Source organism: Legionella impletisoli (assembly GCF_900639875.1).
Classification (GTDB): Bacteria; Pseudomonadota; Gammaproteobacteria; order Legionellales; family Legionellaceae; genus Legionella_A; species Legionella_A impletisoli.
Map to the genome: position 1 here is coordinate 57,672 of NZ_CAAAIA010000007.1, position 57,671 is coordinate 115,342.

Genomic DNA, 57,671 nt, shown 5'->3' on the forward strand with positions numbered 1-57,671 from the left:
GGCCCCAAAATTAGAGTAGGGCGATTTGAAAATAATTCCATCATCTTAGTAAATGGACAAACGTTCACCCTAAATTGTTTATCTGAGCCACCTTTAGGGAACGAATCAGGCGTTAGTGTGGACTACCTTAGTCTTTGTGATGAACTCAGTGCAGGCGATCATTTATTATTAGATGATGGGCTGATTGAGCTGTTGGTGACTGAAATCCGGGACAAATTTATCGATTGTGAAGTGATTGAAGGCGGAAAACTCAGCAATAACAAAGGGATTAATCGCAAAGGTGGTGGCTTAGCAGCAGGCGCTTTAACCAGTAAAGATAAGCAGGATATGGCGAATGCAGTTAAGGCTGGCGTGGATTACATCACTTTGTCTTTTGTTAAAAATGCAGAAGATATTGAAGACGCACGTCGTTTACTGTCAGAGTTCAATGCACCGGACACCCCCATTATTGCTAAAATCGAGCGTACCGAAGCCTTAGAGCATCTAACCGAAATTATTACCGCAGCGGATGGTATTATGGTAGCACGCGGTGATTTAGGCGTTGAGGTTGGTGCTGCTGAAGTGCCCGCGATTCAAAAGCGAATCATTAAAGAAACACGCTTATTGAATAAAATTGTCATCACCGCGACACAAATGATGGAATCAATGATCAATCATCCTCAGCCCACTCGTGCGGAAGTATCTGATGTAGCCAATGCCATATTAGATGGAACGGATGCGGTCATGTTATCGGCAGAAACCGCCAGCGGCCAATATCCCGTGAAAGTGATAAGCATGGTAGATAAAACCTGTATCAGTGCAGAAAAACATGCTTCGTTTTTCTATAAGCTCAACCATGATACAAGTCATTATCTAAGACGAGATCAAGCCATTGCCATGGCCAGTATGCACATTGCCAATCATTTTCCCATTGGCGCTATTGTAGCCTTAACCGAATCAGGCGCATCGGCTGTTTGGATGTCTCGACAGCGAAGCATCGCACCAATTTTTGCGATTTCAGATAATGAAGCAACCGTTCGTAAATTGAGCTTAGTCAATAATGTGTTTCCACTCTATTACGATTATCGTGGAATTAGCAATGATAAGATTAATCAAACCATGATTGGATATCTTTTACAAAAAGGATTGGTTGATGAAAATGCATATGTCTTGGTAACACGAGGCAGTGTCATTGGTGAGCCTGGAGGAACAAACTCGCTTGAGATTTTGTGCGCCTCTGGGTCATAGTGCTCTAATATTTTACTTAAATCTAAATTAACTATCCCGCGGCTTTGCCGCGGATTAGTTTGTTTGCAAAATAAAACTAATTTACTCTGTAACTACCTTTTTTCTAGATAATCCTAGTTTTTGCTTTAATCTGGCCACAGCTTCTGGATCATATGGTCTAGCGGATTTGTGCTTAACAACCACGGTTGCAGGCTTTGAGGCAGCCGCATTAGATAAGGTGTGGTTAAGAGTGGATTCACGATCCGTATAATAAGTTTGACTAGGCTCCGCACTTGCATAAGTTGAAGGAAAAGAAGGCTTTGCATTGCCTGAAAAGGTTGGCTTAACCAGAGTACTTTTTCGAGCATTTTTAGCGCTTTTTTCGACTCGACGCCTAATTTTTGCGGCCGCTTTCTCCGCTTCTTCCTCAGTCACTTCTTCAACCGGTTCGCCTTCTAAATTAATCCGCATTTCACGCGCTTTTAATGAGGTTAAATAATCAATACGGCGTGCAAATACAACCAAAGCTTCGCGCAATTTACTTTTTGAGATGCCGGCTTGTTCTGCTTCCTCAGCATATTCCATGAGATCAGTTAAAATTCCTTTTTTTAAAGGGCGAATTTGGACGGTATTATCGAATGCCTTAGGAAAGCGCCCAGCCAACCAGCGTAGTGCCTCCAAACGGGCGTGTTTGGATAAATTTTTTTGTTTTTGATTAATGATTGCGGTGCGCGGATGCAATTCGTGTTTTCTCATGCGAAAACCCTCATCAGGCAGTAAAAATTGACCATGCAATGTATAAGGTTTAATTCCATTTTGCAAGTTGTATTAATTCAGTTAGGATAGCAAGCAAGTTATATACCCATAATCTTTCAAAAGGCGATTTTTATACTTTTCTTTATAAATGCGTCAAAAATCTCGCCTTTTGAAAGATTATGGGTATATTGGACTGGTTAATTTGCCCAATTCACGAGTTTTATGTATATAGTTAATTAATCTCATTTGAAAGGCGAATGGTTTATGAAACAGATATTAATGTCCATTTTAGCTATTTTTTTACCTTGGGTTGTGATGCTGATTAATGATAACCCCGGTGCCGCAATCATTACGTTAGTACTACAAGCCACCCTGATCGGATGGATCCCCGCAAGCATGTGGGCTTGGCGAGTAGTTCATGCTTCGACAGAAGGCGAAAAAGCTGAAAAAAAAGGTAAAAAACCATCTTAGGGTCAGGAGTCAGGAGCCACCTGAAACCTGATTCATTTAATAGGATTGTTCATCTATGCAAACACGAGTTATCGTCAATGGCGCACGCGGAAAAATGGGGTCTTTGGCTTGCGAAACCATTAAAAATCATCCTGATTTTGAACTGGTCGCAGCATTGGGAAGTCAAGATCATTTAAGTCAGAGCATTGCAGAAACTAAAGCCGAAATTGTGATTGATCTAACACGAGCGGATTATGTTTTTGAAAATAGTTTGGCCATTATTGAAAGCGGCGCGCATCCTATAATAGGGACCAGTGGCCTTATTGAAGCTGACATCGTACGACTTAAAGCGTTATGTGACCAAAAACAATTAGGGGGTATAATTGTACCCAATTTTTCAATTGGCGCTGTGTTGATGATGCAATTTGCCGCTAAAGCATCACCATTTTTCAGCGAAGTTGAAATCATAGAATCGCATCATCAACAAAAATTAGACGCCCCCTCTGGCACAGCCATTAAAACCGCGGAAATGATTGCCAAAAGTCGAAAAAAAAATAAAAATGAACTTCCACTTCGAGAAATTATTGAAGGGGCGCGAGGTGGCACGCATCACCAAGTAAATATACATTCGATACGTTTACCTGGATTTTTAGCCAAGCAAGACGTGATATTTGGTAGCCAAGGTGAAACATTAACCTTGTCTCATAACAGCATTGACCGATCGTGTTTTATGCCAGGCATGCTTCTCGCCTGCAAGCAAGTTAAAGCGCTAGATTCTCTTTATTATGGCTTAGAACATTTGCTTAATCTTTAAGAATAAGTCAGGTGAGCAAATTAAGGTAAGCGTGCTAAACTAACGTGTGCTGTAGTTAGGAAATATTTAAAAGGTAGATAAAAGGATGATAACAAAAAAAATAGGAGACTTTACCGGAACATCTCCTTCCGGGATTAGTGAAGCAATTCAAAATGCGCTAGAAAAAGCAGGTGAACACAGTCGATTTGAAGTGGTTGAAACCACTGCACAAGGTAGCGGTACAAATCGACACTATCAAGTTACCCTTTCAACTTATAACGACTGAATCAAGCCCTTCGGTTTTTGCAGTCAGTAAAACGGTTTATATTTGGCATAGCCTTCTAAAAAGGAGTTTAGTGATGGTTTACCACGTTCCTCATATTATTGCTGGTAAAAAAAGGCTCTACTCTGATTTACCCAGCAAAGACATCTATAATCCCGCCTTAGGCGAAACGATTGGTAAAGTGTTTTTTGCCGATGAAACACTCTGCAATGAGGCCGTTAAAACCGCTAAAAACGCTTTTTTTGAGTGGTCACAAACCCCGCCTATTAAACGGGCAAGGATATTATTTAAATTCCGTGATTTATTAGAAAAAAACCATCTTGAATTAGCCAAAATAGTCACCCAGGAGCACGGTAAAACCATAGAAGACGCCAAGGGCTCTGTAGCACGAGCCATTGAAGTAGTTGAGCTTCATTGTGGTTTGATCACTCAATTACAAGGGAGCTTTACCGCAAACGTCTCCAACCAAATTGATTGCTTTACACTGCATCAACCTTTGGGGGTTTGCGCGGGGGTTTCACCCTTTAACTTTCCTGTGATGGTGCCGGTTTGGATGATGATCCCGGCTATCGCTTGTGGGAATACGTTTATCCTAAAACCCTCCGAGCAAGATCCATCCGCCCCCATTCGTTTACTTGAGCTGCTTCAGGAAGCAGGCCTACCCGATGGGGTTGCCAATTGTGTGCAAGGGGATAAAAATACGGTAGATATTTTATTAAATCATCCAGATATTCAAGCGTATACTGCGGTTGCCTCTACCCCCGTCGCTGAATATATTTACAAAACGGCGACCCATCATGGTAAACGTGCGCATACCTTTGGTGGCGCTAAAAATCATTGCCTCATTCTTCCTGATGCGGATATGGATTTTGCAGCGAAAGCCATTGCAGGAGCAGCCTATGGTTCTGCAGGAGAACGGTGCATGGCGATTTCTGTCGCTGTAACGGTAGGTGATCACACTGCCGAGCGATTTTTAGAAAAAATCATACCAGAAATTAAAGCCATTCGCATAGATGCAGGTGATGCAGAACAAGTAGATATGGGACCTGTCATCAGTAAAGCGCATCATGAACGCTTGATCAAAGCCATTAATCAAGGCGTTCAAGAAGGCGCAAAACTCGTCTTGGATGGCCGAGACTTTACCCATCCAGAATACCCAAATGGTTTTTTTCTTGGGCCCTCTTTATTTGATGAAGTCAAAGAAGACATGGCGGTGTATCAAAATGAATTGTTTGGGCCGGTCTTAATTATAGTACGCGCGCCTGATTTTGATTCCGCATTAAATTTAGTGAACCGCAATCAATATGGAAACGGAACAGCCATTTTTACTCGTGATGGTTATACAGCCCGCGAGTATTGCCAGCGGGTACAGGTTGGAATGGTTGGTGTTAATATTCCAATTCCTGTGCCAATTGCAAGTCATCCATTTGGAGGCTGGAAGCAATCGTCTTTTGGTGACACTAACATGCATGGGGATGAGAGCATTCGTTTTTATACACGTCGTAAAACCATTACCGAACGCTGGCCAGCAACTAAAATTCACGAAGAATCATTTATTATGCCAACCCATTAACGAACGTGAGTTCGACAGAAAAATCATTTGTAACTTTTGTAGCGCTAAATGAACATTATCCCGTAAAAAAGCGAAGTTTTTCTACGGGTTCCATTCAAAATAAGCCCGTTCGATATCAGCAACATTTGGATTTTTCTGATATCGAACCCACATGAACAAGGGAGAATAACATGGCCAAAATTGGATTTGTTGGGCTTGGTCATATGGGGTTACCCATGGCGGTAAATTTGATGAAAGCAGGCCATGAATTGATTGGTTTTGATCGCAAATCGGACACGATGACGGCTTTACAACGAGAAGGCGGCTCTATTGCTGAATCACTGACGACGCTAGCTAAAAGTGCCGATGTGTTGATTACGATGTTGCAAACTGGGGAGCAAGTGAAAGCCGTTTGCCTAGGTGATGAGGGATTATTTGCCGCGGCTAAAAAAGGCACGCTTTTTATCGATTGCTCCTCGATTGATGTAGCTAGTTCACGAGACGTTCAAGAAAAAGCATATGAACAGGGTCATTTTGCACTGGATGCGCCTGTTTCTGGTGGTGTTGCAGGCGCAACTGCCGGTACGTTGACCTTCATGGTAGGTGGTAAAGAAGAGGCGTTTGGTAAAGCGCATCCCATCTTGCTGGCTATGGGCAAAAAAATTATTCATACAGGACCTGCGGGGAGCGGGCAAGCGGCTAAAATATGCAATAACATGATTCTTGGTATCACCATGATTGGCGTATCCGAAGCATTTGTCTTGGCGGATAAACTAGGATTAAGTGCCCAAAAACTCCATGAAGTGGTGTCTAATTCTTCAGGACAATGCTGGACGATGAACCAATATGTGCCGGTTCCAGATGTTTTAGACCAGGTACCTGCGAATCAGGATTATAAGCCCGGATTTACTGCCGCCATGATGCTTAAAGATTTAAAGCTCAGCCAACAATGTGCGGAACAATCAGGCGTCAAAACACCGCTTGGAGCAAAAGCAAAACAATTATATCAATCGTTGGTAAACGAAGGCATGGAAGCGTTAGATTTTTCTGCCATTATTAAACTGATTGATGACTGAAGTGTTTAAAAGCTTGGCAGCCACCGTTCTCAATATGAGCAGTTTTCACGATTTATTGACATTTTATTCTGCTTCATTAAAAATGACTTTCATGTTTAAAGAAATGGAGCCAAAAAGATGCAAAGAACGCCCCCAGAATTTAAATTTCCCCAAAAAAATAATGAGCATCAAACTCAACGCAGTCTTATTGAATTTGCAGCAGAAACTCAATCCTCCTCACCGAAGACAGCAGGTTCTGGGCCGATTCCTATTCTTTCTTCCCCACTACCTCAACCAGCATGCGATAAATTTTTTGAACGTCGAGTGAACGCATTGAGAAACGCCATTAAAGCCGAGAGTGAAGCGAGGCTTCCTACTTCAAGCCAGGAAACCCAGGCAAGCTCAAGCCTTACTGAAGAAGGGGTAACTGACATGAGCAAACAAGCTCGTCAAAGTGCTTCTCCTGTCGCGGCCGAAGATACTAAAGAAGAGGCAAGTGACATGACTAAACAAGCCCCTCAAAGCGCTTCTCCTGTCGCGGCCGAAGAGGAAGATGATGATCTCATCTTTCCAATGGATGATATTCCAAAAGAACGAGGACCAGGAATTTAATTCGCATATTCAAACCATTGATTTAACCTATTGATCAGTTCCTCCACACCCTGCTTTTTCAAGGAAGAAAAAGCTTGTACGCTCACTAAGTCCTTAACCGATTGATAACATGTTCTTACTTGATGAAGAGATGCTTGAGCTTGGCTTCGGCTTAACTTGTCAGCTTTGGTTAACAAGATATGTACGGGTAGATTGCGTGATATGGCCCAATCGACCATCATTTGATCCAGTTCTTTTAAAGGGTGGCGTATATCCATTAGCAACACTAAGCCCTTTAAGCTCTGACGTATTTCAAGATAATGAGCCAAATGCAATTGCCAGTCCTGTTTTACATGCCTTGAAACCTTGGCGTAGCCATAACCAGGCAAATCAACTAAGCGACGACTAGAATCTTCTAAAGTAAACAAATTAATTAGTTGGGTGCGTCCTGGTGTCTTACTTGTTCTTGCTAGCTGACGTATGCCTGTTAAACAATTTAAGGCACTGGATTTGCCGGCATTGGAGCGACCAGCAAAAGCCACTTCAAAGCCTGAATCTTCTGGCAAATGTTCAACACGAGCAGCGCTTTTTAAAAATTGTGCTTGATTATAAGGATTATTGTTTATCATAAGCATAAAACCTAACTAACGTGAATTCGCCACAAAAGACGAAGCTTTTGTACAAGAGCCATTCAAAAATAAGCCAGTTTGATATAAGCAAAATGTGGATTTTACTGATATCAAACTTTCGATAACTATAATTTGCAGAGTTTCTTCAAGACAGTGTACCATTAAATCAGTGTTAACCGATGAGAAACCGATGAGAAAAATAGCTTTTACGCTTTTCTTATGCTGTTCATTATTGGCCTTTGCAGAGGGTAATCCCGAGGCAGGTAAAGAAAAAGCTTCTGTTTGTGCTGCATGTCATGGACCTACTGGGGTTAGCAATAATCCAGAATGGCCAAATCTTGCTGGTCAGCATGCGGATTATCTAATCAAGCAAATGAAGTATTTTAAAGAAGGAAAAAAACGAAGCTCCCCGCTGATGACCCCTGTTATGGCTGATTTAACAATTCAAGATATGGAAGATTTAGCCGCATTTTATACGGCTCAGCCACGAGCGCGCTTAACCACCCCTAAACAATATGTCAAACCAGGCGAATTACTCTATCGTGGTGGAAATTTTGAAAAACACATTACGGCATGCATCGCATGTCATGGGCCACAAGGTCTTGGTAATGCAGAAGCTGGCTTTCCAGTCTTATCCGGTCAACATGCGATATATAATATTCAGCAATTAGAAGCCTTTAAAAGTGGAAAACGCACCGGCGATCTATACGACATGATGCATGACATCGCAAATCGCATGGGGAAAGAGGATATGGAGGCGGTGTCTTATTATTTATCAGGTTTGCATTAGCATGTATTTTTATCAGTGCTAATCACTCTTTTCTTATTTTATTATAAAAGACCTTAACCCAAGAAATGGTGTACAATACTTCCTTTCTGCGTTGTAAGGTAAACGTTATGTTAAAACGATTAAGTGTTGTTGTTTTATTATTACTTCTTCCCATTCTATCGTTTGCTGAGGAATTTGTTGCGGGGAAAGATTACGTCGTTATTAAAGTCCCAGGAAACAACTCCTCGCAGGATGAGAGAGTCATTATTACTGAATTTTTCAGTTACGGATGTCCTTGGTGCTATCGACTTGAGCCAAAATTAGATAGCTGGGTGAGTGCTAAAGGCAAACAAGTCTTTTATGAAAAAGTTCCTGTGATTTTTAACAAGGACTGGGAATACTATGCCAAAGCTTTTTATACTGCCCAAGCATTATCTTTGCAAGACACAATTGCTCCTGCTCTTTTCAAGGCCATTTTAACCGATAAAAAGCAACTGAATAGCAATGAGGCCATGATTCAGTTTTTACAATCACAGGGCTTGGATTCAGACGTCGTAAGCAGCGCGTTTCATAATTCTCCGAGCATTGACATCGAACTCACAAACAGTAAACGCATGATGGCCAGTTATCAAATTGCCGCCGTTCCTGCGGTTTTAGTTCAAAACAAATACAAAACGGATTTGCAAATGGCTAAATCCGAGGAACGTTTGCTAGCAATTCTAGATTATCTGGTTAAAAAATCGAAGGAAGCGTCCTGATCCTTCCTAGTTCTAATCGGTATGAATAACATCAGATCGGTGGATGCTGCGGTCGGCACCGCAGCAAGTAGGTGTAGTGGGGTACTTTGTCAAAGCCCCAGTAAGTAAGTGTAGCGGGGCGCTGTGATCAGCGCGGCATCCCACGGTCCAACCCAATAGCTTGGAAAACAAAATGTGTTATTCGCTAGGTATTCCTGGATTTTCTAAGCTTAATATCCCGGTATTAAAATCATAAGCAAACAATTCTGCATAACGCCCCCAATCGATCATGGTTCGTAACACACGATCGGCTTCTTTTTCGCTTAAATAATCCTCTAGCTTGCTTAAAAAGCGCTCTTCAGAAACATAATGGCTACTTTTTTCATCCAAAATTTTACAAATATAGCGAGCTAATGGGACTTTTTCTAATAATTGTTTAGCAAAGATCTGTTTTCGTTCTTGTAAATCAGCCTCTGAGAATTGTTTTCCCAGCTCACTTAACTGAATATCCCCATTCAATACGCGAGCAAACTCTAAGATCTCAAGTGTTTCAAGAATGGGGAATAAATCATCCACATTCATCATTAATTCGTCAGCCAATTCAGGTAAGTCCATTCGATCTTCGAAAGACTTCATGGTTTCGATTAATCCAGATAGCTCGGATGGCTCAACATCCGGCAAGCGATAACCTAACCCAATTTGGCGCTCACGAACATGACGGGCTTTTTCTCTTGGACCGGTTGTCATTAACGTATAAATACGATCAACCAGCGCTCTAAATTCGGGCGCTTCTGATGTTCTTGGTTGTGGAAGTTTTACACTAAGATCCGCACTAATATATCCAGGATCGCTGCCTAAAATTATAATTCTGTCTGCAAGCATCGCCGCTTCTTCAATATTGTGGGTGACCAACAAAATCCCATTGGTATTGGTTTTCTTATCTTGCCATAAATCCAATAAGTCAGACTTTAAGTTTTCTGCAGTTAACACATCTAGCGCAGAAAAAGGTTCATCCATCAACAACACATCGGGATTAATCACTAAAGCGCGTGCAAATCCAACACGCTGTCGCATCCCGCCAGATAACTCTTTTGGAAACGCCGATTCAAACCCATCAAGCCCGATAATATCAATCGCTTCAATCGCACGGCGGCGTCGTTCTTCTCTCGGGATCCCTTGCGCTTCTAAGCCAAGCTCCACATTTTCAAGCACGGTAAGCCAAGGCATAAGGGCAAACGATTGAAACACCATAGCGATGCCTTGTACAGGCCTCTGCACCGGTTTACCACGATACGTCACCTTCCCACTCGTTGGCGCAATTAACCCTGCGATGATGCGAAGCAACGTCGATTTACCCGAGCCAGATTTACCAAGAAGTGCAACGATCTCGCCTTCTTTTAATTCAAAATCGATGTCTTTTAAAACCAGTAAATCCTGGGCAGCAGCTTTTTTATAAGCCTTTCTCAGGTTGGTTATCGAAATAATGGTTTCAGACATGAAGATCTCAACTCATATTAAAGCGTTCTTGAGCCAACCGGTATAACGGGCGCCAAAGAATATGATTAAAAAATAGTACATACAAACACATCATGGCGGTGCCTAATGCAATTTTAGGAAAATCCCCTTCAAGCGTACTGGCTTGAATGTATTCGCCAAGTCCCGTTGCTTTTAAGGTTGTGTTTCCCCAACGAACCCATTCAGCCACGATGCTTGCGTTCCAAGCACCTCCTGCAGCCGTAATGGCGCCGGTAATGTAGTAAGGGAAAATACCAGGAAGTGCGAGCGTTCGCCACCATTGCCAACCCTTAACCCCAAAATTATCCGCGGCTAAAAACAAATCGCGGGGTATGGTAGAAACCCCAGCAATAACATTAAATAATATGTACCACTGCGTTCCTAAGATCATTAACGGTGTGACCCAAATTTCAACGTTTAAATTAAATCGAACGATTGCAATAACAAAAAGCGGATAAAATAAATTGGCAGGAAATGCAGCCGCAAATTGAATAACCGGCTGCACCTTTTGAGCCAATCTTGGACGGCGCCCAACCCACACACCCACAGGGATCCAGACCAACGAACTTAAAACAATTAACACGATAACACGAGTAGCTGTGGCTGAGCCTAATAAGAGCACATGAAGAATATCCTTTACTTTTAATTCAGCCAAAATAAACTGCAATAAAGTATAAGCACCACCTAAAATTGTCAGCAATAACAATGTGTTCCAAATCCACGTGATCTGACGAAGTCTCGTTGCGCTCATTTCTCGGGCAGGTTTAGCCGTGTATCGAGTAAATATTGAGGCATTAACAAAACGGTCTCTTAAGATATTTAAACCTGAATCGACGTGTTTCATTAAACGACTACTGCGCATCCAATCAATTAACCAAGATTGATACTCTTCTTCATCGGGAGATTGCTCCATTTTAAATTTTTCCGACCAAGCAATTAATGGGCGAAATAAAATTTGATCATAAAGAAAAATCACAACCATCATGGTCAAGATGGCATAGCCTAAAGCGGGTAAATCACTTTTTTCAATGGCCAGCGCGATGTATGACCCAACTCCAGGAAGGCGTATTTCTTGATGAGAAACCACGATTGCTTCTGAGAGAACCACAAAGAACCAACTAGCAGACATTGACATCATCATATTCCAAAGCAGTCCCGACATGGAATAAGGCACTTCAACTTTCCAAAATCGCTGCCAAGGAGATAACTGAAACATGGAAGAGGCTTCACGAAGATCGTGAGGAACCAATTTTAAAGATTGATAAAAACCAAAAGTAATATTCCAAACCTGTGCTGTAAAAATCACAAAAATAGAAGCACATTCAGGCCCCAGCATACTTCCAGGAAAAAGATGAATAAAACCCGTCACAGTGATGGCTAAAAAACTTAAAACCGGTACAGATTGCAAAATATCAATAGCAGGGATAATGAATTGCTCTGCACGTTTGTTTTTTGCAGCGAGTGTCCCCACGATAAAGGTGAATGCAATTGAAAAAAACAATGCAATAAACATTCTAAGAACGGTACGACCGGCATAAAAAGGAAGTACAGAGGGGTCTAATGAAATCGGTAAAGGCTCACCCAAAGAGTAAGGGGCAGCCATTTGTTTCCCCACCCAGGCTAAAAAAAAGAGGACAGAAAATACTAAAATCAGCAGCAATAAATCCCAACGATTGAGATAGCGACTGACGTTTTCTCGATTAGCAAAATAAAAGCGATTGCTATCCACAATATCCCCTTATAATGAATAATAAGAGGGCCTTCTGCAAATGCTTACGGTAGCAGATTTGCTTAAAAGCAACATCAGCTATTGATAGAAGTCGATTTGAGTAATAAGCATTTGCAGAAAACCCTGATTGATTTTCAATTGATGGATTCTACTACAAATGGACAGCTAAGATGAAGTTATGTTTAATATTAGACCTCACCATCCTTCTGCCTTTAAACCATGGTCGTTTAATAAGCGGATTGGATTCGGTACAATAAATGGATATTCATAAGGAGATAAAGATCATGGCTTTCAAGCGTACCACCGCTTTCTTTTTAGTCATTTTATTGCAAGTGTCCTTACCTGCCTTGGCCGCTCAAGAAGAGATTGAGCGTTCAGTTTGGGTCAACGAAGCCATTGCCGCAACGTATACGTATAATTATAAAAATTTCTTACAGCGCCAAAAAGAAATAGCCAAATTTTTTACCGCTGACGGCTGGATTGCTTATAGTAAGGCTTTAAATGATTCCAAACTACCTGAAGCTGTGCAGAAAAATAATTATTTTGTGAGCGCAGTCGCTCAACTGCCCCCTGAGATTAAACCGGTTAATGGCGCTATATGGCAAGCTAATATGCCGCTTTTAGTGGTCTATAAAAACCCCCAGTACCAACAAAAACAAACCTTAAGTGTGACCATTCAATTTAAAGAGGTTTCTGGCGGACAAGGGGTTCGAGGCTTGGCGATTACGAGCTTGCAATCTAAAGTGATTGAGCCGCCTTGTACCTGTCAGCCAAACGATTCGAATCAACATAAAAACACTAATTCGAATGGAAAAACCAAAGCACCCGCAACGCCAAATTAGAATAACAACTTGCCATTTAAGTGAAAAAACGCATTCCCATAATGACGAGATGTAACATGATAAAGCCTAGGATGAGAATTAAAATAAAGTTCAATTTAGGTGGCATGGTGATATCTAAGACCGCATGTTCAGGATGAGCGGGATCATAATAAACATCTAGATCTTTATCTTCTTTACACGCTTCAGCGACTTTATAGGCTAATTTTCGAGCTCTCGCGCTATGCGGAGTGTTATGAAAGGTATCTAAAAAAAGATGCTCTCCCATATAGGGCTCTCCTCTGACCTGATATTGATATTCAATCTTTGGCCAGATTTGATGACCTTGCATGTTCCATTCGCAAGAAGTAATTCGCCCTTTTGTTTTTTGCCATTTCTTGGTTTTTTTTATAGCAGCCCTTACTCGCCAAAAATATCCAAATAGTAATAACAAAATTAAAAACCACCCAACATCGAGCATCCATTGCCAAGACATTCAACATTCTCACTAAATAACTTGTCTTTGATAGTAGATGATGGCTGGTCGTATTGCAAAATCACATCGATTGATTCTCATGGAAAATAGATAAATCGGTTCACCCCCCTTGCTGCACCATATCATCTCGGTATAATCAAATCTCAATGTATGCGAAAGGAAGGAATCGTAATGCTCGCAAAAACTCCCCTTCATGCCAATCACCTCAAGCAGGGTGCAAAAATGGTCGACTTCCATGGTTGGGAAATGCCCTTGCACTATGGTTCGCAATTACAAGAACACCAAGAGGTTCGCCATAACGCTGGCATGTTCGATGTATCCCACATGACGGTAGTCGATGTTCTTGGAGCGGGTGGTCGACAATTTTTAAGACGTTTATTAACCAATGATATAGACCAGTTAGAACATACAGGGCGAGCCTTATACAGCTGCATGTGTAATGAACACGGCGGCATCATTGACGATCTTATAGTTTATCAAAGGGCACCGGATAACTATCGTTTGGTATTAAATTCTGCGACTCGATCACAAGACCTAGATTGGATCCGAGATAAAATCCAAGGTTTTTCCGCAGGATTGCAAGAGCGCAATGAACTCGCCATGTTAGCTGTCCAAGGGCCTAAAGCGATTAAAAAAGTATTAAATCTTTTAAACCCTGCGCAAACGGATGCAATTTCCACGTTAACTGCATTTGAATGCGTGGATGTGGATGGCTGGTTTTTTGCTCGCACAGGCTATACCGGAGAAGATGGCTTGGAAATTATTGTTCCACAAGATGAAATCGGCGAGCTATGGGACAAGCTTTATGAAGCCGGCATTCGTCCCTGTGGGCTCGCTGCACGCGATACGCTTCGACTTGAAGCCGGATTGATGTTGTACGGGCAAGATATGGATCAATCAACTACACCATTAGAATCCGGCTTAGCTTGGACGGTGAAGTGGGAACCACATGATCGCAATTTCATTGGTATGGGGGCTTTATTATCCCAAAAACAACGCGGCATCAAACGTAAATTGGTTGGGCTTTTATTAGAAGATAAAGGCATTATGCGAAGTGGCCAGCGTGTCGTTCTCTCCGATGGCAGCGAAGGAATTGTTACAAGCGGCACCTATTCCCCAACCCTGGAGCGCTCGATAGCTTTTGCTCGCGTACCAGTACAAGCTGGAGAGGATGTCCTGGTGGATATTCGCGGAAAATTATTAACCGCTAAAACTGGAAAACCAAGATTTGTTAAACATGGCCGAGCATTGTGGAATATTAAATCGTAAGTATGTTATTGAGGACTAAAATCATGAGCGATGTACCAGCAAATTTAAAATTCACCGAAACCCATGAATGGATCTTATTCGATAAGAATGAGGCCACAATTGGCATCACCGATCATGCACAAGAATTATTGGGTGATTTAGTGTTTGTGGATTTACCTGAAGTAGGCAATACCGTTTCAAGTGGTGATGAGTTAGGTGTGGTTGAATCGGTTAAAGCCGCTTCTGATTTTTATACCCCTATTAGTGGCATCATACTTGCCGTTAATCCTAAAGTATGCGAAGACCCTGCTCTAGTAAACCAAGACCCTTACGGGAAAGGATGGTTAGTCAAAATCAAACCCAGTTCACCCGCTGAAGTTGAAAATCTTCTCGATGCAGCAGCCTATGAGCAAGAAATCAGTGAGGAAGAATAAACCATGCCTTATATTCCACATACTAAAAAAGACGTTCAAAAAATGCTCGAACGCATCAAAGTTCCTGACCTTAACACCTTATTTGATGAAATCCCCGCATCGCTTCGCCATAGGGAATTAAACAATATCCCTGAAGGCATGAACGAAATGGAGATGCTTAATCATGCTAGGGCGTTAGCAAACCAAAACAAAAACGGCCTTTGTTTTATTGGCGCTGGGGCTTATGAACATCATATTCCCTCGGCCGTGTGGGATATTGCTTCTCGTGGAGAATTTTTAACGGCGTACACTCCTTACCAAGCGGAGGCCAGCCAAGGCACCTTGCAGCTACTTTATGAATATCAAACCATGATTGCCGAATTAACCGGCATGGAAGTTGCCAATGCCTCCTTGTATGACGGAGCCACAGCTCTGGCAGAAGCCGTTTTAATGGCCGTTCGAATTAATCGACACAGTAAATCCAATCGCATTGTAATGGTTGGAACCCTTCACCCTTTTTATCGCGAAACGGTCGAAACCATTGTGCGCAATCAACACATTGAAGTGATTAATTTACCATTTGATCCTGAAACAGGTATTACCCCGCTTTCGGCTTTAGAACGCTATCAGGGGGAAGATATTACCGGTTTAGTAATCAATCAGCCCAATTTTTTCGGCTGCCTTGAGGACGCCGATGAGTTATGCGACTGGGCACATGCTAACCAAGCTGTTTCAATTGCTTGTGTAAACCCTATTTCATTGGGTTTATTAAAAGCACCTGGTCAATGGGGAAAAAAAGGCGTGGATATAGTGTGTGGAGAAGGTCAACCTTTTGGTTCGCCCCTTGCTTCTGGAGGACCTTATTTCGGGTTTTTCAGCACCCGATTAGAGCATGTGCGTCAAATGCCGGGTCGATTGATTGGCAGAACGTTGGATAAAGACGGCAATACAGGATTCACCCTAACGCTGCAAGCACGAGAGCAACACATTCGTCGTGGCAAAGCCACGTCTAATATATGCACGAATCAGGGCTTACTAGTCACAGCTGCCGCTATTCATATGAGTCTTTTGGGTGAAGAAGGTCTTAACCATGTTGCTAGGCAATGTTTTGAGAACACCCATCAATTGGTTCAGGCTTTAACAGCCATCGATGGCGTTGAGCGAGTTTTTACATCGCCTTATTTTCATGAAGCATTGCTCAAGCTGAATAAACCGGTTGATGAGGTGTTAAAAGCGCTTCATGCAAAAGGAATTGATGGCGGCTACGCACCTGAAGCGCATTTCCCCTCGCTAGCCAATACCTTATTGGTTTGCGCAACGGAAATGCGAACTCCCGAAGAGATTGATTGCTATGCTAAAGCGCTAGCTAATTGCATGAACTAGCGGAAACTATCTTACGGGTTTAAAACGTTAATCGCGTTTGATTTAAGCCTTTGGCTTATTCGGAACATAAGCAAACATGAGAGAATGAACCATGATCGTTGTCAAATTAAATTACAAAGTGTCATTAGAAGAGGTTGATAAATACTTACAAGCTCATCGCGAATTTTTGGATTATTACTACAAGCAAGGTCTACTCTTAGCCTCTGGGCCGCTCATTCCTCGTACGGGCGGCATCATCATCGCGTTAACTAAAGATCGCCCTAAGTTAGAGGCCATTTTAAAAAAAGACCCCTATCATCTTGCAGAAATTGCAGATTATGAGCTGATTGAATTTACGCCTGTGAAACATCGTGATGAACTTAAAGAGATTATTCAACATACGGAAGGGAAATTATGTTAATATTTGAGATCTCAAAATCAGGTCGTCAGGCCACCGCTCAAGCGCCTAAACCATCCGAAAAAAAGCCTGATTTGCCAGAGAAATTTCTCCGTAAAACTCCGCCACGTTGGCCAGCTTGCTCGGAGCTGCAAGTAGTACGTCACTACACCCGCTTATCTCAAAAAAATTTTGCTATTGATACTAATTTTTACCCTCTTGGTTCCTGCACCATGAAATATAACCCTCGTGGCGTTCATAAAGCCGCTTCTTTACCTGGCTTTAATAACCGCCACCCCATGACCAGAACAGAGGTCAGCCAGGGTTTTCTAAAAGCACTTTATGAGCTACAAACTTATCTTGCAGAAATCACTGGCATGGCTGGTGTTTCGTTAACGGCCATGGCAGGGTCACAGGGTGAATTTGCGGGCGTAGCCATGATCAAGGCGTATCATCAGTCTCGTGGCGATAGTCAACGCAACGAAATCTTAATCCCGGATGCAGCCCATGGAACAAATCCTGCTTCTGCGGTGATGTGTGGATATAAAGTCGTGGAAATACCCACGGCAGAAGATGGGGATATCGATTTAGATGCACTAAAAAAGCGCGTAGGTCCACACACCGCGGGGATTATGTTAACAAATCCATCAACGCTTGGTTTATTCATGCGTCAAATTAAAGAGATCGCCGACATTGTGCACCAGGCTGGTGGTTTGTTGTATTACGATGGAGCCAATTTGAATGCGATTTTAGGTAAAGTCCAACCTGGTGACATGGGATTTGACGTCATGCACTTAAATCTTCATAAAACGTTTGCAACTCCTCATGGCGGCGGCGGACCAGGAGCTGGTCCGATTGCTGTCAATAAACGTCTACTCCCTTTTATGCCGTTACCGGTTGTAGTTAAAGTAGATGAAAGTTATCGTTTTGCAGAACGTGCGGATTATCCGCAAAGCATTGGGCGCTTATCCTGTTTTATGGGAAATGCAGCTATTTTGCTACGTGCTTATTTTTACATTCGCGTCTTAGGTTCTGAAGGGCTGCATAGGGTATCGGAGTTCGCCACCTTAAATGCTAATTATCTTTTAAATGAGTTGACATTAGCTGGGTTTAAAGCCGCTTATCCGAATCGTCGTGCTAGCCATGAATTTATATTAACGCTAAACCCCGAAAAGAAAAATTTTGGGGTTACCGCCATGGATGTGGCTAAACGCTTACTGGATTATGGCTTCCATGCACCAACCACATATTTTCCTTTACTAGTGCCAGAATGTTTACTCATTGAACCCACCGAAACAGAAGCAGTTGAAGAACTGGATGGATTTATCACTGCGATGAGTGCGATTCGCCATGAAGCAGAAACCAATCCTAGCCTCTTAAAAGAAGCACCCCATACCTTACCTGTTCGTCGATTAGATGATGTTAAAGCCGCCAGAGAATTAGACTTAAATTTTTTCAGTGAAAAACAATCGTGAAAGTCATTTTCCATAGGTTCTCGCTTTAAGCCTTTCAACGCTGGCAAAGACGATGTCTTTGCCAAGCGCTAACTTCTTAAAAAATATTAAAAAAACTCTTTTCTCTTACACGGAAATGCGATATAAAAAGCTGGCAAGGATCATTTGCAGAAGTTGTTGTCTTGAAATCGTTAATTACTTAATTCTTTTTCAAGGAGTGAAAAATGAACAGTAAAGTGTTTTCGCAGCGGTTTAACCGCGAGCTTTCCTTGTTAGGCTTCCCTGAAGAGATTAATGAAAAAACTAAAGCCGTTGCGAAAGTGTTTGGTGTGACTAGGCACCTTGCAAATGCTATGATTTTTGGTCATATCCTTCCACCCCCAGATAAGCTCGATAAAATTGCTGAAGTTTTGGAAGTCTGTCCTCAATGGTTAGGCGGGGCCACCGACAGGAAAAAAGGCTATACAGCCCGTCAAGCAGCAGATGCCTAAGCCAGAATCAATCGCACGAAGTCACCACCAAATAGCATGAGGACCTCCTCTTTCAAATCTGAAAGAGGAACTTCCGATCCAAAACACGCTTAGTCATTGCGAATCATTGAATCTGGGAATGCTTGCAACAAGTCCATTTCTAATTCAGAATAGGCTTGTTACTACAGGTACTAAACTTTACCTTTCGGAAGCCTTTACCATGGAATGCCTGAGTTTTTGCATCGCCAATAGCATTGATTTGACTCGCTTAGATAATCATTATAAAAATACTTTAAAAAGCTACACCTCCGCTCGCTCTCGCGACACATTAAAATTAAAGCATCATCATAATGGTCATGTCGTATATGTATTTAAAAACGGCACGGTTGTATCCTGGGGTATAAAACGTCATCAGATCAACGCCTATCTCGATACCATTCGACTCTACGCAAATAAACCAACTGCATTTGAAGTGCATGATGATTTCAGTTACAAAATCGGAGATCAAACAACGATTAAACCTCACGATTACTTTGACGTCGATTGCATTACGCTTGAAGAAGATAATGATGAAATCAAACTAAGCCTTTCTTATGGATTCGCTCAATCCGTTAAATTGCAATATTTTGAAACCATTCTAGAAGCATTGATTGAAAAATACACTCCCTTGATACATACCCTATCTAGCAGGGGAGATATGCGCATTAGCCGCAAGCAAATCCGCCAAATCATTGGTGAGATTTTAGGCGCCAAAAGCGAGATGAATTTGATCAGTAACTTTCTTTATCACCCGAAATATTTCTGGCAACACCCAACGCTTGAAGAATATTTTATTATGTTAGAGCGTTACTTACATATGCAACGACGAGTCAATGCCATCAATCATCGTCTAGACACCTTAAACGAAATTTTTGAGATGTTTAATGGCTATCTCGAAAATCGTCACGCTCATGCTCTTGAAATTACCATCATTGTGCTTATCGCCATTGAAATTGTATTTGGAGTGCTCAATTTCCATTTTTAAAGAGTCTTGAAAATGAATGCTACGATTCGGGATAAGGATGTATCCTACAAAACGGAAATACTAGCTGGTATTTCAACCTTTTTAACGATGGTTTACATTGCTTTTGTCAATCCAGCCATTTTGAGCGATGCGGGCATGGATCAAGGCGCTGTTTTCACTGCCACATGTTTAGTGTCTGCCTTCGCTTGCGCGTTCATTGGACTTTATGCTAACACCCCCATCGGGGTAGCACCTGGGATGGCCCTTAATATTTATTTTTCTTACAGCGTAGTACAGGGCCTTGGCTTTGATTGGCAACATGCTTTAGCCATGGTCTTTATTTCCGGCATTCTATTCTTAATCGTAACGCTCACGAAGCTGCGCCGCTTATTAACAGAGGCAATCCCCTATAATTTGCAAGTAGCGATTCTTATTGGAATCAGCCTATTGATAGCGCTCATTGCGCTTCAAACCAATCAAATTATCGTCAGCGGCAATCATACCTTAATGCATTTAGGAGATTTATCCCGTCACGAAAGCTTACTCTTTTTTTCAGGATTTTTACTGATATTAGCCCTCGATTATTATCGTATCCCCGGTGCAATCATCATGGGTATTCTATCAATCAGTTTAATTAGTCTTTTACTCGGCTTAACAAAGTGGCATGGAATAGTAGGCTTTCCGCCCTCACTTCAGCCCACCTTATTCAAGCTCGACTTCTCAGGCATGGGCAGTATGGCAGCGATTAAAGCTACATTTGCTTTTTTTCTCATCGCAGTCTTTGATGCCACGGGAACATTGATTGGTTTATTAAACCAATCGGTCTTTAAAACCATGAACGATTATCAAATAAGGATCCGAAAAAGTTTAACCGCCGATGCAACCGCTTCAACCCTTGCTGGGTTATTAGGCTCTGCTAGTACTTCTCCCTTTATTGAGTCCGCCGCAGGAATTGAAGCAGGTGGAAGAACAGGGGTAACCGCCGTAGTCATTGCCATAGGCTTTCTTTTGGTTTTATTTTTCTTTCCCTTAGCCCAAGCCATCCCAAGCTTCGCCTCTGGCCCAGCATTATTGTATGTAGCCTGCTGCATGATGCGAAACGTGACGAGCATGAAGTTAACAGACATTACTGAAGCGGCTCCTAGCATGCTTATCATCATGATGATCCCTTTTACATCCTCCATTGCTGATGGAATTGGCGCCGGAATCATTATTTATACGCTTCTTAAATTAATCACTCGCCAACGATTAAACCCTATGGTAATCATGTTAAGTTTGGTTTTTGTGTTATTTTTTATTATTAATTGAAATACCATTCGTTTGGCGCTAGGCAAGGTATAAATTTCTTCTAGTTCCTTCATCAGCAACTCTCAGGGTTAAGCTATACTGAAATGAATACCTAGGGTATGGATTAATCAATGAGATATGGTCCAGTGACCCGTTTTTTTATTCATGGCAAATGACTTATGTTAATTCAAACCAATGAGCTAAATAAAAAACAAATGTTGGAACTGAGGGAGTTGCAGCGTAATTGCAAAGCGGCTGATCAGCATCTCATTCCTATTTATCCTCATATTTTAATGCAGCCACGACAGAAGCCTTCTACCTTTTTATATTATGAGAATAAACGTTTAATTGGTTTTATTAGCGCTTATTTTTTCTATGATAACGCGTGTGAAGTGGCCTTAATGGTTGATCCTCTTTTCAGAAAACAAAAGATAGCTACTTTATTATTTGCATCATTATTACCATTTATTGATTCGGAGTCCGTGGAACATGTGATCGTTTCAAGTGTTGAAAAAGCGAAAGATTCGTGGTTACCCACCTGGGGATTTCGCTACTATGAAAGCGAATATGAAATGATACGAACATCAACCGAAAAAGTTATGCTCGAAACGCCTAAGCTGCATTTTAAAAAAGCAAATGCTAACGACATTTCGTTTTTATGTAATCTAGATCGCCTCTGTTTTCCGGATTATCCTCATGATATGCGCGAACGTCTTTTAACGCTACTCAACGATCGCAATTATCGTTTGGTTATCGCGAGTCTAAATGAAATACCCGTTGGAAAAGCGCATATTCATTGGATGAGCACAAAGAGTGCCAGATTATCAGACATCGCCATTTTACCTGAATTTCAAGCCCAGGGATTAGGACGAGAATTAATTGCGCATTGCATCAATTACGCATTGGATCAGAAAAGATCCATGCTTTATCTAGATGTTCAGACCAAAAATAGCCACGCCATTAAACTATATACTCGTCTTGGATTTGAGACGGATAATATGTGTGACTATTGGATAATCACGACGAAGCAATTATTACGCCAAAGAGAGGCTCTCCCTTCTTTGTGACGAACCAATCGAGGGGATTCATAAGCTCTGCGCCATTTTTTATCCGATACGAAGAGGATAACTCTTGACGCATTTACCTGCCAGCATTTAGTATTCTCACTGTAAAAAAAGGAATCGCTGAGGTGATAATCAGCCTGAATCTTTCATAAAAAATCTCTCGTATAACGCGTGGAATGATTTAGGTCAATTGAGGATACGGCATGAAAAAAAGGGTTGTAATCACAGGCATGGAAATCACCTCGTCAATTGGGTGTGGCCTTGAAAATTTTTGGCAATCTGCTGTTAATGGAACGTGTGGCATAAAGCGTATTCAAGCTTACGATCCCTCCCCTTACACCACCCAAATCGCTGGTGAAATTCTTGATTTGAATTTAGAGGATTTGCCTGAATTTAATAAACCTAAACGTTATCCCCGGGCCGCCCAATACGCGTTATATTGTGCTCATCATGCTATTAAGAGATCGGGTTTAACCCCGCAAGAATTGCTATATGCAGGAACATACCTCGGAACAAGCCTCGGGGGGATGCCCGAGCTTGAAGAAGCCTATAAATCTTTTTTTACTGAAAGCTGGAAAAAAATTCCGGCATTGAGTGTGATTCGTGGTATGCCAAATTCCATTGCGAATCATATTGCGATTGCGTTTGGAATAAGCGGACCGAATATGACGGTTTCAAACGCTTGCGTTTCTTCTGCAGAAGCCATAGGTCTTGGTTATCAGCAAATTGCACATGGCCAAATGTCCGTAGCACTTTGCGGTGGTACAGAATCATTAGTCTGGGAAACCATTATGGCAGCGTGGTGTAAATTGCGTGTCATGTCAACCCAAAATGAAATGCCTGCCAAAGCTAGCCGACCATTTGATAAACATCGTGATGGCATGGTCATGGCCGATGGAGCAGGGGTATTAATCTTAGAAGAGCTTGAACATGCCAGGGCACGGGGTGCAACCATTTATGCCGAAATCATAGGATTTGGCGCGAGTTGCGATGCATCGCATGTTACCGCACCGAATACTGAAGGACAGGTCCGTGCAGTCAAGACAGCACTTGAGGACGCTAGACTTTCACCAAACGATGTGCAATACATTAGCGCTCATGGCACCGGAACCCAATTAAACGACCTCACCGAAACCCAAACCATTAAAACCGTATTTGGAGAGAAAGCGTATCAGATCCCCGTTACAGCACAGAAAGCACTCACAGGCCATGCCATTGGTGCGGCTGGTGCGATGGAGATCATTGCCACAACGCTTTGCTTACAACAAGATATTTTATTACCGACTATCAATCTAGATGAGCCTGATTCAGCCTGTGATCTAGATTATGTTCCCAATGAAGCACGAAAAAAACAAGTGGACATCGCTTTATCCAATCACTTTGCCTTTGGTGGTGCGAATGCGGTATTGGTCCTACGCCGAATGTAATTTTATTCAATGCCTGCAATTATTCGCATGTTCCTGTTCATCACGCTATAATTTACCGATTTTGTCAGTTTAGAAGGTCATTCATGAATGCTACATTACTTGAGATAGCAACCTTAGTCGAAGGAAAAGTGATTGGGGATAAAAATAAAACCATCAGCGCTTTATCTCCTATCGATAACATAACCCCTAATTCTTTAGTGTTTGCTGAAGGCTTTGAAAACATTAAACAAGCAGAAGATTCTCCTGCTGCGGCCATTTTAGTTGCCAGTAAGATTGATGGCAGCAACAAGCCTTTAATCCAAGTATCTAATCCTCTGAAAGCGTTTATCACGTTACTTAATCATTTTTATCCCATGCAACACCCAGATACTGGAATTCACCCAACAGCCGTGATTGCAGATAATGTCAGACTTGGAAAAAACGTTGCGATTGGCCCTTATGTGGTGATTGAATCAGGAAGCCATATTGGCGATAACTGCGTTATTAAAGCACATGTTTGCATTGGCCGTGATGTTGAAATTGGAGCAGATACCATCCTTCATCCTCATGTGACGATTTATGATGCTTGCAAAATCGGTGAGCGCGTTAGTATTCACGCGTCAACCGTGATTGGATCGGATGGATTTGGCTATACACAAGATAACGGCAAGCATTTAAAAGTGCCTCACGTCGGTCAAGTTCTCATTGAAGATGATGTTGAAATTGGTGCGAATAGTGTCGTAGACCGCGCCACAATGGGTGCGACGGTGATTGGCGAAGGCAGCAAAATTGATAATTTAGTGCAAATTGCGCATTCGGTAAAAATTGGAAAACATAACATTATTTGTGCATTTACAGGCATTGCGGGCAGCTCAACTAGTGGGGATCATGTTATTTTTGCTGCAAATGTTGGCGTGAGTGACCATGTGCGAATTGATGACGGCGTTATATTAGGTGCCAGAGCAGGTGTTCCACCTAAAAAACACCTTAAACAAGGCAATATTTATCTTGGAAATCCAGCAAGGCCGAAAGATAAAGCCATTGAACACGAATTAAGTACCACTCGAATTCCAATTATGCGTAAAAATCTTAAGACCTTGTCCGAAAAAGTTGAAAAATTAGCCAAGCAAGTCGAGCAAATGGAGAAGTAATTACAATGTCCAAACCTTTGGTTCTGGTTGACGGTTCATCTTATTTTTTTCGTGCCTTTCATGCGCTCCCTCCTCTTACAAACTCCAAGGGTCAACCCACTGGGGCTATTTACGGGGTAGCCAACATGATTAAGCGTCTCATAAAGGATTATGAACCAACCTACATGGCTGTGGTCTTTGATGCAAAAGGAAAGACCTTTCGTGATGAATGGTATCCTCAATACAAAGCCAATCGCCCGCCCATGCCTGAAGAATTAAGCAGCCAATTTAAACCCTTACAAGAAGTGCTCGATGCCATGGGGTTGCCTTTGCTGAGCATTGATGGCGTAGAGGCTGATGATGTCATCGGAACATTAGCTGAAAAAGCAACATCTGAAGACATGACGGTGCTTATCTCCACTGGCGATAAGGATATGGCTCAGTTAGTTAATCGGCAGGTGATCTTAATCAATACCATGACCAATAAAACCCTAGATCCAGAGGGTGTTAAAGAAAAATTTGGTATTAAGCCTCAGCAAATGATTGATTATTTATCTTTAACCGGAGACGCATCTGATAATATCCCCGGTGTTCCCAAATGTGGCCCTAAAACAGCTGTAAAATGGTTAGAACAATATCAGTCTCTCGATAATCTTATGGATCATGCCAATGAAATTGGAGGTAAAGTAGGCGAAAATTTACGTGATAGTTTGGAGCATTTACCGCTTTCAAAAAGACTCGTCACGATTAAAACCGATTTGGATTTATCTCTCAATCTAGAGGACTTGAAACGAAAAGAGATAAAACGTGAAAAACTCATTGATTTGGCACGTGAGTATGAATTCAAAACCTGGCTTAAAGAACTTCTAGAAGAAAAAGAAAATAACCATCCCAATCAAGAAAACCCAGAGAGCCTATCCTTTGAGCTCATCACAACCGTTGATACACTGGGAAAGTGGATTAGTGCACTGAAAGCATCGGAGGCTTTTTGTATTGACACAGAAACCACCAATCTTGATCCCATGCGCGCTGAGTTAGTTGGACTTTCGTTAGCCATTGAACGTGACAACCCTGCTTATATTCCTTTAAAACATCAAGATGGCAGTCAACAATTGCCGTTCGAAGAAACGCTTAACGCATTAAAGCCCATCTTAGAAGATCCAGCAATAAAAAAAATCGGCCAAAATCTTAAGTATGATTATATTATTTTTAAAAACCACGGCATCACTCTCCAAGGCATCGCTTACGATACCATGCTTGAATCGTATGTTTTAAACAGCACGGCTGCTCGTCATGATATGGATTCCTTAGCGCTAAAATATTTAGGTCATAAAACGATTAGTTACACCGATGTGGCAGGTACAGGAGCTAAACAATTACGCTTTGACCAAATTCCTGTATCAAAAGCAGCTCCTTATGCGGCTGAAGACGCCGATGTGACCATTAAACTTCATGAAACGTTATACCCCTTAATGGATGAACGATTACACCTGGTCTTTCACGACATTGAAATGCCCCTGCTAACTGTTTTAGCGGAAATGGAGCGAGCCGGTGTTCTTATTGATAAAAACACCTTAGCCGAGCAAGGTTATCGTCTAAAAGCAGAACTAGAACGATTGCAGGAGGAAGCTTTAGCCATTACAGGCAAACCGTTTAACCTCAATTCACCGAAGCAGCTACAAGAAATTTTGTTTGAAGAACAACGCCTTCCGGTATTAGCCAAAACACCTACAGGTCAACCCTCCACCGCCGAGGCGGTGCTGCAAGAGCTTGCTTATGATTATCGCCTCCCGGCGGTCATCTTACGCTACCGTAGTTTAAGTAAATTAGTATCCACCTATATTGACGCACTGCCAAAGCGGATTAATCCTGTAACAGGCCGGGTGCATACCTCCTATAACCAAGCTGTGGCCGCAACAGGGCGCTTATCGTCAAGTGATCCGAATTTGCAAAATATACCCATTCGGACGGAAGAAGGTCGGATGATTCGCAAAGCATTTATACCCCCTAAAGACCATCTGCTTTTGGCCGCCGATTATTCTCAGATTGAACTTCGCATCATGGCCCATTTATCCCAGGATAAAAACTTATTAAATGCCTTCGCACAAGGCTGGGATATTCACACGGCAACGGCTAGCGAAATTTTTGGTGTTCCACAAGAAGAAGTGACCAGCAATCAACGCCGAAGCTCAAAAGCGGTGAATTTTGGTTTAATCTATGGCATGTCAGCGTTTGGTTTAGCGAAACAAATCGGTGTTGAACGCGATGAAGCACAATCATACATTAATCGATACTTTCAACGTTATCCCGGGGTCTTGGAATACATGGAGAGGACACGGTCCTTGGCTAGAAGCCAAGGATATGTTGAAACCGTATTTGGCCGTCGCCTCCACCTTCCTGAAATTAACGCGCGCAATATGATGCGCCAAAAAGCGGCTGAACGCACTGCAATTAATGCTCCCATGCAAGGAACCGCTGCCGATATTATTAAACAAGCCATGATTGCCATTCATCAATGGCAATCCACGGAAAATCCTAAAACGCGAATGTTCATGCAGGTTCATGATGAGTTAGTGTTTGAAGTTCATCAAGACGATGTTAAGTCGGTTAAAGAAAAGATTAAACAACTTATGGAAACCACTGTTGAATTATCGGTTCCGCTGGAAGTAGCCATTGGCGTAGGCCAAAACTGGGACGAAGCCCATTAATTAAGCGAAATTAGGCGTATAACCTATCTAGATGAAATGATGAGTTCGCTTGCCAATAGTAGCCTAAATTAAATACTTTAGATAAATCAACCAACGCTTGATATAGCTGATGTTGGGGCATAATTTTCGACCACATGGTGCAGTCTCTAAAAGGCTTATGATGAACATGGAAAACTTCTTCAAAGGCTCGTCTCATCAATTGGTTATCAGTCCAAGCCACGATCGCTTTATTGGGATATTTACGCCAGATAAGATCAGCCAATAATGGACCATTACAATAGCGGCTATCACCTGCACCCAAATCGCCATCGATTACAACGAGATCAGGCTGGAATTGCTCCAGCTTGTGTAAGGCATTAAGGCTTTCCGTTACAACCGTTACTTGGACAACTCGGCACACTGCTTCAAACAATCGAGTAAGGCAGAATGCATTAAATGCATTATCCTCGACAATCAATACCCGCATCACTGCTCTCCTTTCATTACGGGTAGAAGTATAAGGCGCAAACCTTAAGAAAAACTTAAGGAAAATTAATTTTTTTTCCCTTTAAGGATCGGGGATAGGGAGCATAGATGGCCCGAATAAATCGGGCCATGTCGGGTGAGTGGAGATCCCATGTAGGGATGAGTGAAGCTGACCATTTAGGGGTGCGTGGAGCTGACCATGTAGAGATGCGTGGAGCAGCCATGGGAAAAATCATGGGGGGAGAATAGACTCTTAGGAATGTTTTAAAAAAATCTCTTGCAAATAATGACTTAAAACACTGTGAACTGCAGGACTTTGCGAAAATCCTATATACTTATCTGGACGTATCAAAATAACGGTTGGTTTTTCAAGATCAAGGTGCTCTTGTATCTCTTCTTCATCTATCCACAAATGGAATGCATTCTTTTCAGGAAGCTCTACTGCATGGCTTAAAATGAGGTGTGATTCTATTACATCGTTGAAATCATGCTCAATCATCTTAGCCATTTCCAGCAGCGATGCTTCAGAATGTCCGGCAATACCGGTAAATAAAAGCAAGTGATGCTTTGTGCCTTGTAAAATTTCAGATAAAGATTTAACTTCTCCACTTGTTGCATTGGTTAAATTAAAATCCGTTAAAAATGTACCTGCTTTAAAGCGGGCCTGGTGCGATAAATCCTTCACTATGGGGCTTTTTTCATAGGAAATTCGAAGTTCTGCGATTTGCGCGGCAAGTGTTTTGCGGATGGGCTTAAAAGACATCAACGTTGAAAGCATAACATTTCGAAGCCTAATAAGTAGCGGATTTTCGATTAAGATCATTCTCGTCATGAGATCCGTTTCTTGTAACACTTGTTTACCTACGGGGTAACGTTCTAAATGATAAGAATCAAGCAGTAGGTCTTTCGCTTGACCTTTTTCAACCAATGCAAGTTTCCAAACTAAATTGTAAACATCTTGAATACCCGTATTAAGACCTTGACCACCCATAGGGCTGTGGATGTGTGCTGCATCACCAGCAAAAAAGATTCGATTGCGACGATATTGCTCGATTTGACGATGGTGAATGTAAAATTTAGTAATCCACACAGGGTTACTAAGTTTAGCTTTATTGCTTGAACGCTCGTTAAATGCCGCTACAATGTCTGCAAAACTTGGATCACCTTCATGGTGATTCAAAGCCGTAAGAACCAAACGAAACCGCTTATTTCCCATAGGAAAACAAGCCAATGGACCTTTGGGTCCAATAAAAATCGACATATACTCATCGGATTCTTCCCAATCAATCAACAAATCAGCCAGCCACCAATTTTGATGATATTCTGATCCTTCAAATTCCATATTGCAGCGATGTCGAACGGTGCTGTGAGCGCCATCACAAGCAATTAACCATTTGGTGTGTATCGTTTCTTGACTGCCATCATGGTGAGTTAATGAAGCGATGACTTCGGATTGGGTTTGAGACACATTGACAAGCGCTGTTTCCCATTCTACTTCTATGCCCTGTTGTTGCAAATGATCATATAAAATGCGTTCCGTTTTATCCTGCGGTAAATCAATTAAAAAATGATGATTTGCTTCAATACCTTTAAAATCCGCACGGACTAACTCACGATCATTGGATTTAAACAGCACCCCTTGTACTTTGTGCCCTTGCTTTAAGACCTCATGAAATAAACCTGTGTCTTGCAACACATCTAAGGTTCGAATATGAAGACCAAGTGCTTTGGATTTATCACTGAGTTCTGCTTTTTGATCGATAATGCGGCAACGAATTCCATGCCGTTTCAATTCATTCGCACAAAAAAGACCTACGGGGCCTGCCCCCACCACCAATACCTCAACCGCCTCCTTGACCATCAAACAATCCTTTATAATAAGGGGATAATAAAGTAAAGATGACCTGTTCCAAACCCGTTGTCAATTATCAACCATGCCCGTCCAACTCTAAGCTCAAACTAGCAAGTTCTATCTGCTAGCTCGCTTTCTCAAACCTTCGAAGCACATGGAGGTGCTTCGAGAGCCACATGGATGGGTTTATGCGTGTTTGCGAAAGCGAGCTAGCAGATAGAACTTGCCGGCACTAAACTTTCGGGGCGGGAATTGTTGAATTATATAGAGCGTATACCTTCTTGATTCGCGATAAGGACTTTATCGGCGCGTCTTTCTGCAAATAGACCATTTTCTACAACACCTGGAATAAGATTAATCGCCCGTTCCACATCCTTCGGAGAGTTCAAATTAATCTCATAGACATCCAACAAAATATTCCCGTTATCGGTAACAAAGCCTTCACGATAAACGGGATCGCCCCCCAACTTGACCAATTCTCGGGCCACAAAACTTCTTGCCATCGGGATGACTTCAACTGCTATTGGAAAAGAACCAAGTTGCTTCACTACTTTTGACTCATCCACAATACAAATAAATTGTTGAGCAACAGACGCCACAATTTTTTCTCGTGTTAAAGCACCTCCACCGCCTTTAATCATTTCATAGCGATAATTCACCTCATCCGCACCATCAACATAAATTGGAACCTCAGAAGCCACATTTAGATCAATCACAGAGATCCCAAGTTCGCGCAACTTATTTTCAGTGGCAACGGAACTAGCAACAGCGGCATCAATTCGATGTTTTATCGCGGCTAATTCCTGGATAAAGTAATTTACAGTAGAGCCTGTTCCGACCCCCACAATCATATTGTCATCAATGTATTGTATAGCGGCTTTGGCTACTTTAGCCTTTAAATCATTCATGGTTTGTCTTCAAAGCGAATTGAAATAATAGGGCATTTTAACACCTATTGCGATGAAAACACAGAACTGGTTTTGTCCTTTAAATCATCGTATGATTGCTGGACAGGATTGCGATAAGGAATAGCATGATTTACCACAACATTTTAGGAACGATTGGAAAAACTCCGGTTGTGAAGATTAATCGATTAAGCTCGGAGCTTGATTGCGAACTTTATGCCAAATGTGAATATTTTAATCCCGGGGGCTCGGTGAAAGATCGCATTGGTTATGCGATGGTTAAAAATGCCGAGCGAGAAGGGCGAATCAAACCCGGTGATACGCTAATTGAACCAACCTCTGGCAACACTGGTATAGGAATTGCATTAGCAGGTGCTGTTTTAGGTTACAATGTCATCATCACCATGCCTCATAAAATGAGCCAAGAAAAGCAATCCACTCTTGAGCGATTAGGCGCTAAGATTTATCGCACCCCAACAGAAGCTGCCTGGGATGATCCAGAGAGTCATATTTCTTTAGCTAAGCGATTACAAAAAGAGCTGCCAAATGCACATATTTTAGATCAATACGCCAATCCTGAAAATCCAAATGCACATTACTATGGCACAGCTCAAGAAATCATCGATGATTTTGGTGACAGTTTGGATATGGTGGTTGCCGGAGTTGGAACCGGCGGCACGATTACGGGTATTGCAAAACGGTTAAAGGAACATAATCCAACCATTCAAGTTATTGGCGTTGACCCCATTGGCTCAATTCTTGGGGGAGGATCGGAGGTAAAACCTTATGAAGTTGAAGGCATTGGTTATGATTTTTTTCCTGACGTCTTAAACAACGAATTGATCGATCAATACATCAAGACCAATGACCACGATTCGTTTCATATGGCGCGTCGGTTGATAAAAGAAGAAGGCTTACTGGTGGGGGGCTCTAGCGGAGCTGCTATGTGTGGTGCGCTTAAAGCCGCTAAAACGCTTAAGTCTTCGCAAAAATGCCTCGTCATTTTTCCAGATTCCATCCGAAACTACATGTCCAAATTCATGAATGATGAATGGATGAAAGAACAAGGGTTTTTATAGCCTAAACGTTAGCGCGCTAACAATGGCATTGCATTTTTTTGTCCATGTGAGTCCTTCGGTCGGAGTCAATGCCATTTAAAATTATTATTTAGACTTACCTTGTAAATGAAAAGCCTGTTTCTGATTTAGCGCCCTCGTTAAATGCATCGACGGATTCAAAAGCTTCCTCAAGAGAGATTTGCTCAAAGCTCACGGCCATAGCAATTCCATGAATCAGTTCTTCAGAGGCATTCATTTTTGACGGTTCTAAGACGGGCATAAGACCACTTCGTGCTGCAATAATTGCGTTAAAAAAAGCTTGGTTACCGTATTCGGTGCCTGCATAGGTTGAAGTAGGCCTTTTTGCGACACATCCTAAATAAATACTCAATAAATCATTTTGAGTCTGTTCGTGCGCCTCTAACATAACCTTTAAGCTATGTGAAACGTTTTGATACGCTGCATAAATTCGTTCAATTTCTCGATATGCGCGATGGGTTAATTCAGTGACTTGAAGTGTTGGTACGGATTCTTCCATTATCGGTAATTCGATTCGGCGCACATTTTGTAAGGCTTGCTTAAACCGTTCGCCATGCTTTAAACGAGGCATGTATGTATCCCCTTGGCGTTGAAGAACAAAGCTAAAATTAGGTTGCCCCAAATAACGAATGTTCAAAGGCAATGGTTTATCCGGCTCCACCACAGACACTTGAATCGTACAACCCAAAGCTCGTGCGAGAGCAGCGATAGCGAACTCATCGAGGTTCGTTTCTGGCTGTCTCATGAATTCAGGAGAACAATCACGATGTCCATTGGCAAATGCAAGTGGATAAGTTTCAGGGGAACGGCATAATTCATCCACCGCGATTTGTCGCAAAGTATAGGCGAGCGACTGAATTAAAACAGACAGGCTAACTTGCCTTACAAGCTGTTGCATGCGTTCTGATGTGGTTAATAAGCTATGATTTCCAGCTTTTTGCTGAGGGAATAATTTAAATTGCTGATTAAGCAATGTCTTAAGTGTATTTTCTGGTATAGGTTGTCCAGAAAGAACACGATCAATAAGTCCTGCTGCTACTGCACGAAAGCCACTGTCGTGTTCACCTACATTCATCCATATCGCTTTAGATGGCTGATGAGTTAAAGAACTACGATTTAATTCGCTTTTAAAAAATCTCACACCGCCGAGCGTTCGTTGAGTGCTTGCTGTGGAGGTCATAATTCGCTCCTTTTGTTTCTATTACCTCCATTTTAAAAAATTTAAGTTAAGGAAATATTAACGAACAAGTAAATAATATTTCTATCAGCCATCTAAAATCAGAATTTAAATCAATTAAGCTGGAATAATTAGACCGTATTTAGAGTATATTTAGGAAAACGCTACATATGAGGGCTAAGGTCGATAGTTGCTACAAATACGAACAAGTCATTCCTGATCCTCTTGGCATTTTCAACAATGTTTATTAATAAACTCATGCACATGCTTCGAGTAGGCATCACTCCATAAATCATTGTGGCCTCGTTCTAATACAATCAGTTGCTTGGGCTCTTTGGCGCTTTCATAAATTGTTAAACCTTGCTTAAACGGTACGATTTGATCGCGTTTTCCATGGGCGACAAGCAAAGGCGCTTTGATGGCTTCCATTCGTTGCAAAGAATCATAACGATCCCAGGGTTTTAAAAAAGCCCAAGGGTAGTGATACCGGCTTAACTCGACCAGAGACGTAAAGGGGGACTGTAAAATAACGGCACACACTTGTTGTTCCGTTGCTATCTTGGTTGCTACTCCTGTTCCTAAAGATTCACCAAATAAAACAATCTGACTTGGTTTAACACCTTCTTGTAATAAATAGTTTATAGCGGCACGGCCATCTTCGTACAATCCTTGCTCGGTAGGTCGACCAGGATTGCCTCCATATCCACGATATTCCAATAAAAACACGCCATAGCCTTCCTTCATGTAATCTCGAATTAAGGGAACACGATACCCGATATGCCCTGCATTGCCATGAAAATATAAAATCGTTGGCTTATCAAAACGTGCTGGCTTATACCACGAAAGCAAGGATAGCCCATCCGCTGTTTTGATATGAACTTCGTGCATGTCATTGGCCTGAAATTCCGATAACTTAGGCATTTTCTTAACCGGCAAATAAATTAAGCTTCGTTGCCAAAAATAAGTCAACAATAAAAAAAATCCAAAAACAGCTAACGTGATTAAAAAAAGTTGCTTTATCATGTTACATTCCCGAATGTACCGTCTGTTTAAACGCGAGTATAATAAGCTTTGTTGCATAACCTGTTTGGCTGGTACAAATAAATCCGAGCCAAACATCTCGCCAAGTGTCTTATTACATGTATATAATCAACTGTAGCAGTTAAATTCCCAAATCAAAATGGAGTTACGATGCGGGGACATCGTGGGTATTTGTCATGATGTGTTCAATTGCTAAGCGTGGTTTAGGGTTGTAAGCCTTAAACCCAAATGCGACATGAGTCATCAAGGAGGCCACATGGAGCAGTTAGATGAGCAAGACATTGTACGATTAAAAGAACTACTTAGACGAACGGGAGAATTCATAGCCTACTTTGAGCTGGCTGAAACCAAAATGCTCGAATGGCGGCATGAGATTGAGCAAAAAGCGCTCGCCCATCAAGCCACTTTCCAACAACAGTTGCAAACCTTACAAATCGAACTTGAGTCCATTCAAGAAATATTTACGAGCGCTGGTTTAGCTAAATTTCGTTTAACCACAGATAATGCGTTAAAACAAGCGCACGAGTATTTACAAGCAATGAAAGAAACAAAAGCTAGCGTACTAAAAGAGCTTTCTGATTGTAAAGCGGAATTGAACAATTTGAGCAAGACTGCTGTAGAAAAAATAACCGAGCATAGCTCAAAAGCACTGGATGCAATAGATGGGCAATTATCTCAATACGATATTAAACAGTTTTCGCGCATAGCCAACGAAAGCTGCCAAAAAGTTGAAAAATCGGCTAATCATGCGATGAGTATCAGCACGATGCTTCTCTCGCGATTCCAATGGCGCACCATCGCTTTAACGTTTATGACCACACTGGTCACAGCGTTTGCTATAGGTCTTTATGTAAGTGATGAATTTCCCTGGGAAAATCATCAACATGCAATGAATGAGCGAGGAGCTGGGAAATTACTGATGAATGCATGGCCTAAGTTAACTTATCAAGAAAAAGTTAAAATACTGGGTGAACAAGGGATTCAAAAGGTGTAGAGCTTGTTGCAAACAAACATGAATGTGGCCCACCTCTTGATAATTGTTTTTATCATGCTCATTGTATTGTTGATGCTTATTTTGCCACATGTGCTTGTTGGGATCCGATACGCGCGCTGGCAGCGTCAGCTTGACTTGCCTAAGCATGCAGTCATATTCAAAGCGTTATACCAACCAATCAATGGTTTTTTACTATCTAAAAGAGCAAGAGTACATCAGGATGCCTTTGATTATTTTTATGGTGAAATCGACTTTCACTCATTCATTGCGCTTCTTTTTCTCACTCATCTAAACAGAGAAACAATTTTTTATGATTTAGGCAGCGGGACGGGCAAAGCCGTGCTGGCCAGTGCGATGGTGTTTGACGTTAAACGAAGCATTGGCATTGAATTATTTAAGGAGCTACATGAAGCCGCAAAGCTACAACAAGAAAAATTAAAAAATCATTCCGAATACAAAGGTAAAGCCGCACGGATTACATTTCTTAATGAGGACTTTCTAGCCGCTGACTTCAGCGATGCAACCCTTATTTTCATTAATGCCACCTCTTTTATAGGACCAACTTGGCAACGTTTATGTAAACGACTCGAAAGGGTGAAAACCAATACGCGAGTTATTACAACCAGCAAGCAACTACAGGCCACGCATTTTTCTCTTGAATCCACTCATCCCGTCCGAATGAGCTGGGGTATAGTACAGGCTTATATTTATCGAAGAAATTGACTGTAGGATGATTTAATTTTTTTCCAGCCAGTTGATAACATTGAATAATTTATTTGGCTGTCTATACTAATAACGTAATGTCTAAAAATGTATAACGGCTCAACTCGCTGCATAAGAAGCGCTATACTTTAAAATAGATGATGACAAAACACCTGTTGTATTTGGTGAATATGGGACCAAGTTGCTAAACGAGGTGGATATGATTAAATCAGAGTTAATTAATAAAATCGCAGCGGAAATGACTCATCTTCCAGAAAAAAAAATTTCTGAAGGAGTCAACTACATTCTCAACATAATGAGTAACGCGCTCATTGAAGGCGAGCGCATTGAGATCCGCGGATTTGGTAGCTTTTCGTTGCATTACCGACCTCCCCGCAACGCGCATAACCCAAAGACCGGGGAAAAAGTAATCACCGAAGCCAAATACAGCCCTCACTTCAAACCAGGAAAAGAATTAAGAGAACGGGTGGATACTTCGCGTAAAGAGACACCCATCAAAGAAGATTAGATACTCTGGTCTTCTTTGATGTTACGTTCTTGGTAATGTGACGCCCGTTTGCCCTTGATATTTCCCACTTCGATCGCGATAAGACACTGCACAAACATCATCGGATTCTAAAAAAACCATTTGAGCAACGCCTTCATGGGCATAAATTTTAGCTGGGAGCGGTGTGGTATTTGAAAATTCGAGCGTTACATGCCCTTCCCATTCAGGCTCTAATGGTGTGACATTCACGATGATTCCACAACGAGCATAAGTGGATTTTCCAAGACAAATCGTCAGAATATTACGAGGAATACGAAAATATTCAACCGTTCTCGCTAAGGCGAATGAGTTAGGCGGAATAATGCAAACATCCGATTGCACATCAACGAAGCTATTTTCATCAAATGCTTTAGGATCTACGATGGCGGAATTAATATTAGTAAAAATTTTAAACTCATTTGAACATCGTACGTCATACCCATAACTTGAAACCCCATAGGATATGATTCGATTTCCCTCGCACTCTCTCACTTGCCCACGTTCATAGGGGGAGATCATGCCATGCTCCATAGCCATCATTTCTATCCAACGGTCAGATTTAATTGACATATCTGCTTTCTCCCTGGTAAACGAAAAACCAATACGTTTTACCATATTCCAGGCAGGAAGGAAAGTCGGGTTCTGCTGTCTCACCTAAGGATCAGGGCAAATAGATGCTATGAAAAATACAAAACATACGTTGTCTTTGCGAGCGAAGTGAAGCAATCCACATCGATGCATCATTAGGATTTCGTAATGGATTGCTTCACTTCGTTCGCAAAGACGGCGTTTTAAGCATAACTATTCCTGAATTTATCTACAAAAAACCGATTTACTCTTTTGGTTTAATGACGCGATTTAGGAGTTCGCCGATTTCTATTGGCATGGGAAACACGATGGTAGAGGCGTTATTGCCGCTGGCAATGCCTGCTAGTGTTTGTAAATATCGAAGTTGCATGGCTTGAGGGTGTTTAGCTAAGACCTCCGCCGCTTGGGATAGTTTTTCAGAAGCTTGAAGTTCCCCTTCTGCATGAATTACTTTGGCACGTCTATCTCGCTCCGCTTCCGCTTGTTTGGCTATTGCGCGAATCATACTTTCATCTAGATCAACGTGTTTAATTTCCACATTTGAAACTTTAATTCCCCAACCATCCGTTTGCGAATCAAGAATTTTTTGGACGTCGCTGTTTAATCGCTCACGCTCAGCGAGCATCTCATCCAGCTCATGCTGGCCAAGAACCGAACGAAGTGTTGTTTGCGCTAACTGGCTAGTGGCTTCAAAATAGTTTTCAACTTGAATAATCGCATTTTTCGGCTCAACCACTCTGAAATACAAAACTGCATTCACTCGAACCGAAACGTTATCTCGAGAAATAACATCTTGGCTAGGAACATCCATCACTACGGTTCGTAAATCCACCCGTACAATTTGCTGCACAATGGGAATAATGATAACAAGACCCGGTCCTTTCACCCGCCAAAATCGCCCAAGCATAAACACTACACCTCGTTCATATTCTCTAAGAACCTTGAACATAGATAAGACCAGCAAAAAAAATATGACCGCTAAAAACCCCAAAAACGCTCCCATGTTATTCTCCTTCTATTTCCTTTGCTTTAAGCGTTAACCCATCCGCATCAATGATTTCAATGGATTTGTCGGCAGGAATTGGTTGTTGTGATTGTACTCGCCAGATTTCACCGCGAATTACTGCTTGCCCTTCGGGATCAATGGTTTCAAGTGTACGTCCCTTTGCACCAATGAGCGCTTTTGTACCATGGTGAACTGGTTCACGCCTAGCTTTAATCGCCATGCCAAGCAATACCACAAAAACGATGATGTTTGCTGCAGCCATGGCCCAAATAGCTGACCAAGCGATTTGATAGGTTTGCTGCTCCGTATCAATTAATAAAATTGAGCCGACGATAAAGGCGATGGTTCCTCCTAACCCAAATGCACCAAAGCTTGGTGCAAAGGCTTCTGCCACAATAAAAATTATGCCTAATATGATCAACGCTAACCCTGCGTAGTTTACTGGTAATAACTGTAATGCATAAAGCGCAATAACCAGAGCGACTGCACCAATAACGCCCGGTGCCACAAATCCAGGGTTAACAAGTTCAAAAAATATGCCATAAATTCCCAATAAAAGAAGCATATACGCAATGGTGGGATCCGTTATCACGAATAATAGACGTGTTCTCCAATCTGGCTTTAAGGTTTCAATTTCTGGTTTTTTTAAATTCAATTTAATTTCTCGACCATCTTGCATGACCATTTTTCCATTTAGTTGGGCGAGTAGGGTGTTCGTGTTTCTAGCAATGACATCAATTACCCCGCCTTTCAACGCTTCTTCCCCTGTCAAAGTGGCTGCCTCAAGAACTGCTTTTTCAGCAAAATCGGCATTGCGCCCACGAAGTTGGGCTAGGGAGCGAATATATGCCACGGCATCATTCGTCATTTTTTTGCCCATTACGGATTGGTCTTTTTTCTCTTTTTGCTCTTCACCACCGCCCATTAAATCAACAGGACTTGCTGCTCCCAAATGCGTGCCCGGCGCCATTGCAGCAATCGTGCTCGCGTATAAAATAAATGTGCCGGCACTAGCTGCACGCGCACCACTTGGAGCAACGTAGGTGACAACAGGGGTACGTGAGCTTAGGATGGCTTGAACAATTTGTCTTGTCGATTTAATAAGACCGCCTGGGGTATCCAATTGAATTAAAATCAAATTCGCTTTTTGACCTTTCTCAATGCCACGGATCAAATAATCAGCCGTTGCTGGCCCAATGCCACCTGAGACGGGAATTTTCAAAACATGCGCTGCGTTAACCTGTTGAAAAAATAAAAGAAAAATAAGAAAGATGAAGAACGTTAGCCGCGATATTTGGCTTAAAAGGGTTACTTTCTGGATTTGCACCCAAAACGCTGACATACCTACATCCCTATATTGGCTTACTGTTATAAAGATAGCACAATATTTGGAAAAACCGCTTTCAAGTCAGTGCGATGTTTGAATTTTCCACCAGAAGTCGAACGCAGAGTGTGGGAGGGGGTTTGGTTTTTTAGACCAGGTTTAGATTTTTACGTTCTGTGGCTTGTCCACAGAATTCATAAGTAATATGAATATTTAGCGAACGTTATTTCGTAAAAAAACGAAGCTTTTTTGTATAGGAGCCATTCAAAATAAGCCAATTCAATATAACCAAAATTAGGATTTTTCTAATATCGAATTCACATCAAGTACTGCGCTAAAAAACTGGACCACGCGGTCAAGCCGCGTGGCGTAGGCAGAGATGTGATCAAAAGACAGATCTCAGCGTTGGGACCTAACAATGTCGCTTAGAAATAAACACCAATTTGCGCCAAAAGCGTGTCTGCCGATTTACCGGTCCCAACGGTATTTGCGTTGGTTACGCCGGATGGAGCAGCGCCGTTAGCAAATTGATTGGTTTTATAGTCCATATCATGGCGAAACTCTATGCTTTCAACCGTATCTTTCCAGATAGACGTATTAAAAACCCCGTTGATTCGTTGTTTTGGAATATTTAAAGCCAGAGCGTTTTTAGACCACTGATAACCTAGTGCAACGGATGACGGTTTATCAAACGCCATAAACGTGACACCCGCTTCAACCTGGCCAGCTTGTGGGCTAGCACCACGACCGTTAAAACTTAGGTCCTGGGGTCTAAAACGACTGGTTGTACCCAGCCATTCTGCAGTAAAGTTATAGCGATCAATACTGATGTTACCATGGACATCCACGGTAGGAATTTTTTTAACCGCTTCATTACCGTTAGTAATCGATGCAAATCCTCCAAAGGTTGTACCGGGAACCGAGCCTGTAAACTGCATACCTGAAGCGTCGTTAATCGAGCTCATAAAACTCGCCCCGACTTCTCCTGAAATATCACCACGACCAAAAATATAACCCCAATTGACTCCACCTACACCAGAGCCACCCAGAGTGGTATCCCCCTTAAATCCGTAAACAGCGGCAAAAGGGCCTGTAGATGTTTGTGATTTATAGCCTAAAATAAAGGGACGCTCTTTGGTACGTGCTAACATCATGGTTAATGGGGCGCTAATCATGGCTGATGAAAAACGACCATATGGCACGAATAACTGACCAGCCGTAAAATAGAACGGACTTTTATCCAAATTACCAATATTCACAAACCCCATGTTCAAAAATACGGATGAGTTGGATATTCGCTGACGGTTAGATAATGGCGGCGTGTCATCATAAGCAAGCGCCATGTATCCTTCGACCATGTTATTTAAAGCAGCGGCAACATCAAGCTCGCTGGTACCAAGCGTCCAATCGGATGTGGTATTACGAAAATAGGTCCGACCAACCGAGCCAGAAGGAACCACTGCACCACTCAATGCAATAATCGGCAAATCAGGTGCAGGATAACCCAAAGCTTCATAGGCATGATACATACGACGTCGTTGTTGCATGAGCCGGATGTCACGGTTAATGCTTGAAATATTTACAATATAATCTGAGCCATCAAATGCTGGGCGGCTTCCTAAAAAAGGAGATGCCACAATAGGCGTTCCGGCAATGTAAGTCACCACCTGGTGATCAGCAATTAACGCCGTTGGGTAAAACCCTAATGATTCGGGATGCTCATCAAACGAATGAACGGTCACAGCACTGCTATGAATTGGCTCAGCAGGGGTTGGCGTTCTCTTTGAGGTGATAGGGGAAGGATCAACCTTCGTATCAGATGGTGTTTGTTTCGTTTTAGCAATTTTTGCCGTTTGACGCCGACTATTTTGGTTCATCTTGCGATTTAAACGTTCAATTTGCGACTGCAAAGCTTTCGTTTGTTGTTGTAACCGCTGGACTTCTAGCTGCAATTTCTCTTGTTCTGTGGCAGCAAAAATCTGAAACGAACAAACAGCCATGACCACAATAAGAGCTTTGTGTTTCATGTGAGGGACTCCTGTTTATTTTTTTTACTTCGCGAGCGATTATATAGAACCTAAGCGAGAGATACTAGTGAAATAGCATCTAACGGTGGAGTTAGGAAAGAGGAGCTAATCATAATTTAAAACGAACAAAAAAAACCCCGTAAAAATACGGGGTTTAAAAAGTGGAGTAGGAGCAAAAAGCTAGGCTAGAGAACCCACCCATTTAACTCCAAAATAAGGACCATGGAAGCCGAAATTAGAATCAAACATATCATCAAATTCATTTTGATAAATTTGAGCTTGGAAGTAATTAACCCACATGTATCCTAAATCAAGCGAGAGATCACCTTGAGCTACAGCAAAGTTATACTGCAATCCAAGTTTTGCTTCAAGCTCAGGTACTAAAGCGGTTTTACTTCCCGATGCATAGTATGGATCTGGATCAAGAGGATCATTCGTTGTTAATGAATTGGTAAAATCGCCCTTTCCAATAAGTAACGCTGCTGCACCTTTAGCATATACAGCAAAATTAGAATTAAAGTCATAGACCAAATCACTACCAATTCGAGGACCAAAACCGTCATAGGTTGTTTGAAATTGTACTGTAGAGAGTAGAACAGCTGCTGCTACAGGATCTATGAAAGTATCACTACTCACAAATGTCGCTGCATTATGCAAATGTGCATATTGAACACCACCATGCAATCGAACATTCTTAAATACTCCTAAATCCACATGCTGCCCTACTTCAAGATTTACAGCATCCCACTCTGGTGTTAACGAAGCGGTGTTAACATCACGATCAATAAATATATTGCCCCAATTAAATGAATCACTCAGCGTGTGTGTTGTGGTATTTTTACCCAGGTGATACCAATTTAAATTAACATCGTTTCCTGTATTAAAATGGTATGAGCCCTCAAGTTTAAAGCCCCAAGCCCAATCTGGCTCATTTTCAACCCAACTTTCGGTAGTTACGCCCGCTGCTGTGGTAGTACTATTAGCCCCTAACCAACTTGCATTATCACTATAGGTTGGTCTTAGGTATAGTGCTTGTATGCCTATATCCCATGCTGTACTTGCACAAGGTACCGTTACATCACCAGGCTGACAAACTGGCCCCATGGTTCCTGCATAACTAGCACAGCTGCTTAATATCAGTGTAGACAAAAGTGTTTTTTTAAAACTCAACATTCCCTTTCTCCATGTTAAACAATATCCAACGGTCTTTATAACTATTTCCATGCATAAAAATCTGAGAAAATAGCCTTACCAAAAACATGACATAAAATATGTAAACTTTAGTAGTAGAACAAATAAATCATTATAAATCAATATAAAATCAAGCTATTTCTTAAATTTTTTCAATGAGAAAACAAGATTGCAGAATAGAATTAAGCGAACAAAGAAGGATAATTGACAGAGGTTGTCGAATATTCACTTAAAAGAAGGAAACTTAATAGGTTGGGTTAACCCAACCTATTAAAATAGCATGGTTTATCAAACGAACGCGCCAACCCATTTTAATCCAAAATATGGGCCATTCACTGCAAAATTTGAATCATCTAGATTAATGGTGGATAAGGCATCAAAATAATTGACCCACATATAACCGCCATCAATGGTTAATAAGCCGTTTGCTAAGGGGTAATTATAATTTAACCCCAATTTGCCTTCTATTTCTGGTACAACAGCGGTTCTACTGCCCGTTGCGGGAACAAAGGCCCCGAACGATGAAGAAAATTGTTGATTGATTTCATTTTTTCCAAATAAGAGAGCCGCCGCCGCTTTGCTATATATGTTTAAACCTTTACCTAAATCATACGATGCATCAATACCGGTTCGAGCACCAAATCCATTATACGTACTCGATTGGCCAAAACTGTAACTCGTACCCACAGCATTTTCACCAATGTAGCTTGTATCTACTTTTAAACGAGCATATTGAGCCCCACCGTGCACACGAACATTTAGCCAATGGCCATAATTGATGGTTTGGCCCATCTCTAGATTCACCGCATCCCATTTAGGAGATTGGGTATAGGTTTCTGTGTTAGACGCCGGTAATCCTCCAAGGGCTACAAAATTCACTGGGAATACTTGAGTTTGGGTATTATCATTCAAATGATACCAATTCAAATTCACATCATTTCCAGTGCTGTAATGATAAGAACCTTCTAATTTAAAACCCCAACCCCATCGGCCCTCGTTTGCTACAAGCGTACGGGAGGTTCCTAAAGGAGAGATATAATATCCATTGAAATTATTCGCATCATCGCTAAAGGAAGGTTGCAAGTATAACGCTTGAATGCCGAAATCCCAGGCAGCGTGCTCACAAGGGACTGTGACATGATCAGGAGTGCAAACTGGACCCATTGTACCAGCAAATACAACGCTACTGCTTAATGCGCATATAGCAATTGCTGATTTTTTAAAATTAAACATATTCTTCTCCATTATTTTTTAGTTCCTAACAATCATGCTTGAAGGCATTCAAACCTTCATTGTACTAAATTCTCTTAACAAATCTATAGTTAATCTAATCGTTTCATTAAGCTTAAATTCAACCGTTAAATTCACCCTAGGTACATAGGGATAGAAAAATCTCACCACTTAATCCCTACGTCATTTCACTTGAATAAAGCATCCACTCCGATGTTGGTTTTATGCTCTGAACCTGGATACCTCGGATAAGCCATGGTAGGTAGGGAGAGAGCTGCGGCTTGATCAAAGCATCCACTGTAATGCGAGTGCATCACTTCGAATCTGGATACCTCGGACAAGCCATGGTAGGTAGGGAGAGAGCTCTGGCTTGATCAAAGCATCCACTGCAATGCGAGTGTATCACTTCGAATCTGGATACCTCAGACAAGCTGAGGTAGGTAGGGAGAGAGCTGCCGCTTGATCAAAACATCCACTCCGATGCCGATGTATCGCTTCGAACCGGGATACTTCTGACAAACCGAGGTAGGTAGGGTAGAAAAATCTACTATTAGAGATAGGAAAATCGTACGTAGGGGTAAGTAATCTGAGTGGTTGGAAAGCTCAGGTATGCTCCGTTACCGTCGGCTCGGTTTTGGAGGTAGTGCGATGTTATTTTGGGCGAAAAAAAACCCACCGCGGTGGGTGGGTTTTTATAGGTTTGCTCAGTTCGAATTAAACTACTGAACCAACCCACTTCAAGCCAACATATGGGCCGTGTACAGCGAAGTTGGAGTCATCAAATGACCCAGCAACTGAACCATTGTTGAATGGTAATGCATCAAAGTAGTTCACCCACATGTAACCAACATCCAGAGACAGGTCGCCTTGAGCCATAGCGTAGGTATATTTAGCACCCAATTTAGCTTCTAACTCAGGAACTACAGCGGTTCTGCTGCCGGTAGCTGGAACGATAGCGGTAGCGAACGCAGGTGTTACAGTAGTAACGGTCTGAGTTATATCGCTGTCGCCAACCAACAGGGCACCAGCACTGTTTGCGTATACAGCTAAGCCATTGCCAAAGTCGTAGGACATATCAGCACCAACGCGTGGACCAAACCCTGTGAATTTAGCTTCATCATTTAAAGTATAAGATGTGCTTGTTGCTGGAACACCCGTTACGTTAAAACCATTGATTGAAGCTTCGGTTTTAATTCGAGCGTACTGCGCACCACCGTGGAAACGGATGTTTTTGAACTGACCAAAGTCCACGTGCTGACCGAACTCAAGGTTTACAGCGTCCCAACGAGCGTCGGTAACTGCCACTTGGTTTGTGGTAGCGGTAGCCGCGCCATCTAAAGCTATGATTCCGCTTGTACCAGAGAAGGCATAACGGTTGTCATCAGAGTTTAAGTGATACCAGTTCAAGTTGACGTCATTGCCAGTGCTGAAGTGATAAGAGCCTTCTAGCTTCCAACCCCAGTTCCAATCCATATTATTATCAATCAGAGCTCTAGCTGTCCCAGCTGCGTTTACTGTCTGAGCAAAGTAGCCAGCGGCATCGCTGAATGTGGGCTGCAGATAAAGAGCTTGAATGCCTACATCCCAAGCTTGCATTTCGCATGGAACAGTGACGTTACCGGGTGTGCAAACTGGACCCATGGTACCAGCAAATGCAACACTGCTACCAAAAGCAAGAACAGCTACGGCTGTTTTTTTCAGATTCAACATACTTTTCTCCACTTTTTTATTATTAATTTCCGTTTTTTCGTCAAGCCACAACTTTGTATTGACTACAGTACGCCATCATCGCTCTAATCCGAAAACGTACTTGGGACGATTATCGTGCCTGATTTTCTCGTTGTCAACACAAATGCAATAAAAACACTATATTTTTTAGCACCCTATGCCTTTGTTTTTAACAACAGCGATACTATTTGAGCGAACTGCTTCCTTTGTATCAGCAAATCACGAAACGATTATCTGGGTACATTTGAGCTTAATTTGTAACGAAAATCAACCCCCCATTCATGATTTTTTCTTTAAACTTATTTCCAGAAATTAAATGCCACTCTCAGAACAATTTAATGGTTTCTGATTTAAATATATCCGATGTATTTAATACCCAAATAGGGCCCTTGCAATCCATAATCAGTTGTTTGACTTATACCCGTGGCCGCCGCTAAACGATACGTTTGCGCGTTAAAATAATTTTGCCACATGTATCCTGCATCCAGTGATAAGTCGCCTTGGGCCAGTGAGCAGCTGTAAGTGAAGCCAAGTTTACCTTCAAGCTCTGGAACCACCCCGGTGTTTGAACCGTTTGAGCCACCGGTGGGGGCAATTAGACCTAAGGTTACGGTACTGTAATCACTAGAACCTGCAAGGACTGCAGCAGCGGTTTTGGCGTATACGGCTAATCCATTGTTCCAATCGTAAGACATGTCTAGCCCTGCTCTTGGGCCAAACCCCTTAAATCGCATGAATATCGTATCAGCTGGTGTAGTAATTGCACTATTGTAATAAATATTATGATTGATACGTGCGTATTGTGCGCCGCCATGAAAGCGGATATTTTTATGTTCACCATAGTCTACATGTTGCCCAAACTCGGCATTCACTGCATCCCATTTATGGCGAAGCTCTACCGTCAGTGTTTGAGGAGCTGCGGCCGTACCCGTAAGCTCACTATAAGTCGTTGTACTTCCCTGATGATACCAGTTTAGATTTATATCTTTCCCACTACCAAAATGATAAGACCCTTCAAACATAAACCCAAAGCTCCACCCAGGGACCAATTCATTGTAAGTTGTAATATTGGAAGCATTGGTAAAATTGGTAACGCTGAAATCGCCGGTATAGCTCGGTTGTAGATAAAGCGCTTTAGCACCAAAATCCCAACCATGTCGATTACAGGGGATTGTTACGTCTTCAGCGGTACATGCTGGCCCCATGGTGCCGGCTGAAACAACACTGCTCGTGAGTGCCAGTATGGCCAACGCGGTTTTACTGATTTTCATAATCCTTATTCTCCTTGTCGTCTTGGTGAAGGGTTTCAAGCGAGGCGATTATTTAGGCTTACCTATAAATTGTCAATTTTTTTGAACTCTCTTGATCTGTAAACCTGTTGGAGCGTAAAAATCATGTTATTCTATGATTTGTGTCACTTAATAGGTAATGATAAAAGGGGGAAATTGTTGTGCGCTGTTTGGAAATTACCCGCCCCGATGATTGGCATGTTCACTTTCGTGATGAAAAGGTACTGGAACAAACCGTTTCTGCAACGGCTTTACATTTCAAACGTGCTTTAGTGATGCCGAATTTAAAGCCCCCACTCACTACCATCAAAGCGCTTTTATCCTATCGTGAACGTATTCTTGCCGCAAATAAAACACAAACATTTATTCCTTATATGACGTTTTATTTAAATGAAGAGGTTAACTTAGAGGAATTACAACAGACAAAGACAAACCCCTATATTTTGGGGGCTAAACTCTATCCAGCGGGTGCCACCACCAATGCAGAGGCTGGTGCAAAATCGATTAAGGCACTGTATTCTCATTTTGAAATCATGCAAGAGAATGATCTTGTCTTGCAAATTCACGGCGAAGTAACTGAGGGCGATATTTTTGATCGCGAAGCACAATTTATCGAGATCTACTTAAAGCCCCTTTTAAAACATTTCCCAAAACTTCGTATGGTTTTAGAACACATTTCTACTTCAACGGCCGTAGAGTTTGTGTCCAACGCCCCTGAAACGGTTGCCGCGACCATTACCCCTCATCATTTGATGTTTAACCGTAACCGTCTATTAGCAGGAGGCATAAGGCCTCATTATTATTGTCTACCGATTTTAAAGTCCCATAAAGATCAAACCGCCTTGCAACAAGCAGCCATCAGCGGCAATCCAAAGTTTTTTGCAGGAACTGACAGCGCACCTCATGCACGAAGTCATAAAGAAAGTGCCTGTGGGTGTGCGGGTATTTATTCAGCCCCCTACGCGTTGGCTATGTATACCGAGGTTTTTGATCAGTTGGAGGCTTTGACTATGCTTAATGCATTTATGAGTCAATTTGGTGCTCGTTTTTATCATTTACCACCGAATCAAGAGCTGATTGAATTGCAACATAAGCGACAAGTAATTCCTGAAACACTTCCTTTTGGAAATGATGTCATTATCCCCGTTTTAGCGGGTGAGTCCTTGTCATGGAGTGTTTATGGAGACTGAAAAAAATCGCTCATCCCATTCTATAAAAGACCGGTTTCGAGGATTTTTGCCCGTCGTGGTGGATGTTGAAACCGCGGGAATTGATCCTAGCCGCCATGCTTTGCTTGAAATGTGTATCGTGATATTGGATATTGATGAACAGGGTAAATTACTGCAAAAAGATACTTATTTTGAACATATACTGCCTTTTGAACACGCTGAATTAGATCCCGAGTCGCTAGCCTTTACTGGCATTGATCCTTATCAACCTCTGCGTTTTGCTGTGGACGAAAAAACGGCGCTTCAACGCTTGTTTGCGCCGATTCATAAAGCTTTGAAACAATCGCACTGTCAACGTGCTGTGCTGGTGGGGCATAATGCTTGGTTTGATTTGTTATTTGTAAAAGAGGCCATCAAACGAACCGGATTAAAATCCCCGTTTCACGCCTTTACTTGTTTTGATACGGCAACACTCTCAGGATTAATTTACGGACAAACGGTACTAGCCAAAGCGGTTAACGCTTCAGGCATAGAATTTGATGTGAATGAAGCGCATTCGGCCATTTATGATGCGAAGAAAACAGCAGAGTTATTTTGTAACATCGTCAACCGTTGCCGAGATCTAGGCCTTGATTCAGTCTCTTTGGGCAAAAATGCCTCTTCTCCTTCAGTGGAAAAGAGGCAAAGTGATAATTAAAGCTTATCAGAATGATTCGATAAGTAATCAGCCACACCTTTAGGAGAGGCTTTCATTCCTGGCTTGCCCTTTTCCCAACCCGCAGGACAAACTTCGCCATGTTCTTCAAAGAATTGCACCGCATCAATAATTCTTAAAATTTCATTCACATTGCGGCCAATGGGTAAATCATTAATAATTTGAGACCGAACATTGCCTTCTTTATCAATTACAAACGCGCCACGGAAAGCAACTCCTGCTAAAGGATGTTCTACACCGTAAGATTGGCAAATACTATGAGTAACATCGGCTGCCATCGTGTATTTAACTGGGCCAATACCGCCTTCTTTAACCGAGGTATTACGATAAGCATTATGAGTAAATTGGGAATCGATTGATACGGCAATCACTTCAACATTGCGACTTTTGAATTCATCCATACGATGATCCAATGCAATTAACTCAGAAGGGCAAACAAACGTAAAATCTAAAGGATAAAAGAAAATTAAACCGTATTTGCCTTTGATTGCTTCATATAAGTTAAATTTTTCAACGATTTCACCGTTTCCCAATACCGCAGGTACTGTAAAATCTGGTGCTTTTCGTCCAACTAAAACGCTCATGTCATCTCTCCATTCAATAAATAATTAGGTCGTATTATGCGCTTACCGCTTCACGCAGCAAGGACTCCAATTCGCCTTGTTCATACATTTCAGCAATAATGTCTGAGCCGCCAATTAACTCGCCTTTTACATACAGTTGAGGAAAAGTAGGCCAATCTGCATATTGTGGTAATGTTTGACGAATATCCGGGTTTGCTAACACATCGACATAGGCAAAATCAACACCACAGGCATTCATGCATTGCACAGCTCGCGCAGAAAAACCACATTGGGGCATCTTTGGGCTGCCTTTCATATAAATAATTATAGCGTTCTCAGAAATTTGCTGCTTAATTTTTTCAAGTGTATCCACGGGGCACCCTCAGTTATAATAATCAAAATAAGTCGCAATTATGGCGAAAATCAGAACACATCGCAACAGAGCTACTATATACTTTGCGTGTTCACAATCTGCGCCAAGTATAGCATACATTCTAACAGGACCATTACAGGGCAAGATCATGAGTGCACATAAATTCTTGTTAATGCCATTGTATAGTACTTCATATGCAGTATCCTTTGGTTTTGAGGCTCCTAGCATGGATCCTGCGGTCACCCGCAGGACGTTGAAATATACCCATTCTATCTGAAGATCTTCAGGTAGAATGGGTATATATAACAGATATTACATTTAAACTATGAAGTTGTTATTTTTTGATCGCTCATGTGTTTGCCCTCAACCATTACGAACACATTGAAACTCGGTATTATCCTGCTACACTTACCTCCACCATAATCAGGAGGAGAAAATAATGAGTTTTACTTTACCCCAATTGCCTTATCCTAAAGACGCATTGAAACCCTATATCTCAGAAGAAACGCTCGAGTATCATTACGGAAAGCATCATCAAGCCTATGTCAACAATCTTAATAAGCTGATTGATGGAACACAATACGCCAACATGGAATTGGAAGAAATCATCAAACAATCTTCTGGTGGAGTATTTAACAATGCCGCGCAAGTATGGAATCATACGTTTTATTGGCATTGTATGAGCCCGAATGGTGGCGGTGAGCCAACAGGTCAATTATTAGAGGCTATTAACCAATCGTTTGGCTCGTTTGATAAGTTTAAAGAAGAATTCACTAAAACCGCTGCAAGTACATTTGGATCTGGATGGGCTTGGTTAGTTCAAGATGAAGACGGTAAATTAAACGTAATGAGCACTAGCAATGCCGGCACCCCCATGACGGATGGTTTAAAAGCCATTCTTACTTGCGATGTTTGGGAACATGCGTACTATATTGATTATCGCAACGCACGTCCTGAATACCTCAATTCCTTTTGGAATTTGGTAAACTGGGATTTTGCTGAGAAAAACCTCTAATTCTTTAATAACGAACTGACATTTCGCACCACAGTATAATTAGCAAAAAAGACGCCGGTGCGGAATGTCGGAACGAATTATCTCCCTTGTTGATTTTTTTCAATAAGAATGTCTTTAGCCCTTAAAAGGAGTGAACATGGCTTTCATGACAACCTATAATCCTCTACCCATTTCGTTTACCCACGGTAAAGGGATCTGGTTATACGATGAGAAAGGCAATGCGTATTTGGATGCCTTCACTGGGATTGCCGTATGTGGGCTTGGCCATGCTCACCCTGATGTTACCAAAACCATTCAAGAACAAGCTGCTAAATTAATTCATACCTCCAATATGGTACAAATAAAAGAACAAGAACGCTTGGCTGAAAAACTCACTCAAATGGCAGGCATGGAGCAGGTTTTTTTCAGTAACTCAGGAGCGGAAGCCAATGAGGCCGCAATTAAGTTGTCTCGCCTATATGGTCATAAAAAAGGTATTGAAACCCCATCCATTATCGTTATGGATGGCGCTTTTCATGGTCGGACCATGGCCACGTTAACCGCTTCAGGAAGTCGTAAGGTACAGGCTGGTTTTGAGCCTTTAGTACCCGGATTTATTCGTGCTCCTTTTAATGATTTGGATGCCATTCATACCATTGCTGCAAACCGCGACGACATTGTAGCTGTCATGTTAGAGCCGATTCAAGGAGAAGGCGGTATTTCTGTCGCCGATGAAATGTATTTACGGGAATTGGCTAACCTTTGCGAAAAACATGACTGGTTACTCATTCTCGATGAAATCCAAACGGGTAATGGTCGTACGGGTAAACTCTTTGCATGCATGGATGTAGGGATTACTCCGGATATTTTGACCACAGCCAAAGGATTGGGCAATGGCATGCCGATTGGCGCTTGTATGATGAGCAAGCGAGCAGCTGATCTCTTTAAACCTGGAATGCATGGCTCCACCTTTGGAGGAAATCCTTTAGCATGTGCTACAGCGTTAACCGTTCTAGAAGTTATTGAGCGTGATAAGCTTTGTGAAAAAGTAGCAAAAAACTCCGTGATTCTTCATGACAAGCTTCTAGAAGCGCTAGATAGCCACCCCAACGTTCGGACCATTCGCGGCAAAGGCTATATGTTAGGAATCGAACTCGACCGTCCCGCTATGGACATACGTCTAATGGGGCTTGAAAATAAGTTATTATTAAATGTCACAGCAGAGCGGGTTATCCGCCTCTTGCCAGCTTTAATTATGAGCGAAGAAGAGATTGATGAGCTTGTAACGAGGCTCGTAAAAACCATCCATCAGTTTGTAGGGAAGTAAGGGTTTTGAGATGGCCCGAACAAGTCGGGCCATGTAGGGATAGTCAGTCGGGCCATGCAGGGATAGTCAGTCGGGCCATGCAGGGATAATCAGTCGGGCCATGCAGGAAAAAGTAGGATAGTAAGCAGATCAGAGCCTTTGACGAACCGCTTCATAAAGACAGATCCCGGCTGCAACCGATACATTTAAACTCGTGACCGCTCCATACATCGGCAATGAAAATAGCCCATCACAGTGTTCTCGCGTCAAACGACGAAGTCCGCTTCCTTCTCTGCCCATAATCAAAGCCGTTGGGCCTTTAAAATCTAACGAATAGACTGAATGTTTGGCCTCACCCGCTGCACCATAAATCCAAACCCCATGTTCTTTAAGTATTTCCATCCCACGCACTAGATTCGTTACCCGTGCCACGGGCATGGTTTCAGCAGCACCAGAAGCTACTTTACTGACGACAGGAGTAATACTGGCACTTTTATCTTTCGGGATCATGACAAAATCTACACCCGCTGCATCCGCACTACGTAAACAGGCGCCTAAATTATGCGGATCGGTGACTCCATCTAGAATTAAAATCAATGGATGATGACTACATCGTTTAAGAAGCTCGGGAATATCTCGTTCGGAGTATTCAGACAAAGACTCAGTTAAAGCCACTAGCCCTTGATGGTTTCTTCCAGAAAATTTTTGATTCATTACTTGCGACGAAAGGGTTTCAAGAGGTATTTTGCGAGACTTAGCCATGTTTAAAACATCGCTTATTTTTTTATCCTCTCGGCCCGATGCCACATATAATTGTTTAATTACGCGGTTGGGGTTCTCAAGCAAAGCCATAACGGCATGAATCCCATAGATATACTGCTCACTCATCTGACTCTAAATCCTCATCACGAACCGGTTCAAAATCAATTTTCCGCTCATCCAAGTCAACCCGAGCCACAAGAACCGTCATTTTATCGCCTAAATGATAAACCTGGCCTGTGCGTTCCCCAACTAAGCGGTGCTTGGTGGGATCAAAAGAATAATAATCATTTTTTAATGACGTGACGTGAACTAAGCCTTCAATATAGTATTCTTCCAACTCAACAAAAATACCAAATCCAGTCACTGCAGAAATTCTGCCACGAAAAACCTGCCCTAATTTATCCTGCATAAATTCACATTTGAGCCAAGCCACAACTTCACGGGTGGCCTCATCGGCTCTTCGTTCAGTTGCTGAACAATGCTTGCCAAGTCGACTCATTTCCTCTTCATCATACTCAAATTCATCTATCGGGTTATTATCCAGCAAATGACCAATCGCGCGATGAATTAATAGATCAGGATAACGACGAATGGGAGAGGTAAAATGAGTATAAGCTGAATAAGCAAGACCAAAATGCCCATCATTAGACTCAATGTATTGAGCCTGCTTTAACGATCGCAACATGACCGTTTCAATTAAATGCTGCTCAGGTTTACCATCTAATTTTTCCATAGTGATTTGAAAATCTTTCGGAGTCGGCTTTTTACCGCCGCTCAATTGATACCCCATTTCATTTAGAAATTTACGTAATTCAAGTATTTTGTCTTCTTCGGGAGCTGGATGAACACGATACAGAGTTGGAATGCTCGCTTTTTGTAAATAACTCGCCGTGGCCACGTTAGCAGCTAACATAAATTCTTCAATCAAACGATGTGCATCAGTACGTATAACCGGTACGATTCGTTGAATTTTTCGATGTTCATCGAATTCAATTTTTGTTTCGGTGGTATCAAAGTCAATCGCACCTCGTTGTTTGCGAGTTTGAAGAAGCACTTCATATAATTCTTGCGCTGTTTGTAACATCGGCCACAGCGCTTGATAAGGTTTCTCCGTTTCTCCTTCTTCAAACCAGCGAGCAACTTGGGTGTATGTCAGACGCGCATGAGAATGGATCACGGCACGATAAAAACGAGAACGGGTTATTTTTCCCTGAGCGGATATCCCAAGCTCAGCAACCATGCACAAACGATCCACATTGGGATTCAACGAACAAATGCCATTAGACAACGCTTCTGGCAGCATGGGCACCACTTTTCCAGGAAAATAAACTGAATTGCCTCGTCTCGAAGCTTCTTTATCGAGCGGAGAATTTACTTTTACATAATGGCTAACATCAGCAATCGCAACGTAGAGTTGATATGCTCCTTTCGGCGATTTTTTACAATAGATGGCATCGTCAAAATCTCTCGCATCTTCACCATCAATCGTCACAAAAGGCAGATGGCGTAAATCCGTTCGACCTTCGACTTGCTCTTTAGTGACATGCATGGGTGTATTGGTAACGGCGGCGGCAACATCTTCCGGCCATTCAGAAGGAATTCCATGAGCAAGAATGGCAATTTCCGTTTCCATTCCAGGAGCCATATGCTCGCCTAAAATATGAATGACCTTACCCACTGCTTGAGTGCGTTTACTTGGATACGCTAACAATTCAACCAATACGATTTGTCCGTCTTTCGCGTTATTGGCAAATTCTAAAGGAATTGAAATATCTTGTGTTAATCGTTTACTGTCTGGAACAACAAAGCCAATGCCATGCTCAGAAAAATAGCGTCCTACGACATTCGTATGAGCATGCTCAATGACCTCATGAATTTTGGCTTCCGACCGACCGCGGCGATCTAAACCAACAGGATAAGCCAAGACCACGTCTCCATGCATAACGGCGCGCATTTCTTTTGCAGATAATACCATGTCTTCGTCGCCATCATCTGGAATAAAAAAACCATATCCATCCGGATGGCCTTGCACGGTTCCGCGTTGTAGATTGATTTTATCCATCAAACAATAACGGCCCCGTCGGTCAAGCATAATTTGTCCATCTCGAACCATAGCACGCAAGCGAAATCCCAGTGCTTCCTGTTTTGCCTGGTCTTTAAGTTCCAATTTATTAAAGAGCTGATTGCAGGAAATTGGGCGCCCATATTCCTCGAGAATCTGTAAAATGAGCTCACGGCTTGGAATAGGATCCGAATATTTTTCTCGCTCTCTTTGATAATGTGGGTCCTGTTTATAAAGCGGTTTTTTTGTTTTTTTACTCACGCGTATTCACCAGTTTATTTATCCAGATCAAAAGTATTATTGATGTAAGAAAGTCCCAATTACTATATACCCAAGACCAATAGTTTATTCTTCTGATGTTTGAGAAACAGGGATAACAAATCCCCGCCGTCCAATATAACTTTTTAAAGCGTTTAAAGACTGATCTTCACCAGCCCAATATGTGCTTCCATCGCTTTTCAAAGGCCAAGCGATGTTTGTGTATTTACAAACCGATAACACGCCCGAGCAAGGAATTTGTTGCTCATGTCCCGGTTTTGATTCGATGCAGCTTAGTTCAAATTCCTTTTCTGTTAAGGCCAGTGCTGACCAATTTCCAGCCTGCAAGCGACTGCTCCAACCTGCACTAGCGCCCGGGTCGGAAACCGGGTGTGTTATCCATAAATCGGAAGTAGACCAATTATGAATCATCACAAGTGCTGATTTGGATGCCTTCAGTTTCACCGTTTCCTCCGTTACGGCTACCGGCTTACACCCGAATGGCAGCGTTTCTTCGGCTTGTGCATGAAAGGCCACAACACCTAATAATAAGGGAACGAAATATCTCATGACTACTCCACTCATCAAATTCTTCACCAGTATCGATTATTAAACTATTCCAATTAACTTACAGCTTAACATGAACTTTCGCTTGGAAATATCATTTAATTTGTCCTAGGATTAAATTATCAACTTGGGATTAAAACGCTATGTCTACCAAACTGTTGCGCTTACTTGTTTTATTCCTCTTAATTGGATTGCTTCCATCCGTTTATGCCCAGCAGGCCTTGAAAGTAGGAATTCCACCTTATATTCCACCGTTTGTGATGACTCTAGATAAAAAAGATCAATACGTTGGGTTTGATATTTCACTGATGAATGAAATTTGCCGAAGGCTTGGCTATAAATGTACTTACTATCCTATGAGTTCTGCTGAGATTTTTGCAGCTGTAGGGAGTAATGTGCTCGACTTAGGGGTGGGCAACATCACTATAACTTCTGAAGAAAAAGAAAACTATCTCTTTAGCTTACCTTACTTAGAAAGTTATGCCCAATACATTAGTTTAAAATCCTATAATTATACAAACTATATGGAGCTTAAAGGAAAACAAGTGGGGATACATTTAACCTACCTTTATGAACCATTATTGTTTCAAGATTTTGGCGATGACATTACCATCAAGTATTATGGTACCATCACCGATATGCTTGATGCCTTATCAAATCATAAAATTGATGGCATCATCATGGATGCTGCGGTGGCTGAAGCCTTGTATGCAAATGATGAGACCATCGCCTTACTAGGCGAAAAGATCCCTTACGGGCTTGGTTATGGGATCCTTGCCAACAAAAGCCGCTCGGATTTAATTGACCAAATTAATCGAGCATTATTGCTCATGGAAACGGACGGCACTTATCTTAAGTTTTATAACGTATATTTTGGAAATATGAACTATTAAGGTATGATTATGCCTATCTTGTGATCATCATTTCAGCTTTTTCTCTTAGGAGTGTTATGTCTTTTCAGCCATTCGTGAATCAAATTTCTAGCTTGCAAAACGATAGCATTCTTTCCTGGAAAAAAAATAATAACGGCTCAGCTTTTATAAACAAAGAGCTCGCTGCCAATCCTTTTTTAACCTTGGTTGCTGAAAACCATTCTTTTAATTACCAGCTTTGGCATGCAGAAGATCGAGCCAGAAGAGAAGATATGGGCTTTGAATATGTTTACCATGCAAAACGAGAAATTGATTACTGCAACCAGCAACGAAATAACCGCATGGAATCCATGGATAATTGGCTTTTTAGCACCCTAAAACCCGCCTCTCACCTGGATTGTCCAGTAAACTCAGAAACACCAGGGATGATGATTGATCGTTTATCCATTCTGGCGTTAAAAGCCTATCATATGAAACAGCAAACGGAACGTAAAGACGTAGACGAAACTCACCGCCAGACCTGCTTACAAAAACTACTGGTCATCGAAGAGCAACAAGCGCAATTACAAGCCTGTTTAGTTAAGCTCCTTGACGAGATAAAAGACAAAACGAGAACCTTTAGAGTCTATCATCAGTTTAAAATGTATAACGACCCTAACCTAAACCCGGAGTTATACGAGGCTCGGGGGTAAGTGAGCGGCTTGGTTCAAAAGATGGGGGTTTATTTCCCACTGCTCCTTCGCTGGTTGTTCGAGTCAGTCGACCCATAAAAAACCCATGTTTTTGCAGCAAAGATGTTCTATCGTCTTGCCTCAGTGGCCTCTGGTCGCCTTGAGAGAATTCCATCTCTTCTGCTTGCACCGTAGAAACAGGCTCAACAGGCTCAACAGGCTCAACAGGCTCAACAGGCTCAACAGGCTCAATAGGCTGAATGGATGAATGAGCACCCATGTGAGATTCTGGATCTTCAGTACCTGATGCGACGGGGGGTGCGTCTTTATGAGTGTTCTTTCCATTGTCTATCAAACTCACTTCACCCAACTTTGGCTTCCCGAAAAACTTGGCAAACGCTCTTAATGCCAATACCACAGAAAAGATCCCAGCACTACCTGCAGCAAGTCCAAGCATGACTGGTGTTTCCTGATAATGGCCTTGATCATCCATTTCCTGTAAGGGGTTTAAGGTAAAATCTATGGATTTTTGACCTTTAGCTACTCCCGAAAATAAAGAGCGTAACACTTCAAACCATTCTTGAAAATAGTATTGCGGTGAAGGGTCAACCGCCATACCATCAGAAATTGCCTGTTTCGCATTTGAAAACTTTAATTGATCAATATCATACTGAGCATTTTTTTTGGCGCTTTTTATATGATTCGTTAACTTCTCAAGAGTGCTAACCTTTTCTTCCAAGTTCTTTTGTCTATCTTTATGATGGCGATAATTTTTATAAAGATAAAAACTGGTAAAACCAATTAAACAAACCACCCCAGACAAAACGGCAGAGAGAATGAGAAGAGGGGGAACAGCAACCGCGACAATGGCATAG

The 57,671-nt window shown here is 41.9% G+C and carries 57 protein-coding genes (2 of these 57 cut by a window edge); 33 read left to right on the forward strand and 24 right to left on the reverse strand.

Going from position 1 to position 57,671, the window contains the following annotated elements:
• Positions 1-1,227 carry the 3' portion of a pyruvate kinase gene (pyk, locus tag E1O41_RS08440; RefSeq protein ID WP_131776878.1) on the forward strand. The gene continues 201 nt to the left of window position 1, outside the view, so only the last 1,227 of its 1,428 coding nucleotides appear in the window; its start codon lies off the left edge, out of view; its stop codon occupies positions 1,225-1,227.
• Between the two features lie 81 nt (positions 1,228-1,308).
• On the opposite strand, the gene E1O41_RS08445 is transcribed toward pyk, so the two are convergent.
• Positions 1,309-1,962: a ProQ/FinO family protein gene (locus tag E1O41_RS08445; RefSeq protein ID WP_131776879.1), complete on the reverse strand. Its 654-nt coding sequence runs from the start codon at positions 1,960-1,962 to the stop codon at positions 1,309-1,311.
• A 264-nt stretch (positions 1,963-2,226) separates the two neighbouring features.
• On the opposite strand from E1O41_RS08445, the gene E1O41_RS08450 reads away from it, so the two are divergent.
• The 6 genes from E1O41_RS08450 to E1O41_RS08475 all read left to right on the forward strand — a co-directional run bounded on the left by E1O41_RS08450 (position 2,227) and on the right by E1O41_RS08475 (position 6,707).
• A complete protein-coding gene (locus E1O41_RS08450) occupies positions 2,227-2,433 on the forward strand; it encodes a YqaE/Pmp3 family membrane protein (RefSeq protein ID WP_131776880.1) in 207 nt (68 codons plus the stop codon).
• Positions 2,434-2,488: 55 nt separating this feature from the next.
• A complete protein-coding gene (dapB, locus tag E1O41_RS08455) occupies positions 2,489-3,226 on the forward strand; it encodes a 4-hydroxy-tetrahydrodipicolinate reductase (RefSeq protein WP_131776881.1) in 738 nt (245 codons plus the stop codon).
• 85 nt (positions 3,227-3,311) lie between these two features.
• Positions 3,312-3,491: a dodecin family protein gene (locus E1O41_RS08460; RefSeq protein WP_131776882.1), complete on the forward strand. Its 180-nt coding sequence runs from the start codon at positions 3,312-3,314 to the stop codon at positions 3,489-3,491.
• A 73-nt stretch (positions 3,492-3,564) separates the two neighbouring features.
• Entirely contained in the window at positions 3,565-5,061 is a 1,497-nt protein-coding gene (locus E1O41_RS08465; protein WP_131776883.1) for a CoA-acylating methylmalonate-semialdehyde dehydrogenase, read from the forward strand.
• A gap of 170 nt (positions 5,062-5,231) precedes the next feature.
• Positions 5,232-6,116: a 3-hydroxyisobutyrate dehydrogenase gene (gene mmsB, locus E1O41_RS08470; protein WP_131776884.1), complete on the forward strand. Its 885-nt coding sequence runs from the start codon at positions 5,232-5,234 to the stop codon at positions 6,114-6,116.
• Positions 6,117-6,233: 117 nt separating this feature from the next.
• A complete protein-coding gene (locus E1O41_RS08475) occupies positions 6,234-6,707 on the forward strand; it encodes a hypothetical protein (RefSeq protein ID WP_131776885.1) in 474 nt (157 codons plus the stop codon).
• On the opposite strand, the gene yihA is transcribed toward E1O41_RS08475, so the two are convergent.
• On the reverse strand, positions 6,704-7,315 hold the full coding sequence (gene yihA, locus E1O41_RS08480; RefSeq protein ID WP_242603902.1) for a ribosome biogenesis GTP-binding protein YihA/YsxC: 612 nt from the start codon (positions 7,313-7,315) through the stop codon (positions 6,704-6,706). The two genes, E1O41_RS08475 and yihA, sit on opposite strands and share 4 nt — an antisense overlap.
• Positions 7,316-7,505: 190 nt before the next feature.
• On the opposite strand from yihA, the gene E1O41_RS08485 reads away from it, so the two are divergent.
• Positions 7,506-8,105: a c-type cytochrome gene (locus E1O41_RS08485; RefSeq protein ID WP_131776886.1), complete on the forward strand. Its 600-nt coding sequence runs from the start codon at positions 7,506-7,508 to the stop codon at positions 8,103-8,105.
• 107 nt (positions 8,106-8,212) lie between these two features.
• The gene (locus E1O41_RS08490) at positions 8,213-8,842 is read left to right on the forward strand and encodes a thiol:disulfide interchange protein DsbA/DsbL (RefSeq protein WP_131776887.1); all 630 of its coding nucleotides are present in this window, start codon (positions 8,213-8,215) and stop codon (positions 8,840-8,842) included.
• Between the two features lie 177 nt (positions 8,843-9,019).
• Here the strand turns inward: E1O41_RS08490 and E1O41_RS08495 are convergent, their stop codons facing one another.
• On the reverse strand, positions 9,020-10,318 hold the full coding sequence (locus tag E1O41_RS08495) for an ABC transporter ATP-binding protein (RefSeq protein ID WP_131776888.1): 1,299 nt from the start codon (positions 10,316-10,318) through the stop codon (positions 9,020-9,022).
• Between the two features lie 7 nt (positions 10,319-10,325).
• Entirely contained in the window at positions 10,326-12,065 is a 1,740-nt protein-coding gene (locus E1O41_RS08500) for an ABC transporter permease (protein WP_131776889.1), read from the reverse strand.
• Positions 12,066-12,349: 284 nt separating this feature from the next.
• On the opposite strand from E1O41_RS08500, the gene E1O41_RS08505 reads away from it, so the two are divergent.
• On the forward strand, positions 12,350-12,907 hold the full coding sequence (locus E1O41_RS08505; RefSeq protein WP_131776890.1) for a DotI/IcmL family type IV secretion protein: 558 nt from the start codon (positions 12,350-12,352) through the stop codon (positions 12,905-12,907).
• 16 nt (positions 12,908-12,923) lie between these two features.
• Here E1O41_RS08505 and E1O41_RS08510 read toward each other — a convergent pair whose 3' ends face one another.
• Positions 12,924-13,379 (reverse strand): DUF3592 domain-containing protein, encoded by a 456-nt coding sequence (locus tag E1O41_RS08510; protein WP_131776891.1) that lies wholly within the window; start codon positions 13,377-13,379, stop codon positions 12,924-12,926.
• Between the two features lie 171 nt (positions 13,380-13,550).
• On the opposite strand from E1O41_RS08510, the gene gcvT reads away from it, so the two are divergent.
• The 12 genes from gcvT to polA all read left to right on the forward strand — a co-directional run bounded on the left by gcvT (position 13,551) and on the right by polA (position 27,321).
• Positions 13,551-14,648, forward strand: a complete 1,098-nt coding sequence (gene gcvT, locus E1O41_RS08515) for a glycine cleavage system aminomethyltransferase GcvT (protein ID WP_131776892.1) — start codon at positions 13,551-13,553, stop codon at positions 14,646-14,648.
• A gap of 23 nt (positions 14,649-14,671) precedes the next feature.
• Entirely contained in the window at positions 14,672-15,061 is a 390-nt protein-coding gene (gene gcvH / locus E1O41_RS08520) for a glycine cleavage system protein GcvH (protein ID WP_131776893.1), read from the forward strand.
• Between the two features lie 3 nt (positions 15,062-15,064).
• Positions 15,065-16,423: an aminomethyl-transferring glycine dehydrogenase subunit GcvPA gene (gene gcvPA / locus E1O41_RS08525; RefSeq protein WP_131776894.1), complete on the forward strand. Its 1,359-nt coding sequence runs from the start codon at positions 15,065-15,067 to the stop codon at positions 16,421-16,423.
• Positions 16,424-16,514: 91 nt separating this feature from the next.
• The gene (locus tag E1O41_RS08530; RefSeq protein WP_131776895.1) at positions 16,515-16,823 is read left to right on the forward strand and encodes a YciI family protein; all 309 of its coding nucleotides are present in this window, start codon (positions 16,515-16,517) and stop codon (positions 16,821-16,823) included.
• Positions 16,817-18,274, forward strand: coding sequence for an aminomethyl-transferring glycine dehydrogenase subunit GcvPB (gene gcvPB, locus E1O41_RS08535; RefSeq protein ID WP_131776896.1), 1,458 nt, complete (start codon positions 16,817-16,819; stop codon positions 18,272-18,274). The genes E1O41_RS08530 and gcvPB overlap by 7 nt, the downstream gene beginning before the upstream one ends.
• Positions 18,275-18,477: 203 nt before the next feature.
• The gene (locus E1O41_RS08540; protein WP_131776897.1) at positions 18,478-18,744 is read left to right on the forward strand and encodes a helix-turn-helix domain-containing protein; all 267 of its coding nucleotides are present in this window, start codon (positions 18,478-18,480) and stop codon (positions 18,742-18,744) included.
• A gap of 199 nt (positions 18,745-18,943) precedes the next feature.
• A complete protein-coding gene (locus tag E1O41_RS08545; protein WP_131776898.1) occupies positions 18,944-19,747 on the forward strand; it encodes an RMD1 family protein in 804 nt (267 codons plus the stop codon).
• Positions 19,748-19,759: 12 nt separating this feature from the next.
• Positions 19,760-21,034: an NCS2 family permease gene (locus E1O41_RS08550; RefSeq protein WP_131776899.1), complete on the forward strand. Its 1,275-nt coding sequence runs from the start codon at positions 19,760-19,762 to the stop codon at positions 21,032-21,034.
• A 158-nt stretch (positions 21,035-21,192) separates the two neighbouring features.
• Positions 21,193-22,080: a GNAT family N-acetyltransferase gene (locus E1O41_RS08555; protein WP_131776900.1), complete on the forward strand. Its 888-nt coding sequence runs from the start codon at positions 21,193-21,195 to the stop codon at positions 22,078-22,080.
• A gap of 200 nt (positions 22,081-22,280) precedes the next feature.
• The gene (locus tag E1O41_RS08560; protein WP_131776901.1) at positions 22,281-23,504 is read left to right on the forward strand and encodes a beta-ketoacyl-[acyl-carrier-protein] synthase family protein; all 1,224 of its coding nucleotides are present in this window, start codon (positions 22,281-22,283) and stop codon (positions 23,502-23,504) included.
• 83 nt (positions 23,505-23,587) lie between these two features.
• A complete protein-coding gene (lpxD, locus tag E1O41_RS08565) occupies positions 23,588-24,634 on the forward strand; it encodes a UDP-3-O-(3-hydroxymyristoyl)glucosamine N-acyltransferase (RefSeq protein ID WP_131776902.1) in 1,047 nt (348 codons plus the stop codon).
• A gap of 5 nt (positions 24,635-24,639) precedes the next feature.
• Positions 24,640-27,321, forward strand: coding sequence for a DNA polymerase I (gene polA / locus E1O41_RS08570; RefSeq protein ID WP_131776903.1), 2,682 nt, complete (start codon positions 24,640-24,642; stop codon positions 27,319-27,321).
• A gap of 10 nt (positions 27,322-27,331) precedes the next feature.
• Here polA and E1O41_RS08575 read toward each other — a convergent pair whose 3' ends face one another.
• On the reverse strand, positions 27,332-27,787 hold the full coding sequence (locus tag E1O41_RS08575) for a response regulator (RefSeq protein WP_131776904.1): 456 nt from the start codon (positions 27,785-27,787) through the stop codon (positions 27,332-27,334).
• Between the two features lie 107 nt (positions 27,788-27,894).
• Between E1O41_RS08575 and E1O41_RS11775 the strand changes: the two genes are divergently transcribed.
• Positions 27,895-28,035 carry a hypothetical protein gene (locus E1O41_RS11775; protein WP_165481156.1) on the forward strand — a complete coding sequence of 47 codons (141 nt, stop codon included), beginning with the start codon at positions 27,895-27,897 and terminating at the stop codon, positions 28,033-28,035.
• A 4-nt stretch (positions 28,036-28,039) separates the two neighbouring features.
• Here the strand turns inward: E1O41_RS11775 and E1O41_RS08580 are convergent, their stop codons facing one another.
• Together E1O41_RS08580 and rpiA are read right to left on the reverse strand one after the other, a co-directional pair.
• Positions 28,040-29,647 carry an FAD-dependent monooxygenase gene (locus E1O41_RS08580; RefSeq protein ID WP_131776905.1) on the reverse strand — a complete coding sequence of 536 codons (1,608 nt, stop codon included), beginning with the start codon at positions 29,645-29,647 and terminating at the stop codon, positions 28,040-28,042.
• A gap of 251 nt (positions 29,648-29,898) precedes the next feature.
• Positions 29,899-30,546: a ribose-5-phosphate isomerase RpiA gene (gene rpiA, locus E1O41_RS08585; protein ID WP_131776906.1), complete on the reverse strand. Its 648-nt coding sequence runs from the start codon at positions 30,544-30,546 to the stop codon at positions 29,899-29,901.
• A 125-nt stretch (positions 30,547-30,671) separates the two neighbouring features.
• Between rpiA and E1O41_RS08590 the strand changes: the two genes are divergently transcribed.
• The gene (locus E1O41_RS08590) at positions 30,672-31,622 is read left to right on the forward strand and encodes a pyridoxal-phosphate dependent enzyme (RefSeq protein ID WP_131776907.1); all 951 of its coding nucleotides are present in this window, start codon (positions 30,672-30,674) and stop codon (positions 31,620-31,622) included.
• A gap of 94 nt (positions 31,623-31,716) precedes the next feature.
• Here the strand turns inward: E1O41_RS08590 and E1O41_RS08595 are convergent, their stop codons facing one another.
• Both E1O41_RS08595 and E1O41_RS08600 read right to left on the reverse strand, forming a co-directional pair.
• Complete coding sequence (locus E1O41_RS08595; RefSeq protein ID WP_131776908.1) at positions 31,717-32,820, reverse strand: OTU domain-containing protein; 1,104 nt, start codon at positions 32,818-32,820, stop codon at positions 31,717-31,719.
• Positions 32,821-33,051: 231 nt separating this feature from the next.
• A complete protein-coding gene (locus E1O41_RS08600; protein ID WP_131776909.1) occupies positions 33,052-33,840 on the reverse strand; it encodes an alpha/beta hydrolase in 789 nt (262 codons plus the stop codon).
• 274 nt (positions 33,841-34,114) lie between these two features.
• Between E1O41_RS08600 and E1O41_RS08605 the strand changes: the two genes are divergently transcribed.
• From E1O41_RS08605 to E1O41_RS08615, 3 genes are all read left to right on the forward strand, one after another.
• A complete protein-coding gene (locus E1O41_RS08605; protein WP_131776910.1) occupies positions 34,115-34,852 on the forward strand; it encodes a hypothetical protein in 738 nt (245 codons plus the stop codon).
• Positions 34,853-34,855: 3 nt separating this feature from the next.
• A complete protein-coding gene (locus E1O41_RS08610) occupies positions 34,856-35,575 on the forward strand; it encodes a class I SAM-dependent methyltransferase (RefSeq protein ID WP_229669358.1) in 720 nt (239 codons plus the stop codon).
• A gap of 199 nt (positions 35,576-35,774) precedes the next feature.
• A complete protein-coding gene (locus tag E1O41_RS08615; protein ID WP_131776911.1) occupies positions 35,775-36,083 on the forward strand; it encodes an integration host factor subunit beta in 309 nt (102 codons plus the stop codon).
• 21 nt (positions 36,084-36,104) lie between these two features.
• Here E1O41_RS08615 and dcd read toward each other — a convergent pair whose 3' ends face one another.
• From dcd to E1O41_RS08655, 8 genes are all read right to left on the reverse strand, one after another.
• On the reverse strand, positions 36,105-36,671 hold the full coding sequence (gene dcd / locus E1O41_RS08620; RefSeq protein WP_131776912.1) for a dCTP deaminase: 567 nt from the start codon (positions 36,669-36,671) through the stop codon (positions 36,105-36,107).
• 262 nt (positions 36,672-36,933) lie between these two features.
• Positions 36,934-37,692, reverse strand: a complete 759-nt coding sequence (locus E1O41_RS08625) for a slipin family protein (RefSeq protein ID WP_131776913.1) — start codon at positions 37,690-37,692, stop codon at positions 36,934-36,936.
• A 1-nt stretch (position 37,693) separates the two neighbouring features.
• Positions 37,694-39,037, reverse strand: a complete 1,344-nt coding sequence (locus E1O41_RS08630) for an NfeD family protein (protein ID WP_131776914.1) — start codon at positions 39,035-39,037, stop codon at positions 37,694-37,696.
• Positions 39,038-39,444: 407 nt separating this feature from the next.
• Entirely contained in the window at positions 39,445-41,046 is a 1,602-nt protein-coding gene (locus E1O41_RS08635) for an LbtU family siderophore porin (protein WP_131776915.1), read from the reverse strand.
• A gap of 180 nt (positions 41,047-41,226) precedes the next feature.
• Positions 41,227-42,219 (reverse strand): Lpg1974 family pore-forming outer membrane protein, encoded by a 993-nt coding sequence (locus E1O41_RS08640; protein ID WP_131776916.1) that lies wholly within the window; start codon positions 42,217-42,219, stop codon positions 41,227-41,229.
• Positions 42,220-42,525: 306 nt separating this feature from the next.
• Positions 42,526-43,470 (reverse strand): Lpg1974 family pore-forming outer membrane protein, encoded by a 945-nt coding sequence (locus E1O41_RS08645; RefSeq protein ID WP_131776917.1) that lies wholly within the window; start codon positions 43,468-43,470, stop codon positions 42,526-42,528.
• A 711-nt stretch (positions 43,471-44,181) separates the two neighbouring features.
• Positions 44,182-45,177, reverse strand: a complete 996-nt coding sequence (locus E1O41_RS08650; RefSeq protein ID WP_131776918.1) for an Lpg1974 family pore-forming outer membrane protein — start codon at positions 45,175-45,177, stop codon at positions 44,182-44,184.
• Between the two features lie 368 nt (positions 45,178-45,545).
• Complete coding sequence (locus tag E1O41_RS08655; RefSeq protein ID WP_229669357.1) at positions 45,546-46,466, reverse strand: Lpg1974 family pore-forming outer membrane protein; 921 nt, start codon at positions 46,464-46,466, stop codon at positions 45,546-45,548.
• A 179-nt stretch (positions 46,467-46,645) separates the two neighbouring features.
• Here E1O41_RS08655 and pyrC point away from each other — a divergent pair, with 179 nt between their 5' ends.
• Positions 46,646-47,674: a dihydroorotase gene (gene pyrC / locus E1O41_RS08660; protein WP_131776919.1), complete on the forward strand. Its 1,029-nt coding sequence runs from the start codon at positions 46,646-46,648 to the stop codon at positions 47,672-47,674.
• On the forward strand, positions 47,664-48,350 hold the full coding sequence (gene rnt / locus E1O41_RS08665) for a ribonuclease T (RefSeq protein WP_131776920.1): 687 nt from the start codon (positions 47,664-47,666) through the stop codon (positions 48,348-48,350). The genes pyrC and rnt overlap by 11 nt, the downstream gene beginning before the upstream one ends.
• On the opposite strand, the gene E1O41_RS08670 is transcribed toward rnt, so the two are convergent.
• Both E1O41_RS08670 and grxD read right to left on the reverse strand, forming a co-directional pair.
• Entirely contained in the window at positions 48,347-48,952 is a 606-nt protein-coding gene (locus tag E1O41_RS08670; RefSeq protein WP_131776921.1) for a peroxiredoxin, read from the reverse strand. The two genes, rnt and E1O41_RS08670, sit on opposite strands and share 4 nt — an antisense overlap.
• A 34-nt stretch (positions 48,953-48,986) precedes the next feature.
• The gene (grxD, locus tag E1O41_RS08675; RefSeq protein ID WP_131776922.1) at positions 48,987-49,304 is read right to left on the reverse strand and encodes a Grx4 family monothiol glutaredoxin; all 318 of its coding nucleotides are present in this window, start codon (positions 49,302-49,304) and stop codon (positions 48,987-48,989) included.
• A 439-nt stretch (positions 49,305-49,743) separates the two neighbouring features.
• On the opposite strand from grxD, the gene E1O41_RS08680 reads away from it, so the two are divergent.
• Both E1O41_RS08680 and E1O41_RS08685 read left to right on the forward strand, forming a co-directional pair.
• Positions 49,744-50,319 carry a superoxide dismutase gene (locus E1O41_RS08680; protein ID WP_131776923.1) on the forward strand — a complete coding sequence of 192 codons (576 nt, stop codon included), beginning with the start codon at positions 49,744-49,746 and terminating at the stop codon, positions 50,317-50,319.
• 136 nt (positions 50,320-50,455) lie between these two features.
• Positions 50,456-51,625, forward strand: a complete 1,170-nt coding sequence (locus E1O41_RS08685; protein WP_131776924.1) for an aspartate aminotransferase family protein — start codon at positions 50,456-50,458, stop codon at positions 51,623-51,625.
• A 129-nt stretch (positions 51,626-51,754) separates the two neighbouring features.
• On the opposite strand, the gene rlmB is transcribed toward E1O41_RS08685, so the two are convergent.
• The 3 genes from rlmB to E1O41_RS08700 all read right to left on the reverse strand — a co-directional run bounded on the left by rlmB (position 51,755) and on the right by E1O41_RS08700 (position 55,256).
• Positions 51,755-52,492 (reverse strand): 23S rRNA (guanosine(2251)-2'-O)-methyltransferase RlmB, encoded by a 738-nt coding sequence (rlmB, locus tag E1O41_RS08690; RefSeq protein WP_131776925.1) that lies wholly within the window; start codon positions 52,490-52,492, stop codon positions 51,755-51,757.
• The gene (rnr, locus tag E1O41_RS08695) at positions 52,485-54,689 is read right to left on the reverse strand and encodes a ribonuclease R (protein ID WP_131776926.1); all 2,205 of its coding nucleotides are present in this window, start codon (positions 54,687-54,689) and stop codon (positions 52,485-52,487) included. The genes rlmB and rnr overlap by 8 nt, the downstream gene beginning before the upstream one ends.
• Before the next feature lie 84 nt (positions 54,690-54,773).
• Positions 54,774-55,256, reverse strand: coding sequence for a hypothetical protein (locus E1O41_RS08700; RefSeq protein ID WP_131776927.1), 483 nt, complete (start codon positions 55,254-55,256; stop codon positions 54,774-54,776).
• 140 nt (positions 55,257-55,396) lie between these two features.
• Between E1O41_RS08700 and E1O41_RS08705 the strand changes: the two genes are divergently transcribed.
• Complete coding sequence (locus tag E1O41_RS08705; protein WP_131776928.1) at positions 55,397-56,146, forward strand: transporter substrate-binding domain-containing protein; 750 nt, start codon at positions 55,397-55,399, stop codon at positions 56,144-56,146.
• 56 nt (positions 56,147-56,202) lie between these two features.
• Positions 56,203-56,817 carry a DUF4254 domain-containing protein gene (locus E1O41_RS08710; protein ID WP_131776929.1) on the forward strand — a complete coding sequence of 205 codons (615 nt, stop codon included), beginning with the start codon at positions 56,203-56,205 and terminating at the stop codon, positions 56,815-56,817.
• Here the strand turns inward: E1O41_RS08710 and E1O41_RS11780 are convergent.
• Positions 56,780-57,671: the 3' portion of a hypothetical protein gene (locus E1O41_RS11780; protein WP_165481157.1), read on the reverse strand. Its footprint extends 1,448 nt past the window's final position; only the last 892 of its 2,340 coding nucleotides appear in the window; its start codon lies beyond the right edge, outside the window; it ends in the stop codon at positions 56,780-56,782. The two genes, E1O41_RS08710 and E1O41_RS11780, sit on opposite strands and share 38 nt — an antisense overlap.

Coding starts and splice junctions, on each gene's coding strand:
- lpxD (WP_131776902.1), top strand. CDS start 23,588: ATGAATGCTACATTACTTGAGATAGCAACCTTAGTCGAAGGAAAAGTG.
- E1O41_RS08485 (WP_131776886.1), top strand. CDS start 7,506: ATGAGAAAAATAGCTTTTACGCTTTTCTTATGCTGTTCATTATTGGCC.
- E1O41_RS08445 (WP_131776879.1), bottom strand. CDS start 1,962: ATGAGAAAACACGAATTGCATCCGCGCACCGCAATCATTAATCAAAAA.
- E1O41_RS08560 (WP_131776901.1), top strand. CDS start 22,281: ATGAAAAAAAGGGTTGTAATCACAGGCATGGAAATCACCTCGTCAATT.
- E1O41_RS08640 (WP_131776916.1), bottom strand. CDS start 42,219: ATGTTGAGTTTTAAAAAAACACTTTTGTCTACACTGATATTAAGCAGC.
- E1O41_RS08450 (WP_131776880.1), top strand. CDS start 2,227: ATGAAACAGATATTAATGTCCATTTTAGCTATTTTTTTACCTTGGGTT.
- E1O41_RS08705 (WP_131776928.1), top strand. CDS start 55,397: ATGTCTACCAAACTGTTGCGCTTACTTGTTTTATTCCTCTTAATTGGA.
- rlmB (WP_131776925.1), bottom strand. CDS start 52,492: ATGAGTGAGCAGTATATCTATGGGATTCATGCCGTTATGGCTTTGCTT.
- E1O41_RS08655 (WP_229669357.1), bottom strand. CDS start 46,466: ATGAAAATCAGTAAAACCGCGTTGGCCATACTGGCACTCACGAGCAGT.
- E1O41_RS08685 (WP_131776924.1), top strand. CDS start 50,456: ATGGCTTTCATGACAACCTATAATCCTCTACCCATTTCGTTTACCCAC.
- E1O41_RS08615 (WP_131776911.1), top strand. CDS start 35,775: ATGATTAAATCAGAGTTAATTAATAAAATCGCAGCGGAAATGACTCAT.
- dcd (WP_131776912.1), bottom strand. CDS start 36,671: ATGTCAATTAAATCTGACCGTTGGATAGAAATGATGGCTATGGAGCAT.
- E1O41_RS08710 (WP_131776929.1), top strand. CDS start 56,203: ATGTCTTTTCAGCCATTCGTGAATCAAATTTCTAGCTTGCAAAACGAT.
- E1O41_RS08550 (WP_131776899.1), top strand. CDS start 19,760: ATGAATGCTACGATTCGGGATAAGGATGTATCCTACAAAACGGAAATA.
- mmsB (WP_131776884.1), top strand. CDS start 5,232: ATGGCCAAAATTGGATTTGTTGGGCTTGGTCATATGGGGTTACCCATG.
- E1O41_RS08650 (WP_131776918.1), bottom strand. CDS start 45,177: ATGTTGAATCTGAAAAAAACAGCCGTAGCTGTTCTTGCTTTTGGTAGC.
- E1O41_RS08605 (WP_131776910.1), top strand. CDS start 34,115: ATGGAGCAGTTAGATGAGCAAGACATTGTACGATTAAAAGAACTACTT.
- rpiA (WP_131776906.1), bottom strand. CDS start 30,546: ATGAATGATTTAAAGGCTAAAGTAGCCAAAGCCGCTATACAATACATT.
- E1O41_RS08460 (WP_131776882.1), top strand. CDS start 3,312: ATGATAACAAAAAAAATAGGAGACTTTACCGGAACATCTCCTTCCGGG.
- gcvPB (WP_131776896.1), top strand. CDS start 16,817: ATGTTAATATTTGAGATCTCAAAATCAGGTCGTCAGGCCACCGCTCAA.
- E1O41_RS08510 (WP_131776891.1), bottom strand. CDS start 13,379: ATGTCTTGGCAATGGATGCTCGATGTTGGGTGGTTTTTAATTTTGTTA.
- E1O41_RS08490 (WP_131776887.1), top strand. CDS start 8,213: ATGTTAAAACGATTAAGTGTTGTTGTTTTATTATTACTTCTTCCCATT.
- yihA (WP_242603902.1), bottom strand. CDS start 7,315: ATGATAAACAATAATCCTTATAATCAAGCACAATTTTTAAAAAGCGCT.
- E1O41_RS08625 (WP_131776913.1), bottom strand. CDS start 37,692: ATGGGAGCGTTTTTGGGGTTTTTAGCGGTCATATTTTTTTTGCTGGTC.
- E1O41_RS08645 (WP_131776917.1), bottom strand. CDS start 43,470: ATGTTTAATTTTAAAAAATCAGCAATTGCTATATGCGCATTAAGCAGT.
- E1O41_RS08555 (WP_131776900.1), top strand. CDS start 21,193: ATGTTAATTCAAACCAATGAGCTAAATAAAAAACAAATGTTGGAACTG.
- gcvT (WP_131776892.1), top strand. CDS start 13,551: ATGCTCGCAAAAACTCCCCTTCATGCCAATCACCTCAAGCAGGGTGCA.
- E1O41_RS08505 (WP_131776890.1), top strand. CDS start 12,350: ATGGCTTTCAAGCGTACCACCGCTTTCTTTTTAGTCATTTTATTGCAA.
- dapB (WP_131776881.1), top strand. CDS start 2,489: ATGCAAACACGAGTTATCGTCAATGGCGCACGCGGAAAAATGGGGTCT.
- E1O41_RS08670 (WP_131776921.1), bottom strand. CDS start 48,952: ATGAGCGTTTTAGTTGGACGAAAAGCACCAGATTTTACAGTACCTGCG.
- E1O41_RS08630 (WP_131776914.1), bottom strand. CDS start 39,037: ATGTCAGCGTTTTGGGTGCAAATCCAGAAAGTAACCCTTTTAAGCCAA.
- E1O41_RS08700 (WP_131776927.1), bottom strand. CDS start 55,256: ATGAGATATTTCGTTCCCTTATTATTAGGTGTTGTGGCCTTTCATGCA.
- E1O41_RS08545 (WP_131776898.1), top strand. CDS start 18,944: ATGGAATGCCTGAGTTTTTGCATCGCCAATAGCATTGATTTGACTCGC.
- E1O41_RS08580 (WP_131776905.1), bottom strand. CDS start 29,647: ATGGTCAAGGAGGCGGTTGAGGTATTGGTGGTGGGGGCAGGCCCCGTA.
- E1O41_RS08475 (WP_131776885.1), top strand. CDS start 6,234: ATGCAAAGAACGCCCCCAGAATTTAAATTTCCCCAAAAAAATAATGAG.
- gcvH (WP_131776893.1), top strand. CDS start 14,672: ATGAGCGATGTACCAGCAAATTTAAAATTCACCGAAACCCATGAATGG.
- E1O41_RS08465 (WP_131776883.1), top strand. CDS start 3,565: ATGGTTTACCACGTTCCTCATATTATTGCTGGTAAAAAAAGGCTCTAC.
- E1O41_RS08595 (WP_131776908.1), bottom strand. CDS start 32,820: ATGACCTCCACAGCAAGCACTCAACGAACGCTCGGCGGTGTGAGATTT.
- E1O41_RS08575 (WP_131776904.1), bottom strand. CDS start 27,787: ATGCGGGTATTGATTGTCGAGGATAATGCATTTAATGCATTCTGCCTT.
- E1O41_RS08680 (WP_131776923.1), top strand. CDS start 49,744: ATGAGTTTTACTTTACCCCAATTGCCTTATCCTAAAGACGCATTGAAA.
- rnt (WP_131776920.1), top strand. CDS start 47,664: ATGGAGACTGAAAAAAATCGCTCATCCCATTCTATAAAAGACCGGTTT.
- E1O41_RS08495 (WP_131776888.1), bottom strand. CDS start 10,318: ATGTCTGAAACCATTATTTCGATAACCAACCTGAGAAAGGCTTATAAA.
- gcvPA (WP_131776894.1), top strand. CDS start 15,065: ATGCCTTATATTCCACATACTAAAAAAGACGTTCAAAAAATGCTCGAA.
- E1O41_RS08590 (WP_131776907.1), top strand. CDS start 30,672: ATGATTTACCACAACATTTTAGGAACGATTGGAAAAACTCCGGTTGTG.
- E1O41_RS11775 (WP_165481156.1), top strand. CDS start 27,895: ATGGCCCGAATAAATCGGGCCATGTCGGGTGAGTGGAGATCCCATGTA.
- E1O41_RS08530 (WP_131776895.1), top strand. CDS start 16,515: ATGATCGTTGTCAAATTAAATTACAAAGTGTCATTAGAAGAGGTTGAT.
- E1O41_RS08600 (WP_131776909.1), bottom strand. CDS start 33,840: ATGATAAAGCAACTTTTTTTAATCACGTTAGCTGTTTTTGGATTTTTT.
- polA (WP_131776903.1), top strand. CDS start 24,640: ATGTCCAAACCTTTGGTTCTGGTTGACGGTTCATCTTATTTTTTTCGT.
- E1O41_RS08635 (WP_131776915.1), bottom strand. CDS start 41,046: ATGAAACACAAAGCTCTTATTGTGGTCATGGCTGTTTGTTCGTTTCAG.
- E1O41_RS08540 (WP_131776897.1), top strand. CDS start 18,478: ATGAACAGTAAAGTGTTTTCGCAGCGGTTTAACCGCGAGCTTTCCTTG.